The following is a 50248-nucleotide window of genomic DNA, read 5'->3' on the forward strand; positions in this document are numbered from 1 at the left end:
CTCCCTCGGGGACAGGCAGAGGAGACAAGACGTGAGCTGGAAAGGCCTCAAGAACGGCGAAAAGACGCTGCTCGACCACGTGTTCTGGGCAAGCGGCATCTCGCGCGACGCGCTCGCCGCGGCGTCCTCGTTTTCCAAGAGCCGCGCCAACGCCGCCGTGGCCGAGCTGCTGGAACAGGGCCTGCTGGAGCCCACCGGCGAACTCGCCAGCACCGGCGGGCGCCGAGCCGAGACCCTGCGCCTGAGCCGCAGCCTGGGCGTGCTCATCGGCGTGGCCGTCGGCGCCACCGGCCTGGAGGTCGGCGTCCTCAGCCCCGACCTCAGCGTGCTCGCCCACCACAGCGAACCCGCCGACGTGCGCGACGGCCCCGTGCCCGTGCTCGCGCGCATCCGCGCGCTCATGCGCGAGCTGCTCGCGCAGTGCGGCGTGCTGCCGCGCCAGGTCATCGCCATCGGCATCGGCCTGCCCGGCCCGGTGGACTTCGACACCGGCCAACTCGTCAACCCGCCGCTCATGCCGCAGTGGGACGCCTACTCCATCCGCGACGACATCGCCACCGACTTCGCCGCGCCCGTGTTCGTGGACAACGACGTCAACGTGATGGCGCTGGGCGAGCTCTGGCGCATGCAGCGCAGCCTGCAGAACTTCCTCGTGGTGAAGGTGGGCACCGGCATCGGCTGCGGCGTGGTCTGCCACGGCCAGGTCTACCGCGGCGCCAACGGCTCGGCCGGTGACGTGGGCCACATCTGCGTGGTGCCCGAGGGCCCGCGCTGCCACTGCGGCAACCTGGGCTGCGTGGAGGCCATGGCCGCCGGCCCCGCCATCGCGCGCATGGCCACCGAGGCGGCCGAGGCCGGGCAGAGCCCGCTGCTCGCGCGCCTCATCGCCGAGCGCGGCCCGCTGCGCCTGCAGGACGTGGCCGAGGCCAGCCGCGCGGGCGACATGGCGGCCAACCAGGTGATGCAGCGATCCGGCGCGCTGGTGGGGCAGATGCTCGCCTCGGTGGTGAACTTCTTCAACCCCTCGCACGTGTTCATCGGCGGCGGCATCACGCGCGTGGGCCCGCTGTTCCTGGCCGCCGTGCGCCAGAGCGTGTACCACCGCTCGCTCGCGCTCTCCACGCGGCACCTGGAGATCCAGTACACGCCGCTGGGCGAGCGCGCCGGGCTGATCGGCGCGGGCGTGCTGGCCATGCAGGAAAGCCTGCGGCGGATGGAGGTGGCATGAGCGGCGTGCGCGTCGAACTGCGCGGCATCGTCAAGCGCTTCGGCCCGGTGCAGGTGCTGCACGGCGTCGACCTGGCTTTCGAGCCCGGGCGCATCGTCGGCCTGCTGGGCGAGAACGGCGCGGGCAAGTCCACGCTGATGAAGATCCTCGCGGGCTACGAAGCACCGAGCGAGGGCGACGTGATGGTCAACGGCCGCCTGGTGCGCTTCGACGGCCCGCGCGCCGCCGAGGCCGAGGGCATCGTGCTCATCCACCAGGAGTTCAACCTGGCCGAAGACCTCACCGTGGCGCAGAACATCTTCCTGGGCCACGAGAAGCGGAGTGGCTGGTGGCTGGACGACGCGGCCATGCGCGCCAGTGCGCGCGCGGTGCTCGACGAGGTGGGCCTGCACAAGGTGAACCCCGACACGCGCGTGCGCGAGCTCATCGTGGCCGAGCGCCAACTGGTGGAAATCGCCAAGGCCCTGTCGCGCCGCGCGCGCGTGCTCATCATGGACGAGCCCACCGCCACGCTCACGCCCAGCGAGACCGGCCGCCTGTTCGAACTCATGGCGCGCCTCAAGGCCGAGGGCGTCTGCGTCGTCTTCATCTCGCACAAGCTCGACGAGGTGGAACGCATCACCGATGAGGTGGTGGTGATGCGCGATGGCCGCGTCGTCGCCCGCGAACCCACCGCCGCCCTCACGCGAGCACAGATGGCGAACCTGATGGTGGGCCGCGAGCTGGCCGACCTCTACCCGCCGCGCCACGCCGTGCCGGCCGAGGCGCCCGTGCTGCTCTCGGTGCAGGGTCTGTGCGTGCCGGGCTGGGCCGACGACGTGAGCTTCGAGGTGCGCGCGGGCGAGGTCTTCGGCTTCGCGGGCCTGGTGGGCGCGGGGCGCACCGAGCTGTTCGAAGGCCTGCTGGGCCTGCGCGAGCGCACGGCGCGCGCGGTGGAGATCGCCGGCCGCGCGGTGCGCCCGCGCTCGCCGCGCGAGGCGGCCGACGCCGGCCTCACCTACCTCAGCGAAGACCGCAAGGGCCGTGGCCTGCACGTGCGCTTCGGCCTGCGCGAGAACCTCACTCTCATGGCGCTGCAACGCCACGCGCAACCCTGGCTCAAGCCCGCGAGCGAGGCCGCCGCGCTGGAGCAGGCCGTGCGCGACTTCGGCATCCGCACCGGCTCGCTCACCGTGCCGGCGGGCTCGCTCTCGGGCGGCAACCAGCAGAAGCTGGCGCTGGCCAAGGTGCTGCACCCCGGCCCGCGCGTGGTGGTGCTCGACGAGCCCACGCGCGGCGTGGACATCGGCGCCAAGCGCGAGATCTACGCGCTCATCCGCCGCCTGGCCGATGAAGGCCGCGCGGTGGTCGTGGTCTCGTCCGAACTCATGGAACTCATCGGCCTGTGCCACCGCGTGGCGGTGATGCGCGCGGGCCGCCTGCAGGCCACGCTGTCGGCCGAGCACCTCAACGAACAGGAGCTGATCGCCCATGCCACCGGAACGCACTGACCCCACCGCCGCCGCGCCCGCGGCGCGGCGCTGGCGCCTGCCGTCTTTCGGCCCGCTGCTGGGGCTGGTGCTGCTCTGCGTGGTGGGCACCTGGCTCAACAGCGAATTCGCCACCCTGCCCAACGCCATGAACGTGCTCACGCGCACCGCCTTCATCGGCATCATCGCCGTGGGCATGTGCTTCGTCATCATCTCCGGCGGCATCGACCTGTCGGTGGGCTCCATGGCCGCGCTCATCGCGGGCGTCACCATCCTGCTGATGAACAAGCTGGTGCCCCTGGGCTGGCCGCCCGTGGCCCTGGTGGTGGTCGGCATGGCCACGGCGGTGTTGCTGGGCGCGCTGTTCGGCTTCGCGCACGGCCTGCTCATCACGCGCGGTCGCATCGAGCCCTTCATCGTCACGCTGGGCACGCTCGGCATCTTCCGCGCCTACCTCACCTACTTCGCCGATGGCGGTGCGCTCGCGCTCGACAACGACCTGGCCGACGCCTACGGCCCGGTCTACTACGGCAGCCTGCTGGGCGTGCCCATCCCCGTGTGGGTCTTCGCGCTGGTGGCCATCGGCGGCGCGCTGCTGCTCAACCGCACGGCCTATGGTCGCTACGTGCAGGCCATCGGCTCCAACGAACAGGTGGCGCGCTACGCGGCGGTGGATGTGGACCGCACCAAGGTGCTCACCTACACCCTGCTCGGCGTGTGCGTGGGCATCGCCACGCTGCTCTACGTGCCCCGCCTGGGCTCGGCCTCGCCCACCACCGGCCTGCTGTGGGAGCTGGAGGCCATCGCCGCCGTCATCGTGGGCGGCACCGCCTTGCGCGGCGGCGCCGGCAGCATCGGTGGCACCGTGGTCGGCGCCATCCTGCTCTCGGTCATCAGCAACATCCTCAACCTCACCAGCATCATCAGCGTGTACCTCAACGCGGCGGTGCAGGGCTTCGTGATCATCGCCGTCGCATTCATGCAGCGGCGGCGTCCCTAGGGCTTGAAACAAGGCCCTCCTTTTCTCTGTCAGCAACACCACCCTCAAGGAGACAAGCATGAAGAACCGCATCCGTCTGCACGCGCTGGCCGCCGTGGCCGCCATCGGCCTGGCCAGCCCGCTGCTGGCGCAGGCCCAGAACAAGGTGAACCTGGGCGTGGCCATCCCGGCCGCCACCCACAGCTTCGCCGCCGGCCTGGTGTACTGGGCCAACGAGGCGAAGAAGGAGCTCGAGAAGGACCCCGACATCAAGGTCACCATCAAGACCGCCAGCGGCGCGCCCGAACAGGCCAACCAGCTGCAGGACCTGGTGACGGCGACCAAGATCGACTCGCTGGTCATCCTGCCCTTCGAATCGGCGGCGCTCACGCGCCCGGTGCAGCAGGTCAAGGCCAAGGGCGTGTACGTCACGGTGGTCGACCGCGGCCTCACCGACACCAGCGCGCAGGACGCCTATGTCTCGGGCGACAACACCGCCTTCGGCAAGGTGCCGGCCGAGTACCTGGCCAAGTTCCTCAACGGCAAGGGCAACATCGTCGCGCTGCGCGGCATTCCCACCACCATCGACAACGAGCGCATGGACGCGTTCACGGCGGTGATGAAGAACCACCCCGGCATCAAGATCCTGGACGCCAAACACGGCAACTGGAACCGCGACGACGCCTTCAAGGTGATGCAGGACTTCCTCACGCGCTTCAAGGACATCGACGCCGTCTGGGCCGCCGACGACGACATGGCCTTCGGCGTGCTGCGCGCCATCGAGCAGGCCAAACGCAAGGACATCAAGATCGTCTTCGGCGGCGCCGGCGCCAAGTCCATGATCAAGACGCTCATGGACGGCAGCAACCCCCTGATCCAGGCCAACGTGTCCTACTCGCCCAAGTTCCTCTACGAGGCGATCAAGATGACCGCGCTGGCGCGCAAGAAGGGCGAGAAGCTGCCGGCCTCGACCATCGTGCCTTCGGTGCTCATCACGAAGCAGAACGCCAAGGACTTCTACTTCCCCGACTCGCCGTTCTGAACGCGCGCCAGGACGACCCGCATGAAAACGATTCAAGGCCCCGGGATCTTCCTGGCCCAGTTCATCGGCGCGGCCGCGCCCTTCAACACGCTGGAGGGACTGGCCGGCTGGGCCGCTTCGCTGGGCTACAAGGGGGTGCAGATCCCCACCAGCGACGCGCACATCTTCGACCTCAGGCGCGCCGCCGAGAGCGACACGTACTGCGACGAGGTGAAGGGCGTCCTCGCCGCGCACGGCCTGCAGGTCACGGAGCTGTCCACCCACCTGCAGGGCCAGCTGCTCTGCGTGCACCCGGCCTACGACCTGCAGTTCGACGCCTTTGCGGCGCCCGAGGTGCGCGGCAACCCCGCCGCGCGCACACAGTGGGCGCACGAGCAACTGCTGCTCGCGGCCCAGGCCTCCAAGCGGCTCGGCCTCAAGGCCCACGCCTCCTTCTCGGGCGCGCTGGCCTGGCCCTACCTGTATCCCTGGCCGCAACGCCCGCCTGGCCTGGTGGAGGCCGCCTTCACCGAACTCGCCAGACGCTGGCGCCCCGTGCTCGACGCCTTCGACGACGCGGGCGTGGACGTCTGCTACGAACTGCACCCCGGCGAGGACCTGCACGACGGCGTCACCTTCGAGCGCTTCCTTGATGCGGTGGGCCAGCACCCGCGCGCCACCATCCTCTACGACCCCAGCCACTTCGTGCTGCAGCAACTCGACTACCTCGCCTTCATCGACCACTACCACGAGCGCATCCGCGCCTTTCACGTGAAGGACGCCGAGTTCCGCCCCAACGGCAAACAGGGCGTTTACGGCGGTTTCTCGAACTGGATCGACCGCGCGGGGCGCTTTCGTTCGCTGGGTGACGGGCAGGTGGACTTCAAGGCCATCTTCTCGAAGATGGCGCAATACGACTACGCGGGCTGGGCGGTGCTCGAATGGGAGTGCTGCCTCAAGCACCCCGAGGACGGCGCGCGCGAAGGCGCCAGCTTCATCCGCGAGCACATCATCCGCGTGGCCGACCGCGCCTTCGACGACTTCGCCGCCAGCGCGGGCGATGCGAAGACGCTGTCCACCTTGCTGGGCCTGAACCGATGAGCGACGAGCGCAGCACACGGCGCATCCGCCTGGGCATGGTCGGCGGTGGCGAGGGCAGCTTCATTGGTGCCGCGCACCGCATCGCCGCGCGCCTCGACGACCAGTTCGAACTCGTGGCCGGGGCCTTGTCGTCGACACCCGTGCGCGCGCACGCCAGCGCCGCCGCGCTGCACATCGCGCCCGATCGCAGCTACGCCGACTACGCCGAGATGGCGCGTGCCGAGGCGCAGCGCCCCGACGGCATCGACGCGGTCGCCATCGTCACGCCCAACCACCTGCACGTGCCCGTGGCGCGCGCCTTCGCGGAGCAGGGCATTCACATCATTTGCGACAAGCCCCTGGCCACCTCGCTGGCCGAAGCCGAGGCGCTGGCGCAGCGCGTGCGCGAGCGCGGCCTGCTGTTCCTGCTCACGCACACCTACAGCGGCTACCCCATGGTGCGCCAGGCGCGCGAACTCGTGGCCGACGGCGCCATCGGCGACATCCGCATCGTGCAGGTGGAGTACGTGCAGGACTGGCTGGGCGAGCCCATCGAACAGCAGGGCAACAAGCAGGCCGCGTGGCGCAACGACCCGCTGCAAGCCGGCCCGGCCGGCGCCCTGGGCGACATCGGCACACACGCCTACCACCTGGCCGGCTACGTGAGCGGCCTGCGCCTGAGCGAACTCGCGGCGGAACTGAGCACCTTCGTGCCTGGACGCGCGCTGGATGACCACGTGCAGGTGATGCTGCGCTACGAAGGCGGCGCGCGCGGCATGTTGTGGGCCAGCCAGGTGGCCAGCGGCAGCCGTAACGGCCTGCGCCTGCGCGTGTACGGCAGCACTGGCTCGCTGCAGTTCGATCAGGAGAAGCCCGAGGAGCTCTGGCTCACGCGGCCGGGGCAACCCTCGCAGTGCCTCTACCGCGGCGTGCCCGCCGGGCCGGGCGGCCTCGCGGTGCCGCACCGCATTCCCTCGGGCCACCCCGAGGGCTACCTCGAGGCCTTCGCCCAGCTCTACCGCGACTTCGCGCGCGCCTGGCGCGGTGAGGCCGATGTGGCTTTGCCGGGACTGGACGATGGACTGGCGGGCATGGCCTTCATCGAGGCCGTGCTGCGCAGCCATCGGGAGGGCATGGGCTGGGTGCGGTTGTGAGGGCGGCTCAGCCCTTGAACCCGATCCGCGCCAGCGTCTGATCGATCCAGGCCGTCTCGAGCCGACCCTCGGCGATCTGTTTCAGCGTCACCTGCTCGGCCTGTGACTTCTTCTGCGCGGCCTCCAGCACGCTCGCCGCCTCGTCCCGCGGCACGCACAGCACGCCATCGGCGTCGCCGATGACCAGGTCGCCCGGGTGGATCACCATGCCGTCGATGGCGATGGGCACGTTGATCTCGCCCGGGCCGTCCTTGTAGGGGCCGCGGTGCGTCACGCCCGCGGCGAACACGGGCAGGGCGCCCGCGCCGATCACGTCGAGGTCGCGGATGGCGCCGTTGATGACGAAGCCGGCGATGCCACGCGCGATCGCGTAGGTGGTCATCAGCTCACCGATCAGGGCGTTGCTGAGGTCACCGCCACCGTCGACCACGATCACGTCGCCGGGCTGCGCGATCTCCAGCGCCTTGTGGATCATGAGGTTGTCGCCGGGCCGCGTTTTCACGGTGATGGCGGGCGCCGACAGGCGCGTCTCGCGGCTCAGCGGGCGCAGGCGCGCGCCGGCCGCGGTCATGCGGGTCATGCAGTCGCTCACGTTGGCGACGGGCACGCCGCGGAAAGCCTCGACGAGGTCGGGCGCGACGCGGTGGGTGAGGGGGAAGATGCGCAGTCCGAGCATGGTTCAGTGTCCTTGGGCGGGAATCAGGTGGCTGGGGTCCAGCTCGTCGGGCCGCAGCACGCCCATCAGGGCCATGTTGCGGGAGACCTCCGAACGCAGCAGGTCGATGGCGCGCAGCGCGCCGGCTTCGCCAGCCACGGCGGCGGCGAAGGCGAAGGGGCGGCCGACGAAGACGAAGCGCGCGCCCAGGGCCAGGGCCTTGAGCACGTCGCTGCCGCGGCGCACGCCGCTGTCCAGCATCACGGGGATGTCGGGGCAGGCCTCGACGATGCGCGGCAGCACCGCCAGCGGCGCGGCGGCGCCGTCGAGCTGGCGCCCGCCGTGGTTGCTCACGATCACGCCGTTGCAGCCCTCGTCGGCCGCGCGCCGCGCGTCGCGCGCATCGAGCACGCCCTTCACCACGATCTCGCCGCTCCACACGCGGCGGATCATCTGCAGGTGCCGCCAGTTGAGGTGGCCGCGGTCGGAGAGGTTGCGCTCCACGTTGGGCGAGAGGATGGGCGCGCCACGCGTCGCGTAGCTGTTCTCGAAGTGCGGCATGCCGTGCTGCACCAGCGTGCGCAGGAAGGTGCCGAACAGCCAGCGCGGGTGCGTGATGCCCTGCCAGGCCAGGCGCGGCCCGGGCCGCACGGGGATGGTGAAACCCGCGCGCAGGTTGCTTTCGCGGTTGGCGGCGGCGGGCGTGTCCAGCGTGATCACGAGCGTGCGAAAGCCCGCGGCCTTCACGCGGTCCAGCAGCGCGAGGATGCCCGCGTCGTCGCCCGGCAGGTAGGCCTGGAACCAGGCGTCGGGGTTCACCGCGATCACCTCTTCCATCCGGATCAGCGAGGAGCCGCTGAGCACGAAGGGAATGTTCTCGCGCCGCGCGGCCTGGGCGATGACGAGGTCGCCCCGGTAGGCCGAGAGCGCGGCCAGGCCCATGGGCGCCACGCCGAAGGGCGTGGCCCAACGGCGGCCACACAATTCGACGCCCATGTCGCGCGGCGTGATGTCCACCAGCACGCGCGGCACCATCTGCCAGGCCTGGAAGGCGTCGCGGTTGGCGCGGAAGGACTGGTTGGTCTCGGCCGCGCCGGCCACGTAGCCGAACACGGGGCGGGGCAAGTGGCGGCGCGCTTCGTTCTCGAAATCGTCGAGGCACAGCACGCGCTGCAGCCACCGGGGGGCGGCTGGCGCGTCGGGGAGTCGGCTCATGCTCTGGGCTCGCGGTGCTCAGGCAGCGGCTTGCCGGACAGCGCCTGCACCTGCAGCGCGAGCGCGGCCCAGTCCCAGTCGGCGCGGCCGCCTTCGCACAGGGTGTTCAACAGTTGTTCGGCCAGCGCGGCGGTGGGCAGCACGGTGCCGGTGCCTTGCGCGCCCTGCAGCGCCAGGCGCAGGTCCTTGCGCATCAGCACCGCGCGAAAGCCCGGCGTGAACTGCTTCGCCGCGATGCGCGGGGCGTGCTTCTCCAGCGAGAAGCTGCGCGCGGCGCCGCCCAGCAGGGCCTCGCGCATCTGCGCCAGGTCCACGCCCTCGGCCTGTGCCAGCGCGATGGCGTCGGCCACGCCCAGCAGCGCACCGGCCACGGCCACCTGGTTGCAGGCCTTCACCACCTGGCCCGCGCCCACGCCGCCCACGTGCAGCACGCTCTTGCAGAAGGCGCCCAGCGCTTCGCGGCAGGCCTCCACGGCGGCGGTCTCTCCGCCCACCATGCAGCTCAGCACGCCATCGGCCGCGCCCTGCTGGCCGCCGCTCACGGGTGCGTCGACGAAGGCGATGCCGCGCGCCGCGAGCGCGCCCGCGAACTCGCGCGCCGAGGCGGCGGCGATGGTGCTGGTGTCCACCACCACGCTGCCCGCCGCCAGGCCGTGCACCAGGCCGTCGTCGCCGAACAGCACCTCGCGCACCACCGCGTCGTCGGGCAGGCTGAGGAACACGATGGCGCTGCCCCGGCCCACGTCGGCCGAGGAGCTGCCCGCCGTGGCGCCCAGGTCCACCAGGGCCTGCACGGCGTGCGCCTCGCGCGCGAAGACCTTCAGCGGGTGGCCTTTGCGCAGCAGGCAGCCGGCCATGCCGGCGCCCATGGCACCCAGGCCGATGAAGCCGAGCGTTGAACCGGGCGCGCGACTCATTTGCCGATGGCCTTGCCGATGAGGTCCACGGCGGAGACGATTTCGGCCTGGAAGGCTGCGCCGTCGGCGTAGTCCTGCGTCAGACCCGACTTGGCCACGTAGTCCTTCCAGCCCGGCGTCTGCATGGCCTTGTGGAAAGCGTCGTGCAGGTAACGCTTGATGGGCTCGGGCAGATTCGCCGGCGCCATCAGGCCCTTCATGTTGTCCAGCGCCACGGGCACACCCAGTTCGGTCATGGTGGGCACCTCGGGCAGGGCCGGCAGGCGCGAGCGCGAGAACAGCGCCAGCGGGCGCACGCGGCCCGCGTCGATCATGGGCTTCATCTCCTCGTAGGCGCCGAAGGCACTGTCCACCTGGCCCGCGAGCAGAGCGGTCATCGAGTCGGCTGCGCCGCGGTAGGGCACGTGCAGCAGCTTCAGGCCGGCGGCCTTCTCGAACACGATGCCGGTGGCGTGGAAGATGCCGCCTTCGCCGGTGGAACCATAGGAGACCTTCTCGGGCGCCTTCTTCGCCTCGGCGATGAGCGCCTTCATGTCGGCGAAGGGCGAGTCGGCGCGCACGGCCAGGATGCTGGGCGCGCGCGAGACCTTGATGATGGGCGTGAAAGACTTGCGCGAGTCGTAGTTGAGCGGGCGGAAATGGCCGACCGAGGTGGTCTCGCTGCCGCCGCCCACGAACACGGTGGTGCCGTCGGGCTTGGCGTCGGCCGTGGCCTGCGCGGCGATGGCGCCGGCCGCGCCCACGCGGTTGTTCACCACCACCGGCACGGGGATGATGTCCTTGGCTGCGTAGGAGAGCTGGCGCGCGATCTGGTCGGCCGAGCCGCCGGGCGCGAAGCCCACGAGGATGGTGATGGGCTGCGTGGGCTGCCAGGCCTGGGCGCGCGCGGCCAATGGCAGGGCGGACAGGCCCAGCGCCGCGCCGGCGGCGCCCACGAGGTGGCGGCGTGTCAGGCCTTGGGGATCGGAACTCATGCGCTGTCTCCTTCTGTTGTGGGGCCGCGAGCGGCAAGCGCTCGGCTGGGTCAGGGGCGCATTCTGGGAAACTGACTTGTGGATGAAAAGCGATATATTTCGATGTCGCTCGTTCACCTTTTTTCAACGCCACATTGTGCGGCCGCGGCCATGACGCTCAAGCAGCTCGAAGCCTTCTACTGGGCCGCCACCGCCGCGAGCTTCCTTGTCGCCGCGCAGCGCCTGCACATCTCGCAGTCCACCCTGTCCAAACGCATCGGCGAACTCGAATCGCAACTGCGCACCGCGCTGTTCAACCGCAGCGGCCACCGCGCCGCCCTCACCGAGGCGGGCGAGCAGTTGCTCCCCCTGGCGCGGCGCATGCTCGAGCTGTCCGAGGACATGCGCGATCAAATCGCGCTGGGCGGCGGCCTGCGCGGGCACTGCCGCTTCGGTGTCGGCGAACTCGCGGCCCTGACCTGGCTGCCGGACCTGGTGGCGCACGCCGCCGCGAAGTACCCCGAGCTGCGACTGGAGCCCTGTGTGGACCTCGGCACGGCGCTGGAGCAGCGCCTGGAAAGCGGCGAACTCGATTTCGCCGTGGTGGCTGGCCACTCCACGCGCGGCGCCATCGCCAGCGAGGCCATTGCCCACGTGCGCTTTTGCTGGGCTGCCTCGCCCGCGCTGGTGGGGCGCCAGCGCGCGGTGAACGCGGCGCTGCTGGAGCGTCACGCGCTCATCACCCAGCCCGGCGCGGCGGGGCCCACGCGCATGCTGGAACAATGGCTCGCGCTCAATGGCCTGCAGGCGCCGCGCCGGCTGGTGTGCAACAACCTCTCGGCCATCGCCAGCCTCATCGCCTCGGGCGTGGGCATTGGCCTGTACCCTCGCGCCTGGCTGCGCCGCATGAAGACCCGGGGCGTGGTGGTGGAGCTGCGCGGCGATCGGCCCTTGCCTGAATTGCAGTACACCTTCCAGCACCGGCGCGACGACCACCGCGCGCTGCTCACGCGCCTGCGCGAGCTGGTGGGCGAGACGGTGAATTTCGACAAGTCCGGCCCTTTGTGGGGCGCCTGAAGGAGACCGGCCATGGCCGCTGAAGCAAGTTCCGATCTGATCCCCGTCGTCATGCTGCTGGGCGCGGCCGTGGTGGCCGTGCCGCTGTTCAAGCGCATCGGCCTGGGCTCGGTGCTCGGCTACCTGGCGGCGGGCCTGGCCATCGGCCCCTTCGGTCTGGGCTGGTTCAGCGACCCGCAGACCATCATCCACACCGCCGAACTCGGTGTGGTCATGTTTCTCTTCGTCATCGGCCTGGAGATGCAGCCCTCGCACCTGTGGGCGCTGCGCCGCGCCATCTTCGGCCTGGGCAGCCTGCAGGTGCTGGTGTGCGGGGCCCTGCTCACGCTGGTGGGCGTGGCCTTCGGCTTTTCCTGGACGGTGTCCTTCATCAGCGCCATGGGCTTCGTGCTCACGTCCACCGCCATCGTGATGCAACTGCTGGGCGAGCGCGGCGACATCGCCACGCCGCGCGGGCAGAAGATCGTCTCCATCCTGCTGTTCGAGGACCTGCTCATCGTGCCGCTGCTGGCCGTGGTGGCCTTCCTCTCGCCGGACGCGGCGGCCGAGGTGTCGGGCACCTCGCGCTGGGTGTCGGTGGGCATCGGCGCGGGCTCGATCGCGCTGCTGGTGGCGGTGGGGGTCTGGCTGCTCAACCCGCTGTTCCGCGTGCTGGCCAACGCCCACGCGCGCGAGGTGATGACCGCCGCCGCGCTGCTGGTGGTGCTGGGCGCGGCGCTGCTCATGCAATTGGGCGGCCTGTCCATGGCCATGGGCGCCTTCCTCGCGGGCGTGCTGTTGTCCGAGTCCACCTTCCGCCACCAGCTCGAGGCCGACATCGAGCCCTTTCGCGGCCTGCTGCTGGGCCTGTTCTTCCTTGGCGTGGGCATGTCGCTGGACCTGTCGGCCGTGGCGCAGCACTGGGCGCTCATCGTGGCCGGTGTGCTCTCGCTGATGGTGGTGAAGGCGCTGGGCATCTACGTCGTTGCGCGCCTTACCCACAGCGCGCACGAAGACGCGTTGGACCGCGCGGTGCTGATGGCGCAGGGCGGCGAGTTCGCTTTCGTGCTGTTCGCGGCCGCGCTCGCGGGCCGTGTGATCGATCCGGTGGTCAACGCCAACATGACGGCCATCGTGGTGCTGTCGATGGCGCTTACGCCGCTGGCCGTGCTCGCATTGCAGCGCTGGGCGCCGCGCGTGTCGCCGTCCACCGCCGGCGCGCCAGTGCCCGACCACGAGGCCGGTGCCGTGCTCATCATCGGCCTCGGCCGCGTGGGCCAGATCGCCAGCCAGAACCTGCTGCTGCTGGGCGCCGAGATCACCATCATCGACGCCGACCCGCAGCTCGCGCGCGAGGCCGAGCACTTCGGCTTCAAGGTGTATTACGGTGACGGCACGCGGCTGGACATCCTGCACGCGGCGGGCGCGGGAACCGCGAAGGTGATTCTCGTCTGCGTGGACGAGGCCAGCGCCGCCACGCAGATCGTGCAGCAATGCAAACACGCGTTCCCGCAGGCGCGGGTCATCGCACGCTCCTTCGACCGCGAGCACGCGGCCACGCTGGTGAAGGCCGGTGCCGACGTGCAGGTGCGCGAGACCTTCGAGTCCGCGATGGTGATGGGCCGCGAGGCCATGCTCGCGCTGGGCACCGAGCCAGCGGCGGTGGAGGCGATCGTGACCGACATCCGGCGACGCGACGCCGAGCGCTTCCAGATGGAGCTCGACGGCGGCGGCCTGGTGGCGGGGCGGCCGATGATCCTGGGGAACCTGCGCGGGTGGAAGGGGCGGTAAGGCGGGGACGCCCATGGCTTGAGGACGGGATCGATCCGGCGGGTTCGGTGACGAAGCGGCGGCGCCAACGGGCGATGGCCCGTTCGCTTCCCTCCAACTTACCTGCAGGTGATTCCAGCCATGGTTCCTCGTTCCCCCTTCAAGTCAGACAACGCCGCGGCCTCCCGCCAGAAGGAACTTCAGAAGTCGATGTGCGTTCCGGGCGAGAAACGCCTGAGTCTGCGCAAGTTGTACGAATTCGCTGCGCGCGAGGCCGCCAGCAAGAAGAAGGGCGTCGTCGTGTTGCATGTCCGCACGACCAAGGGGCCTTCTCCTGGCGAGGAGACGTTCAAGGCCAGCACGCGGCCGAAAAAGATCAGCACCGCCAAAGTGGCCGAAGGGGAAGCGGTCGAATGGTTCGACAACTCCATCAAGCCCATGCTGAACAAGAGCCCGATGTATTCGGCGGAGGTTCAGCAGGCCCTGGCCGATATCGTGTACGTCGTCGCCAAGCACCAGCGCGTGGTGCTCAATGATCCGGAGTTCCTGCGCTTGCTCAAGGTGGTGGCGCAGGCCACCCCCGTCGCACCCGAAAGAAAATGCCCGGCCATTCCCGAGGCTGTCTTGCAGCCGAGCGCGGGCGTTGCGGACATCCCCCCGCCCATCGAGACGACGAAGCACCCGACGGGTGAGATGGGTTCGCGGTTTGTGAAGGCCGAGCTGACGGCCTCGCTGCGCCGGATTTGCGACGACATGCGATCGCGCGGCGAGACGACGAGACCCCTGTTGGACGCGCAAGGCAAGCTGGTGGCGCAACTGCACATCCGGTCAAGGCAAACCGGCACCTTGATTTGCCTGGATGAGGCCGGCGATGGTGGCTGTCCGCAGGGCGAAGGCTTGGTCATGAGCGCGACAGGCGAGCAGCTTCATGTGCACAAAGTCGAGTTCTCGTCCCTTGAAGAGGCGATGGCCCTCTCTCAAGCGAACCATTGGCTGGCGCTTGCCCAGCGGTTCGAATCCGCGATCGTGCCCATCACCATCGACCGCGTGGCGGTCTTGAAGGAGCAAGCGCTGGCGCTCAACCAGGCCATGGCCGATCTTTGCAAAGCCATGGTCGAGAAGAACTGCCCGCACCTGTGGACGGACGGCGCCCATCAGGTCTGGACCAATGAAGTGAACCGCAAGCGCTTTCACTTCTCGGCCACCATCAGCACGACGCCGGATGGCAAGCACCTGCTGACCGTTGAATCCCACGATGCCTATTGGAGCGAGGGAGTGAAGGACCTGTGGGGCAGTGCACTGATGTCGGAGAACGCAGCCGACGGTTCATGCGCGGTGATGTCGTTCCGATTGAACCGGAAGGACCTCAACACCGACAAGGACTTCCTGCAAATCGGTGATCTGGATGCCGCCTTGCACAACATGAAGCGCCTGTTGAGCCTGGTTCGGTCATTCGTGGAGGATGTCAACCGGCTCAAGGCCGCGTCGACCTGACGCCACCGCCTCCCTGCCCCGCCGGGCAGGGACCGCGATCAGAACGACTCCCACTCGCCGATGGCGTCGTCGCCGGAGGCTTTGGCGCTCAGCACCGGCGGCGCCGCCTTGGCAGGCGCAACGGCTTTTGCGGGCGCAGCCACGGGCGCGCTCACGGGCTTGGCCGTGGGCGCAGCCGGCCTGGTTGCCGCCGCGACAGGCTTGGCCACCGGCGCGGGCTTGGACGCCGCCAACAGCGCCGGCTCGCGCCGCTGCTGCAGATCGCCCGCCGTCAGCGCGGCGATGCCGCCCGCGGAAGCCGCCCCGCCATCCAGGCGGAAGATGCGCACCACCTCGGCCAGCCGCGCCGCCTGGTCGTTCATGCTCGATGCGGCGGCGGCGCTTTCTTCCACCAGCGCGGCGTTCTGCTGCGTCATCTGGTCCAGGTTGGACACGGCCGCGTTGATCTGGTTGACGCCTTCGGCCTGTTCGCCCGAGGCGCTGGCGATCTCGCCGATGATGTCGCGCACGCGGACCACGTTCTCCACGATCTCGCTCATGGTCTGGCCGGCCTGGTTCACCAGTTCGGTGCCCACCGTCACCTTGTCCACGCTGGCGCCGATCAGGCCCTTGATTTCCTTCGCGGCCTGCGCACTGCGCTGCGCGAGGTTGCGCACCTCGCCGGCCACCACGGCGAAGCCGCGGCCCTGTTCACCGGCGCGCGCGGCTTCCACCGCGGCGTTGAGCGCCAGGATGTTGGTCTGGAAAGCGATGCCGTCGATGACGCCGATGATGTCGTTGATCTTGCGCGAGGCCTGGTTGATCTCTTCCATGGTCGAGACGACCTGGTTCACCACCGAGCCACCCTTCTGCGCGCTCTGGCCCGCCACGTCGGCGAGCTGGTTGGCCACGCGGGCCGAGTCGGCCGACTGCTTGATCGCACCCGACATCTGCTCCATCGAGGCGGCGGTCTGCTGCAGGTTGCTGGCGGTCTGCTCGGTGCGCGACGACAGGTCGTTGTTGCCGGTGGAAATTTCCTTGGCCGCCACGGTGATGTTCTCCGTGCCGCGCTTGACGTCCGCCACCACGCTCACCAGGCGGTCGCGCATGGTGCCCAGGGCGCGGGTCATGGCGCCGAACTCGTCGCCTCGGTCGTTGTTCAGGGTGGCCGTCAGGTCGCCCGCGGCCATGCGCTCGGCGAAGGCCATGGTCTCGTTCAGGGGCTGGCGGATGTTGCGGATCAGGAAGAAGGCGCCCACCGCGATGGCCAGCACCAGCAGACCGACCTGCGTGGCCGCGACGACGATGCTGGAGGCGCGCTCCTTGGCCTGTTCGGCCTGGGCCTGCTTGAGGATGTCGGCCTGCATGTGGCCGAAGTCCCGCACCGCGGCCAGGTAGGGGCCGACGGCGGGGTTGAACACGGTCCTCATGGCCTGCGCGGCGCCCGCGTAGTCTTCGTCGGCCTTGAGCTTGTTGACCTGGGCGAGCTTCTGCAGCACGTCCTTGCGCAGTTCGCCGATGCGCGCCAGGGCGGCGAGCTCGGCCTCGGTCTTTTCCATTTCCTGCAGGCGCTTCTGCAGCTCGGAGATGCGGGCCATGCCGTCGGTGATCGGCTGCTTGAACATCTCGGCCATGGCCGGATCGCTGGACACGGTGGTGGCCTGCACGCGCGCGGTGGTGGTTTCGGTCAGACCGGCCCATTCCACGGCCAGAGCCGTTTTGTCGGCCAGCAGGGTCAGGGTGCGTTCAGACGCCTCGCCCATGCGGGCAGAGCGCAGGCCGGCCGAGGCGATGGTGCCCAGCAGGGCCAGGATGATGAGGGCGACGCCGGTCCAGAGCTTGGTGCCGACGGACATGTTGCGAAAGAAGTTCATGGTGAAGCGGGATGCGACGAATCAGGCGTGGGCGATATCAGGCGCCCGCGGCCTGCCAGAAGACCCGGGCTGTCGCCGCCACTATCGGCCGCGTGCCGGGAAAACTTGATTCGATAAGACGGGTGAAACCCGCCCAGTTCCCGAGCGGGCGGGCGCGCGGGCCGGGCGGCGCGGACTCAATCGCCGCGCGCCGCGCCGTCCAGCGGCAGCGAGAGTGAGAAAGTGGTACCCGAGTCGCTGGAGTCCAGCGTGAGCCGGCCCTTGTGCACGCGCACCGTGTTCTTGCAGAACGCCAGGCCCAGGCCGTTGCTGTGCGTGTCCGCGGTGCTCACAAAGGGACGGAACACGCTGCGCTGCAGCTGGCGCGGAATGCCCGGGCCGCGGTCGCGGATCTCCACCACGCCCCGGCCGCCCTGCACGGCCGTGACGAAGCTGATGTCGCCCGGCGACGGCGCGCCCTTCTGCTGGCGCAGCGCCACCAGCGCGTTGCGCAGCAGGTTGTGCACCACCTGTGTGAACAGGCGCCGCGTGCCGCGGAAGTGGAACTCGGGGCCGGGCTCGAAGACCACCGCGCGCCGCTCGCTGTCGGCGCGGAAGGGAAAGCTGTCGATCGCCTCCTGGATCATCTCGCGCGCCGCGATGCGCTCCTCGCCCCTGCGCAGCACCAGCAGCTGCGCGTTCACGATCTGTGAATCGATTTGCTGGTTCAGGTTGCGCACCAACTGCTCCAGTCGCTGGCCCGAGCGGCGCGCCGCGGCCGACTCCTCGTTGTCGCGCAAGGTTTCCACCAGCAGGCCGACGCTCGCCAGCGGGGTGCGCAGTTCGTGCGCCATCACGCCCAGGGCGTTCATGGTGGCCTGCAGGCGCTGTCGGTCCTGCAGCGCCGACGACACGCCCAGCAGCAAGCCACACAGCCAGGACAGGCCGATCATGAAGCCGTGTTCGCCCGCGAGCGCCGCTGGCAGCAGGCCCGTGGCGGCGCCGAGCAGGGCGGCACCGCCGAAGGCCGCGAGCAGCATGGCGGTGGCATAGCGCCAGTCGGTGATCACGTACATCAGCAAGGCCACCAGGCACAAGGCCAGCACGCGCGGGTCTGTCCCGCCGTTGAGCAGGTACAGGCCGGCCTGCACCACCGGCCCGGCCAGGGCCAGGTACAGCAGCACGTAGGCGCGCATCGCGGGGCGCTCGGCCACGTCGTCGGGGTCCAGCAGGAACAGGGGCACGGCGCCCAGGGCGGCGACCAGGCGCAGCGCGAAGCTGTCGAAAGGCTGCGGCGCGACGAAGGTGTACACCGCCCAGGCCGAGAGGTGAACGATGAGGTAGATCAGGCCGAGGGCGACCAGGCGTGCGCGCGACAGGTGCAGCACGGGCTCGAGCGGAAGCTGTAGCAGGGTCTGAAGCGGCTTGGTCAGCGGGGAAGGCGAGGAAAGCGGGGACATGGCGAGCCGCGTGGACGGATGTGAGCGCATGCTAAGGCCCGGCCCTGGCGCCGCCAGCGGGGAAGCCCTCAGGCCGGCTGTGGGGAAACCCGGATGGATGCGCGGCTCGCTCAGCGCATCGCCAGCGGCAGCTCGATGACGAAGGACGAGCCGCTGGCCACGCGTTCGAAGCGCAGTTGCCCCCGGTTGGCCTCCACCGTCTCGCGGCAGAAGGCCAGGCCCAGGCCGCTGCTGTGCGTGGTCTGCGTGCTGAAGAAAGGCTCGAAGATGAAGCGGCGCACATGCTCGGGCACGCCCGGGCCCTTGTCGCGCACGCGGATGGTGCCGCGCGCCGCACCGCTGTCTACCTCGATCTCGATGTCGCCGCGCTCGAACGCGGCCTGGGTGCGGCGCAGGGCGTAGACCGAGTTCTTCACCATGTTGTGGATCACCTGGATGAACAGGCGCTGGTTGCCCTTGAAGTGGAAGTCGCCGCGCGTGTACACGCTCACGGCCTGGCGCTCGCGCTCGCTCAGGAAGGGGTAGGACGCGACCGCGTCATGCACGAGCCGGGCCGCGTCGAGCGTCTCGTGGCCGGGCAGGATGTCGAGCAGCTGCGCGTTGACGATTTGCGAATCGATCTGGTGGTTGATGGCGCGCAGCAGCCCCTCCAGGCGATCGGCCAGGCGCGGCACGTCGGCGGGTTCGGCGTCGCGCAGGTGGTCGTTGATCAGCGCGGCGCTGGCCAGCGGCGTGCGCAGCTCGTGCGCCATCACGCCCATGGCCAGCAGGGTGGCGTTGAGGCGCTGCAGCCGGTGGCTGGCCGAAGACAGCGCCAGCGTGAGGGCCGACAGCCAGGCGAAGAAGAAGGTGAGGTTGCCCTCGGTCGCGCGCCACGGGGGCAAGGCCAGCTGCGGCTCGGTCATCGAGACGAAGGCGCGCGCGGCGATGGTGCCCACCAGCAAGGTGGCGGTGGCCACGCGCCAGTCGAGCACCTGGTAGACGAGGAAGCACATCAGCGCCGTGCTCGTCATCCACACCGCGTTGCCGTGGTTCATCAGATAGAACCACTGGAAGAAGAAAGGGCCGGTGTAGGTCAGGTAGACCAGCAGGTAGAGGCGGATGGCGCGGTGGCGCGTCACCTGCGCGGGCGTCCACCACAGCAGGGGCAGCGCGCCGATCGCGGCCAGCGCGCGCGCCAGCGGGCTCTCGAAGGGTTGTGGCGCGAGCTGGCTCCAGAAGGCATGGAAAGCCAGGTGGCCGACGAACAGGACGAGGCTCAGCGCCACCAGCCGCGCACGCGAGAGGTGCCGCAGCGGTTCGATGGGTTGACGGAGAAGGGCGAGCGCCCGTACGAGGAATCGGTGTCGCACAACGGGGCGCATTCTAGGGACCGCGGCCGCCGTTCGAGCGTGAAATAAATCGGTCACGCGGGGGTCTCAAGTTCGTGCGCCAGGTGCCGATATGCTCCGATGGTCCGGACCGCGCGCGCCGCGGTCCTCCACTTCCTGAAGTAGGCCCGGCATGTTGTTTCCCTGCATGAGAGCGTCCTCGCGCATCTCCTTCATCGACGACGACCCGTCGTTCCTGGACGCCATGGTCGACGCCGTCGCCTCGGTGCGGCGCTGCGAGTTCCTGCACCACCCCGGCGAACTGGACCGCCTGTACGCCGAGCAGGAAGACCTGCTGCGGCGCGAGCAGCAGATGCTCGCGCGCATCGTGGGCGCCGAATCGCCGCTGCTCGCGGCGCTCGACTACTTCGCCTGGCCCGGACGGCACGCCATCTTCTCGGTGCTGGTCACCGACCAGGTGATGCCCGCGGAAGACGGCGTGTCCATTTGCGAACGCCACGGCCATTTCGGTCTGCGCCGCATCCTGCTCACCGGCGCGGCCGACGCCGACCTCGCGGTCCAGGCCTTCAACCAGGGCTCGATAGAGTCCTTCCTGCCCAAGCAGACGCGCAATCTCGGCTTCAACCTGCGCCGCGCGCTGCAAGACCAGTTCCTGCACAACTCGGTCGAACGCGGTCGGCAACTGGCCATGCAGATGCGGCGTGATCGCTTCGCGGCGCTCGAGTCGGCCGACGTGTCCAACGCGCTGATGGTGATCCTGGGCCGCAGCCGCGTCGACGAATACCTCGTGCTCGGCGAGCCCTTCGGCGTGCTCGGTCTGCGCAGCGACGGCCGGCTGAGCTGGATCCAGATCGAGACCCGCGAGGGCCTGCGCGAACTGGGTGAGTCGCTGGCCGAGTTCGACTGGGACGCGCCGGGCGTGGCCCGTGTGCGCGCCGGCGAGGCCCTGCCCAATGTGGAGCTCGTGTCGCAGCTCGACGGCATCGCGCCCGCCGTCGCGCCGATCGAGGTGCTGAGCGAAGTCGAGGGCGTGCTGGCCGCGGAGTTCGTGTTCGACTGGCCGGGCGCGGTGTCGTGGCGCACGCTGCCCGGGGGGGCGGCTGCGTGAGTGTTGCCGGGCTGGAACACCCCACCTCGCCCGACGCGTTCGAGCCCCTGGTGGACGCCTTGCTCGCGCGCGTGCGCGAGCGCGGGTTTTCTGGCGTGGCCTTCGTACGGCCCGACCCGTTCGGCGAGCCCGGTGCGCGCCTGGTGCAGGCGCTGAGCAGTCCGGCGCTGCAGGCACACGCCGCGTGGATCGAGCGCGCCACGCCGCCACGCGACCAGGCCGTGGCACTGCTGCCGATCGATGCGCTGGGCGAAGAGGGCGCGCGCCGCTTCGGCGGCCTGGGCTACCAGCAGGTGCTGCTGGTGCGCATCCCCGTGCTGGGGGAAGCCTGCTGCGAGTTCTGGCTGCTCTCCACCAGCGCCCACGTGCGGGATGAACACCTGGGCGCGGCCACGCTGCAGCTGCTGCGCGACTGGCCGGCCTGGCGCGAGGCGCTGCGCGCGGCGGTCTGCCCGCTCACCCCGCGCGAGCGTGAGGCGCTGCAGGCCGTGGCCGAAGGCCTCAAGGGCGCGGAGGCGCAGGAGCGCTTCGGCTACACCGAGCGCACCTTCCGCCTGCACGTGGAGAACGCCAAACGAAAAATGCGCGCGGCCAACGGCTCGCAGGCCGTGTACCGCGCGCACCTCATGTGCGGGCTGTGAGGGCGGCCGGCGCCGAGGCTGGTCAATTGATGTCAAATTCAGCATAATGACATCACATGATGACTCGCACGGAGGTGATGCCATGGCCAGAATGGGTTCACGAACGGCCAAGCCGCAGGCGGCCAGCGAACGGGTGGTGACCACGGTCCGGCTGGAGCCCGCGCTGCACGCCGAACTCGCCGCGCTGGGCGAACTGGAACACGCCAGCTTCAACCAGGTGGTGGAGGCGGGCATGCGCCATTACGTGCAGCACCGGCGCGACGTGCTGGAGCAGCGGCTGGAACGTGCCTTGAAGGCCCTGCGGGCACGGCCCAAGGGTGGCGATTTCGACGCAGCCATCGCCCGCCTGGTGGAGGCGGAAGCCACACTGGGCGACGCCGATCCCGCGCAGGGGCGTCTGGGTCAACGGCCGACCGATGCGCGGGCCAGGTCCATAGGCGACAAGGGGCTGGCCGCGCGCGTGCGTTCCCTCATGGCCGCTGGCTGAGGCATGGCTGCCGGCCCCCATTGGGACGCGGACAGCCCTGAACTGCGTGCCAATCTCAAGCGGATCTTCAACGCCATGCGCCAGCACGCTGAGGCGCGCCATGCACTGAACGCGGCCGACATCAAGGGCTGGCATGCGGCCATGATGAAGGGCCTGTCGGTGCCCGAGGCGGCCGATGTCGGTGTGACCGAGAGCGACCTCAGGGGGGCGTTTCGAGGGCCACCCCGGTTGGGGCACGTCACCGTCACCATCGGCGACCACGAGGGCGTGGCGCCAGACCGGGTGCCGGGCGAGGTCAATGCCTTGCTGGACCGGGCGGCCGTCACGGTGGCTGTGTTGGATGAAGCGATCGGTTCGAAGGCACCGGCCCGCTTCACGCGGGACGAGCTGCGTGCCGTGTGCGAGCTGGCGGGGACGCTGCATGGCGAATGGGTGCGCATCCACCCCTTCGGCAATGGCAATGGGCGCATGGCGCGGTTGCTCGCCAACTGGGTGCTGATGCGTTACGGCATCGAGCCGGTGCTCAGTCCCCGGCCGCGCCCCGAGGGTTTGTATGAGCTGGGCGCTCGCGCGTCCATGCATGGCCGGCACGACGTGATGGTGCTGTGCATCCTGTCGGAGATCGAAGCAGCGGCCGGCCGCTCTTGAATACCCGGGCCGGCAGGGCCCGGGCGATCGATCAGAACGGCCGGCCCGAGGCCGCCGCCATCTCCAGCCGCACCTTCAGCGCGCCCGTCACCAGGCCCTTGGCATAGGCGTTCGGCGCGCTGGCCAGCAGGGCCTGCAGCTCTTCGCCGGTGCAGTGCTCCACCTGGAACTCCTCGTACATGTCGAACCAGTGCGGGTGCTGCTGCTCGATCAGGCGCATTTCGTTCAGGTTGCTCATCGCCACCTCGGCCTCCAGGCGCTGGAGCATTTCCAGGGTCTCGATGGGCGGGATGCCGAGCGACGCGGGGCGCATGCCGTGGGTGGAGGGCAGGGTGGTCATGTCGAGGTCCAGGTACATGGGTCGCGTCCTTGAGGGGCGGGAGGGTCTGTCCGTGTTGTCGGTGTCCTCTGGAGTCCCCTTCACCACCGACCCTGTCACTTTTGACAGGGGACGCGAAGACGCATCATCGAATGCGCATTTGTTCACGCTGCAGGTGCACAAAACCCCGTTTCCCGGCCCAGCAACGCCCTGGATAAACCTTTTCGGTTCCTGTCAAGCGAGCGTGTGCCGCTCATCACCACCCGCGAACCGCACGGCGCTCAACCCCCGATTCATCCCCCGACTGACATGACATCTCAAATCAACTTCGCGTATCGTTACACGTACAAAGTGAAATATCAATGAGTGCACTCACCCCCATCCTGCAACGGCTGCCCCAGCCTTCGAAAATCGCCTCGGCCCTGCGTTCCGAAGCGGTGTCCAAGCTGTTGCCGGTCGTGTTCCTCGCGATCGCGCTGACCGCGCTGGTGATGATGTTCGTCTGGCAGAACCAGTCGAACTACCGGCCGCTGTTCGGCGCGCGCGAGAACGTGCCCTCGGCCGACATGATGTCCGTGCTCGACGCCGAAGGCATCGCCTACCGCCTGCACCCCGAGACGGGTCAGGTGCTGGTGGCCGAGTCGAACCTCGGGCGCGCGCGCATGCTGCTGGCCGCGCGCGGCGTGGTGGCCCGGCTGCCCGACGGGCTGGAACTCATGGACAAGAGCGACCCGCTGGGCGTGACGCAGTTCGTGCAGGACGTGCGCTTTCGCCGCGGCCTGGAAGGCGAACTGGTGCAGAGCATCACCGCGCTGGAGCCGGTCAAGAGCGCGCGCGTGCACCTGTCGATCGCACGCGCCTCCACCTTCGTGCTCAACGCCACCGAGGCCAGCTCGGCCTCCGTCGTGGTGCACCTGCACCCCGGCCGCGAGCTGGAGGCCGAGCAGATCGCCTCCATCATCAAGCTGGTCTCGGGCAGCGTGTCCAATCTGGCGGCCGACCGGGTGACGGTGGTGGACCAGGCCGGGCGCCTGCTCTCCAGCCGCGTCGACATCAAGGCGGGCCTGGATTCAACCGGCTTCGCGAATGAGTCCGTGCGCAAAGCGCAGGAAGGCCTGCTGCGCAACGCGCACCAGCTCCTCCAGCCCATCCTCGGCGTGAACAACTACAACGTCAGCGCCTCCGTCGAGCTGCACCAGGACAACGTGAAGGAAACGCAGGAGCGCTACGAGGGCGATCCGCGCATCACCAGCGAGGCCTCGCGCGAGGAAATGAACCGCCAGCCGCAGGCCCTGGGCATTCCGGGCTCGCTGAGCAACCGCCCGGCCAACCCGCCGCCGGACGAGGAAGACAAGCCCAGCACCGCCGAGCGAAGCGCCGCCACGCGCCAGTACGCCTACGACCGCAGCGTCACCACCATCGAGCGCGCGCGCGGCCAGGTGAAGAAGATCAGCGTGGCCGTGGTGCTGAACAACGCCGCCGCGCCCGCCGGTGCACAGGCCTGGGCACCGGCCGAGATCGCGCGCATGGAGCAGGTGCTGCGCGGTGGCCTGGGCATCGACACCGCCCGCGGCGACCAGCTCGTGGTCTCGGCCATGGCCTTCCCGGCGCCGCCCGCGGCCGTGGCCTGGTACGCCGAGCCGCAGTCCATCTTCACCCTGACCGGCTGGGGCTTGAGCGCCCTCGGCGCGCTGCTGGCCTACCTGCTGATCGCGCGCCCGCTGATCCGCCGCTTCACGCGCGATGCCACGCCGCCGCGCGAGGTGGGCACGTCCGAGCTGGTGGAGCTGGGCCTGCGCGACGGCGACGGCGCCGCCGGGGTGGCCGGGGCGCTGCCCGCCGGCGCCGGTGCCGTGGCCGCGCTGCCGCAGCCCGCCAGAGACCAGAACAAGCGCGACTCCATGGGCTCGCTGCTGGAGAACTACAACCTGCCGCCGCCGGGTTCGCCGGTGGATGTGCTCGTCGATCACCTGAGGGACCTCGCGACCAAGGAGCCCGAGCGCGTGGCCGAGGTCGTCAAACAATGGGTGCAGAAAAATGGCCACCAGCCTGCCTGAGTCCGCCGCCGATGCGGCCGCCATGTCCACCGTCGAGCAGGCCGCCATCGTGCTGCTGAGCATGGGCGAAGAACCCGCCGCCGCCGTGCTGCGCTGCCTGGAGCGCGACGAGCTCTTGGCCGTGACGCAGGCCATGTCCGCCATGAGCGGCATCAAGGTCGATGCCGCGCGCACCGCGCTGCAGCGCTTCTTCGACGACTACCGCGACCAGAGCGGCCTGCACGGCGCCTCGCGCGCCTTCCTGAAGAACTCGCTCGACCTCGCGCTGGGCAGCAGCATCAGCAGCAGCGTGCTCACGCGCATCTACGGCGACGCCATCCGCCCCAAGATGGCGCGGCTGCAATGGGCCTCGCCGCGCTGGGTGGCCGACCGCATCGCGCAGGAACACGTGCACATGCAGGCCGTGTTCCTGGCCTTCCTGCCACCGGCCATGGCCAGCGAGGTCATCGCCAGCCTGCCGGAAGAGGGGCGCGACGAACTCATCGTGCGTGTGGCGCAACTGGGCCACGTCGAGCACCGCCTGCTGCAGGAGGTGGAGGTGCTGGCCGACGCCTGCCTGCAGAGCCTGGAGACGCAGAGCGCCACCATCGAAGGCGTGAAGCAGGCGGCCGAGATCCTGAACCGCCTGCCCGGCGACAAGGCCCGCATGGTGGAGCAGCTGCGCGAGCGCGACGCCACCGTGGCAGGCCAGATCGAGCGCAGCATGTACGACTTCTTCATCCTCTCGCGCCAGAGCGAGGAGGTGCTGCTGCGCATCCTCGAGGTGGTTCCCATGGACGAGTGGGCCATCGCGCTCAAGGGCGGCGACAGCGACGTGCGCCGCGCCCTCCTGGCCTGCATGCCGCAGCGCCAGGTCAAGACCTTCCAGGACGCGATCCGCCGCACCGGCCCGGTGGCCGCGCGCCGCGTGGAGGAGGCGCGCGCCACCATCATGCGCGAGGTGAAGGCGCTGGCCGACGCGGGCACGATCGCGGTGCAGCTCTATGCCGAGGCGACGGTCGAATGAACACGGCTTTTCGGACCTACCGCTTCCCGCCACTGGCCGATCGCGAGATCGCCGAGGCCCTGTCCGCCCAAGGCACGCCCGAGGCCCTGCAGGCCGCGCTGGCCGACGGCTACTCGCGCGGCGCCGAGCGCGGCTACGAGGAAGGCTTCGACAAGGGCCTGATCGAAGGCCGCGCCGTGGGCGAAACGCAAGGCCGCGAACGCGGCGCTGCCGAGGGCCGCGCCGAAGGCGAGGCCCAGATCCTGCAGCGCTGGGAACGCGTGGCCGCGCCCATGCAGGCCGCCATCGATGCCCTGCGCCAGGTGCAGGCCGACTACCAGGCCGCGCTGCGGCGCGAGATGGTGGAGCTGGTCGAGCGCGTGGCGCGCCAGGTGATCCGCGCCGAGCTCACGCTCAACCCCACGCAGATCCTCAAGCTGGTGGAAGAGACCTTGCAGAGCATGCCGCCCGCCGTGAGCGCGGTGGAGGTGTTCCTCAACGCCGACGACCTGCGCGCGATCGAGCGCATCGACAGCGCCAACACGCGCGGCTGGAACCTGATTGCCGACCCCGCGCTGGAGGCCGGCGAGTGCCGTGTCCAGGTGGCCGGCTTCGAGGCCGACGCCGGCAGCCGCCAGCGCCTGCAGGCCTGCATGGGCCAGGTGGCCGCGCAACTGCTGGGCGCGGAAGAGCCCGCACCCAGCGCCGGGGCCGCCGCGTGATTGCCGAACAACTGCGCCGCATCGCCGTGCCCGAGGTGTCGGTCTCGACGCCCACGGGCCGGCTGGTCAGCGCCACCGGCCCGCTGCTGCAGGTGCGCGGCGTGCGCCTGCACGTGGGCCAGCGTTGCCGCATCGAATCGGCGCTGGGTGCCGACATCGAGGCCCAGGTGGTGGGCTTCAGGGACGAGGCCGCGCAGCTCATGGCCTTCAAGCGCACCGAGGGCCTGGCCGCCGGCGCGCGCGTGCTGCCGCTGCCGGCCAGCGGCAACCTGCTGATCGGCGACGCCTGGCTGGGCCGCGTGGTCAACGGCCTGGGTGAACCCATGGACGGGCGCGGCCGCCTCGGCGGCGAGCACCTGCTGCCCAGCGCGCCGCCCTGGGTGGACCCGCTGCGCAAGCGCCCGGTGGAAGGCGCCATCGACGTGGGCGTGCGCGCCATCAACGGCCTGCTCACGCTGGGCCGTGGCCAGCGTGTGGGCCTGATGGCCGGCTCCGGCGTGGGCAAGAGCGTGCTGCTGGGCCTCATCACGCGACAGACCGTGGCCGACGTGATCGTGGTCGGGCTGATCGGCGAGCGCGGCCGCGAGGTGCGCGAGTTCATCGACCTCTCGCTCGGCGAGGAGGGCTTGCGCCGCGCCGTGGTGGTGGTGGCACCGGCCGACGAGTCGCCCCTGATGCGCCTGCGCGCCACCGAGCTGTGCCACACCATCGCCGCGCACTACCGCGACCAGGGCCGCCACGTGTTGCTCCTGGTGGACTCGCTCACGCGCTACGCCATGGCGCAGCGCGAGGTGGCGCTCTCGCTTGGCGAGCCGCCGGCCACGCGCGGCTACCCGCCCTCGGTGTTCAGCGCGCTGCCGCAGCTGGTGGAAAGCGCCGGCAACGGCAGCGGCGAGGGCTCCATGAGCGCCATCTACACCGTGCTCGCCGAAGGCGACGACCAGCAGGACCCGGTGGTGGACACCGCGCGCGCCATCCTCGACGGCCACATCGTGCTCTCGCGCGCGCTGGCCGAGCGCGGGCACTACCCGGCCATCGACATCGGCCAGTCCATCAGCCGCTGCATGGGCCTGGTGGCCGACGCCGAGCAGCAGCGCGCCGCGCGCGAGGTGAAGGCCCTGCTGGCGCGCTACCAGCAGGTGCGCGAGCTGCTGCCCCTGGGCGCCTACGTGCCCGGCGCCGACCCGCTGAGCGACCGCGCCGTCGACCTGTGGCCGCGCATCGAGGCCTTTCTGCACCAGGGCACCAAGGAGTCCGCGCCGATGGGCGAGTGCCTGCAGCGTCTGAAGGAGATCGTCGAATGAACCCGCGCGCCCTGGAACAGGTGGTGCAGCTGCGCGAGCGCGAGCAGGAGCGCGTGGGCGCCGTGCTGGCCGAGCAGGAACGCACCCGCCAGCGTTTCGTCACCAGCATTTCCCAGTTGGGCGATCTGCTCGACCAGGCCGGCGCCACCGGCGCGCTCCCGCCCACCCTGGCCAGCAACCTGGGCGCCTACAAGCTCAGCGTGCTCGACATGGCCGACCGCCACCGCACGGCCCTGGCCCGGCACGAGTCGCAGATGGACCAGACCCGCCTGGCGCTGCACGAGGCCTTCCGCCGCCGCGAGGCGGTGGCCCAACTGCACGAACGCCGCCTGGAAGAAGGTGAGCGCGCGCTTCTGGTGGCCGAGCGCAAACGCACCGACGACGTCGCCCAGACCGTGTGGCTGAGGGGGCGAGCGTGAAAAAGTCCCGCCGAGCGCTTCAGAAATTCCGCGCCCCGGTCGCCTTGTGCTTCGGAGGCGGCGTCCCTGACCGCCTGACCCCTCTGGAGTAAGACGATGGACTTCGACCCGACCACGACCGCGACCCAACTGGCCACGCTGATGGTGCAAGGCCCGCAGCAGCAGATCGACCGCGAGTCGCAACTGGCCAAGGCCACCCAGGCCGGCCTGGAAAAGCTGCGCGCGGCACTGTCCAGCTTCAACACCGCCGTCAGCGGCCTGGCCGGCGCCACCGGCGGGCTGAAGAAGAACACCGCCACGGTCACCGGTACCGGCGCCACGGCCTCGGCCAGCGCCAGCGCGCAGCCGGGCGCGTACAGCTTCTTCGTCGAGCAGCTCGCCTCCACCCACCAGGTGGCCTTCGCCGACCTGCCGGCCGTGCCCGTGGCCCTGGGCGGCCCGCTGGTGGTGCAGCGCGCCGACGGCTCGTCCTTCAACGTCAACCTGCTCGCCGCCGACCAGGACGGCGACGGCAACCTCAGCGCCACCGAAATCGCGCGCGCCATCAACCAGTCCGCCGGCAACGAGGGCAAGGTGACCGCGCAGGTGGCCACCACCGCCTCGGGCCCGCAACTCATCCTGTCCTCGGGCCTGAGCGGCGCCGACGGCGCGATCACGCTCGACGCCTCCGGCCTGCCCGACAGCGCGCTCAAGACCGCGCTGGGCGGCGCGCCCACGCAACTGGCCGCCGCGCGCAATGCGGTGGTCTGGCTGGGCGGGCAGGGCAGCGGCCTGCGCATCGAGCAGGGCAGCAACAGCTACACCGGCATCGCGGGCGTGGAGGTGAGCTTCACCAAGGCCCAGACCGCGGGCGACGCGCCGATCCAGCTCGACGTGGCCGCCGACAAGGCCGGCACCGAAGAGAGCGTGCGCAAGTTCGTCAACGCCTACAACGCGCTGCAGAACGAACTCAACAACCTCACCAAGACCAGCGAAGACGCGGCCTCGCGCGGCGCCTTCTCCACCGACGCGGGCGTGCGCAACCTGCGCAACCGCCTCAACGACCTGATCCGCCAGGACTTCGGCGGCCTGCGCATCAGCGACCTCGGCATCAGCAGCGACCGCCAGGGCCAGCTCACGCTGGACACCACGCGCCTGAACAAGACCCTGGCCGCCAACCCCGAGGCACTGGACACGGTGCTCGGTTCCTCTGCGCTCGGCAAGCGCTCGGGCGTGTTCGGCGCGGTGGCCGATCACCTGGAGACCTGGACGACATCCGGTACGGGCCAGCTCGCGCGCCGCCTGGACAACGTGCAGCTCCAGCAGAAGGGCCTGACCCAGCGCCAGGAGCGCCTGGACGAGACCTTCAACGTGAACTACGAGCGCTACCTGCTGCAGTTCAGCCAGTTGCAGACCGTGCTGGGCCAGATGAACCAGACCTCCGGGCTGTTCAGCCAGCTCGGCACCGCATAGACGAAAGAGGACCCCCTTGAGCTACGACGCATACCAGAGCTACCAGTCCGTCGACCTGGGCGCGCAGACGGCGAAGGCCTCACCGCTGGAGCTGGTGCTGATCCTGATGAACGGGCTGCTCGACGAGCTGGCCCGCGCGCGGGCGCACATCGAACACGCGCGCTTCGAGGCCAAGGCCAACAGCCTCAACCGCAGCGTCGCCATGCTCAATGGCCTGTCCAGCGCCCTGGACACCGACTCGGGCAGCGAGGTGGTGGCGCAGCTCGCCGAGCTGTACGACTACTGCGCGCGCCGCATCCACGAGGCGGGCATCCGCATGGACGTGGCGCTGCTCGACGAGGCCGTGCGACTGCTCGGCACCGTGCGCGAAGGCTGGGAGGGGGTGCGCGATGCCCGTGGTTGAACGCGCCCTCGCGCTCGATCTGGCGCAGCGCCTGCAGGAGCGCACGCAGGCTGGCGACGTGGCCGCGCTTGGCGCGCTCGACCGCGAGGTCGGCGCGCTGCTCATCGGCCTGGCCAACAAGCGCCCGCTGGACGCCGGCACGCGATCGGCCTGCGCGCTGCTGCGGCAGGCGCACCAGCGTGCGCTGGCCCTGGTGCGGCGCGAGCACGACGCGGTGCAGGCGAAGCTGCACGACCTGTGCGCGCACCGCGGCGGTCGCGACGCCTACGCCGTGGCCGCCGAATGAGAAGGAGAACCCCATGAACGCCACCCTCGCGCTCGGCGCCACCGCCCCCGTCACCCCCGTGGCCGACGCCGTGCTGGCGCCCGGTCTGCCCGATGGCGCCCACCCGCTGTTCGCCCAGGTGCTGGGCCAGGCGTCGGCGGCCGAAGGCGAATCGCCCGACACCACCGACGCGCTGGACGCCGCGCTCGCGCCCTGGCTGATGGGCCTGGACTCGCAGCAGGCGCCCGCGTTGCCGTTCACGCAGCCGTTCTCGCGCCTGCTGGGCGCCGCCGCGCGCGAGGCCTCGCCCGACGGCGCGCCGGCCGACGATGCCTCCATCGATGGCATCGCCTGGCCCGCACCGCCCGGCCATGGGTCCACCGCGCGCGCTGGCGCGCCCGACGGGGCCCCCGCGCCCACGGTGCCCGTGCCCGCCACCGCCGCGCCGGCCGCGAGCGGCGCGGACCCCGTCCCGGCGCCCGCCAGCGCCCCGCCACGGCCACTGGCCGATGCGTCGGCGCGCGCGCTCCCGGCCGAGGCCCTGCCCGCCGCCACCGCCCCACGCGCGCCGCGAGAGGCCGGCGCGTTGCCCGATGGCTTTGCGACCGTATTCAACGCCAATGCGGGTTCTACTCCCTCTGCCACGGGCGAGCCCGTCGTGCGCCTGGACCCCGCGCGCACCGAGCTCTGGCAACGCCCGCTCGCGCAGGCCTTGGGCGATCGCGTGCAGTGGCAGTCCACGCAAGGCATCGACCAGGCGCGCATCCGCCTGGACCCGCCCGCGCTCGGCCGCATCGAGATCGTGCTGCGCCAGGAGGGTGCGCAACTGCAGGTGCAGCTCACGGCCTCCAGCCCCGACGTGGCGCGCCAGCTGCAGCACATGGGCGAGGGCCTGCGCCAGGAACTGGGGCAGCGCCAGGGCCAGACCGTGCAGGTGCAGGTGCAGGCCCACGACGGCGGCGCGCAGGCCGACGCGCGCGGCCAGCAGCGCCAGGGCCAGCCCGGCCGCGAGGAGGCCGAACCCGGCCAGGCCCTGCGCGGCGAACACGACCCGTCGCGCCGCTTCACGCTCGCCTGAACCGGTGCGACCTCTCACTGAACGAGTCCCGACATGAGCAAGAAACTCTGGATCTCCCTCGCCGCCGGCGCCTTCGTCCTGCTGGGCGCCGGCAGCGGCTTCGCGGCCTGGCACTTCCTGGGCCAGCAGCCGGCCACGGCGCAGGCCGAGCCCGAGATTGACACGCGCGAGTACCGCTACGTCTCGCTCGACAAGGTCATCGTCATGCTGCGCGCGCGCGAAGGCGGCCCGCTGAGCAACTACATGGCGGTGGACCTGGTGTTCAAGACGCCGGTGAAGGAAGAGTCGACGGCCAAGCAGCAATTGCCCAAGCTGCGCAGCCTGGCCGTGGCCGCGCTGTCCGAGCTCACGCTGGAGCGCGCCAGCATGCTCAGCATTCCCGAGCTCACCGACTTCCTGCAGAAGGCCTACGGCGAGAGCTTCAGCCGCGAATCGCGCGAGGCGCCGTTCGCCGAGGTCATGGTCGGCCGCCTCGTGATCGAGTGAGCATGTACAGCGGCTACGGTGAGATGAGCAGCCTGGCCGCGGCGGAACTGTCCGCCGCGCAGGAGCAGCGCTGGCTCGTCGAGCACACGCCGCTGGTGCGCCGCGCGGTGTCCCAGCTCGCCTCGCAGGCGGGTGGCGCCATGGACCGCGAGGACATGCTGCAGATCGGCCTGATGGGCCTGCTGGAGGCCCTGCGCCGCTACGGCGAGCCCGACGAGCGCTTTCCCGGCTACGCCGCGCAGCGCATCCGCGGCGCCATCCTCGACGAGCTGCGCCGCCAGGACTGGCGCCCGCGCACCGTGCGCCAGGAAGGCAACCGCCTGCGCGACGCCATCCGCGACCTCACGCGCCGCCTGGGCCACGAGCCCTCCGAAGGCGAGGTGAAGGAGCACCTGGGTGTGAGCGCCGAGGACTTCCTTGCCTATGAACAGCACATCAACGCCGAGACCATGGCCAGCTTCGACGAGCTGGTCGAGGAGCTGGCGCTCACGCCCTCGGCCGCGCGCACGCCCGAGGCCGAGCTGATGCAGCGGCGCGCGCTGGAGCAGGCCCTGGCCTGCCTGAACGAGAAGGAGCAGCACGTGGTGCAGCTCTACTACGAAGCGGAACTCAGCCTCAAGGAAATCGGCGCCGTCATGGGCCTGACCGAGGCCCGCGTCTGCCAGATCAACAAGAGCGCGCTGCAGAAGATGCGCGGCGCGATGTCACCCGAATAAACCACCACAGGCCGTCACCATGCAGTTCTTCTTCGGCGTCATCATCGTGTTTCTCTGCGTCTTCGGCGGCTTCCTGCTGCACGGTGGCGACATGGGCGTGGTCTGGCAGCCGGTCGAGCTGCTCATCATCGGCGGCGCCGCCGCCGGCGCCATCGTGATCGGCAACCCGCGCCACGTGCTGGCCGAGATGGGCGTGCAGGTGCGCAAGCTGGTGTCGCGCCGCAAGCGCGGCGAGGAGTACCAGCGCCAGCTCATGCTGCTGATGTACGAACTGCTGCAGACGGCCAAGAACGGCCTCAAGGCGCTGGACGCGCACGTGGAAGAACCGCACAAGAGCCCGCTGTTCCAGCGCTACCCGATGGTGCTGGACGAACCCAAGCTCATGCACTTCATCGTCGACAACTTCCGCGTCATGGCCATGGGCAAGATCACGGCGCACGAAATGGAAGGCGTGCTGGAGCAGGAGCTCGAGGCCATCCACGAGGAACTGACCCAGCCGTCCAAATCGCTGCACAAGGTGGCCGAGGCCATGCCGGGCTTCGGCATCATCGCGGCCGTGCTGGGCATCGTGATGGCGATGAACTCGGTGGCCGATGGCGCCAGCGCGGGCGAGATCTCCACCAAGGTGGCCGCCGCCATGGTGGGCACCTTCATCGGCATCTTCCTGTGCTACGCGGTGCTCGACCCGATCAGCAACATGATGAAGCAGATCGTCAAGGAAGAGATGAGCGACATGGAGGCCGTGAAGGTGGTGCTGGTGTCGCACCTCTCGGGCAAGCCCGAGCTCGTGTCCATCGACGCGGGCCGCCGCCTGATCCAGATCAACATCAAGCCCAGCTTCGCGCAGCTGGAGACCTGGGTGAACCAGCTCGAGGAGAGCCCCGGTGTCTAAGTCATCCGCCCACGGAGCCGACCACGGCACCATCGTCAAGCGCGTCTCGCGCCGCCACGAGGAAGACGACCACGGCGGCAGCTGGAAGGTGGCCTTCGCCGACTTCACGCTCGCGCTCATGTGCCTGTTCCTGGTGCTGTGGGTGCTGGCCGCGCGCGACAAGGAAGAAGCGACGCGCGCGCTGGAGAGCGGCGGTGGCGCGGTGATGGCGGAAATCTCGGGTTCGAAGATCCCGGCCGAGGGCGGCCCGCGCGGCAGCCTGATCGACCGCAAGCCCATGCCGCGCAAGGGCGAGGGCGAAGGCCCCGACGCCATCCGGACCGTGCCCGGCCTGTTGAACCCCACGCCGCTGCGCGCGCGCTACGACACGCCCGAGCAGATGGCCGAGCTGGCTGCGCTGCTGGCCCGCCTGAGCCTGGAGGCGGGCCTGAGCGCCAACCTGCAGACCTTCGTCACGCCGCACGGCCTGCGCATCATGCTGCACGACACCGACAAGGAAGGCATGTTCCAGCTCGGCAGCGCCGTGCCCAGCCAACGCTTCGCCGACATGCTGCACCGCATGGGCCCGCTGCTGGCGAAGATCCAGAACCCCATCCTCATCGTCGGCCACACCGACGCCTCGCCCTATGCCGGCAAGGACCCGTTCGGCCAGTCCAACGCGCGCCTCTCCAGCGAACGCGCGGGCGCGGCGCGGTCGCACCTGCTGCGTGGCGGCATGCCGGCGGACTCGGTGCTGCAGGTGGTGGGCATGGCCGAGCGCGCGCCGGTGCTGCCCGACCAGCCCCTGGCGAGCGTCAACCGCCGCATCGAGGTGATGGTGCTGACCCTGGACCAGGCGCAGGCCATGACGGCGATGTTCGGCCGCCCCACGCAGGCCGAGCCCCTGCTGCCCGGTCTGCAGGCCGAGCAGCCCGCGCGCGACGCGCTGGCCGCCTTGCGCGATTCCGTGGTGGCGGCCGGCCGCCAGTTGCCCGGCTTCGAGCGCGCCATGGCGCCGTCGGCCGAACCCACCATCACGCGCTGAGTCGGGGAGCGCACCATGCAGACACGAAGCACACGAGGCGATCGAATGAGAGTCAACATCCCCGCGGGCACCAGCCCCCTGGCACCGGTGCGCGCCCCGCAGGCCGCGCCCGACGCCGCCGGCACCGGCGAAGCGGCGCCGGCCGCCTTGCAGTCCGGCGTGCTGGGCCCGGCCATGGACGCCTTGCGCGAGATGCCCGAGATCGACCAGGCCCGCGTGGCGCAACTGCGCGAGGCCTACCAGCGCGGCGAGCTGAAGTTCGACGCCGGCAAACTGGCCGCGCTGATCCAGCGCTACCACGGGGACGGCCGATGATCTCCGCCGCCGATGCACTGACCTTGCTCGACGGCCTGCGCCAGGAGCGTGATGGCTTCGCGCGCATGCGCGAGCTGCTGCAGGCGCACTTCGAGGCCGCCGTGCGGCACGACAGCGAACGCGTGCGGGTGGCGGCCGAGCGCATCACCGTGCTCACCGAGCGGCTGGACGCGCTGTGCAGCGAGCGCCAGCAACGGGTGCTGCGCCTCACCGGCGGCGCCACGCGCGACGCGCACGAGGCCCTGGCCTTGCGCCTGCCCGCCAAGGCCGCCGACCTGCTGCGCGAGCAGATGCGCGAGCTGCAAGCCCTGGTGGGCGAGTGCAAGCGCCTGAACGTGCGCAACTGCGAACTCGTGGTGGGCCAGCAGGAGATCATGGCCCGCGTGCTCAGCAGCGACGGCCAGGGCACCTATGCGCCTGCCTGACTTTCCCTCCACCAGCGGCGCCTTCGCGCCACCGCCTCTGCCGTTGCGCGCCGCAGGCGCTGGGCCGGCGGGCGGCTTCGGTGCGCTCATGGGCTCGGTGCGGCAGGAGGTGCATCGCTTCATCGAAAGCGGCAGCGGCGCCGGCCTGAACGCGCTGGGTGGCCTGTCGCCGCAGGCCGCCTGGCGGCGCGCCCAACAGGCGATGGACACCTTGCCGGCGGCCTCGCACACGGAGGCGGTGCCCGTCGAGGGCGCGAGCCGCGAGGAACAACGCGCCTTCCTCGACCGCATCGCGCCCATGGCGCAGCGCGCGGCCGAACGCCTGGGCGTGGCGCCCGAGCTCGTGGCGGCGCACGCGGCGCTCGAATCGGGCTGGGGTCAGCGCCCGCTCAAGGCGGCCGACGGCCGCAGCACGCACAACCTGTTCGGCATCAAGGCCGGCGGCGCCTGGCGCGGCGCGGCCACCGAGGCGCTCACCACCGAATACGGCGGCGGTGAAGCGCAGAAGACCACGCAGTCCTTCCGCCACTACGACAGCCTGGAGCAGGCCTTCGGCGACTACGCCAGCCTGTTGCGCAACAGCCCGCGCTACCAGGACGCCCTGCGCGTGGGCGGCGACGCGCGCGCCTTCGCTGAAGGCCTGGTGCGCGGCGGATACGCCACCGACCCGGCCTATGCCGACAAGCTCGTCGCCGTGGCGCGGCAGATCCAGGGCGCGCCATGAAGCCTCACTGCAGGGGTTCCACTTCGTCCGGCCCGGTCACGCGCGCCTCGATCGTGCGGCTCGACGCCGCATTGCGCACACGCACCGTGTCGCCGCGTTTTCCGCTGCCCAGGCTTTCGCCGGCGGTTTCCACCGCGATCGCCTTGCCGTGGCGCGCGACGATGCGCACCGGCTGGCCGCGCCGCACCAGCACCGGCTCGTGCAGCAGCCGTTGCTGCAGCAGCGTGCCCTCGCGCAGCTTGCGCCGGGGCGTGAAGCCCTCGATCAGGTCCAGCCGGCCAACGGCCTCGGGTGTGGTGGTCAGCTCGCGCGCCTCCAGCCGCGTGTTGCCGTCGGACAGGGTGGCCCCGGCCTCGATGTCCTGCGCCGCCACCAGCACGCGCGCGCTCAGCGCCGCGCGCGCGATCACGGTTTCCCGCCATTGCCCGCCGCAGCGCAGCTCCAGCTTCATGCGCCGGGGCGACCGGGCCTCGACCACCGCCACCTCGGGTGGCTTGTCACACTTTGGTTCCCGTTCCGGCGCCGACACCACGTCCACCTCCACTCGGGTGTCGCTCCAGCCCCGCACGTCGGCGTGTTCACGCCAGTGGGTTTCGACGGTTTTTACAATTCGCGGATCATTGTTGGCGCAGAACGCAATTATTGGTGAGGCCACCAGCGACGCGAACAACATCAATGAGAAAGGAAGGCTCATGGCAATCGACTTCGGACAGGTCATCAGCGGACACGCGCAGGCCCTGCAGTTGCGCGGCCAACGCGCCGAGATCATCGCAGCCAATCTGGCCAACGTGAACACGCCGGGTTATCAGGCGCGCGACATCGACTTCAGCGCGCGCTACGAGTCCGCGCTGGCCAGCCGCGACGAGGGCCTTGCGCTCGAGCTCGACGGTGACACGCTGATGTACCGCGTGCCGCACCACGCCTCAGGCGACCAGAACACCGTGGAGCTGGGCGTGGAGCAGGCCGCCTTCGCGCAGAACGCCACGGGCTTCCAGACCAGCCTGACCTTTCTGCAGATGAAACTCAAGGGCCTCGCGCAGGCCATCCAGGGGCAGTGAGCATGGCCTTCGACAGCATCGCCGCCATCGCCGGCTCGGGCATGAACGCCCAGACCGTGCGCCTGAACACCATCGCCAGCAACCTGGCCAACGCCCAGTCCGCCGCGGGCTCGGAAGACGGCGTCTACCGCGCCCGCAAGCCCGTCTTCGCCACCCTCATGGACGAAGGCACGGGTGCCGGCTCCAGGGTGCAGGTGCTCGACGTGGTGGAAAGCGACGAGCCCGTGCGCAAGGTGCACGAGCCCGAGCACCCGCTGGCCAACGAAGACGGAGACGTCTTCTACCCCAACGTGAACCCGGTGGCCGAGATGACCGACATGATGTCGGCCTCGCGCGCCTTCGAAACCAGCGTCGAGGTGCTCACCCGCACCCGCCAGATGCAGATGGCCGTGCTGCGGCTCGGGGAGGCCTGATCGTGCTCGACACCACCATGAACACCGGCGTGACCTCGGGCAATGGCAGCGCGGGCGACGGCGTGGCGAAGAACGGCATGTCGGTGCCGCAGGACATGTTCATCCGCCTGCTGGTGGCGCAGGTGCGCAACCAGGACCCGCTGGAACCCAAGGACCCGAGCGAGTTCGTCTCGCAACTCGCCACGCTGTCGCAGACCGAGGCGCTGCAGACCCTGGTGAGCCAGAACAACGGTACGGCCGCCATGCTCGACAGCATGCAGGTGCTGAGCCTGGGCGGCCAGGTGGGCAACACCGTCGCGGTTCGCACTTCGCGGATTGATATGGAAGGAAAACCTGTTTCAGGCTCCTTCGTGCTCGACGCCTCCACCCAGACCGCCGCCGTGGTGCTCACCGGCGCCGACGGCAGCAAGCACCGCGTCGAACTGGGCCCGCGCGCGGCCGGCCCGGTGGACTTCACGGTGGACCCGGCCGCGCTGGGCCTGCCCGACGGGAAATACACGATCGCCGTGGACGCTGGCGAGGGCATCACCGCCCCCGGCATCGACGTGCGCGGCGTGCTCACCGGCATCCGGCTCTCGCCCACCGGCGGCGTGCAGATGAAGGTCGCCGGCATCGGCGAAGTCACCCCCGCCGACATCACCGGCTTCTTCGGTCGCGAGACCGCTTCCTAACTCCCCCAGAAGGAACGCAGCATGAGCATGGAAATCGCACTCTCCGGCGTGAAGGCCATCAACGCCGAGCTCGAGACCATTTCGAACAACATCGCCAACGCGGGCACCTACGGCTTCAAGTCCAGCCGCACCAACTTCGCGTCCATGTACGCCGACACCTCGCCCATGGGCGTGGAAGCGTCCTCGCGCACGCAGTCCATCGGCATCGGCGGCGGCACGCTCAACACCGGCCGCGGCATGGACGTGGCCATCAAGGGCAAGGGCTTCTTCGCGGTGAAGGAGCCCTCGGGCCAGACCCTGTTCACGCGCGTGGGCATCTTCACCGCCGACCGCGAGGGCTACGTCACCGACAGCTTCGGCCGCCGCTTGCAGGGCTACGGCGTGGTGCCCGGCTCCGACGTGCTCGGCCCCATGGGCGACATCCAGGTCAGCAAGGAGCAGTTGCCCGCCGTGGCCAGCACCAGCCTGGACTACGTGGCCAACCTCTCCGCCGACTGGACCGCGCCCACCGTGGCGCCCTTCGACCCGGCCGAACCGCTGAGCTACAACGGCTCCAACGTGTCGGTGGTGTACGACTCGCTCGGTTCGCAGCACACGCTCACGCAGTACTTCGTTCGCAGCGGCCCGAACGAGGTGACGGTGCACTATGGCTTCGACGGCACGCCCATGCCCGCCGGCACCGAGACCGTGCTGCAGTTCGGCACCGACGGCCGCCTGACCCTGCCCGCCGGCCCGGTGGCCAAGGCCCTGCCGCTGCCCGCCACGGTGGACCCGATCACCCTGAACGTGAACTACGCCGGCACGACGCAGTACTCGGGCCAGACCACCACCACCGTCAACGACGCCGACGGCAACTCCTCGGGCGCCTTCCTGTCGGTGAGCATCGATGAAGACGGCGCGGTGCTCGCGCAGTACAGCAACGGCCTGCGCCAGCGCATCGGCACCGTGGCCCTGGCCAACTTCCCCAACGAGGACGCGCTGGCCAACGTGAGCGACACGAGCTGGACCGTGACCAATGCCAGCGGCGAGCCGCTGTACGACGCGCCGGGCGTGGGCCAGGCGGGCTCGCTGGTGGCTGGCGCGCTGGAGCAGTCCAACGTGGAGATGACCTCGGAGCTGGTGAGCCTGATGACCTCGCAGCGCAACTACCAGGCCAACACCAAGGTGTTCCAGACGCAGAACCAGATCATGCAGTCCCTGATGCAAGCCGTCTGATCGCGCTGAGCCATGGATGCATTGATCTACACCGTCATGAGTGGCGCCGAGCGCTCGCTGCGCGAGCAGCAGGTGCGCGCCAACAACCTGGCCAATGCCGACACGCCGGGTTTTCGCGCGGACAAGAGCTTCGCCACCGCCATGCGCACGCCCGGCTACGGCTACGACGCGCGCCACATGAGCGAGCTCAGCGCCAACGGCATCAGCGAACGCGCCGGCCCCATCCGCCAGACCGGCCGCGACCTCGACGTGGCCGTCACCGGTGAGGGTTACTTCGCGGTTCAGAACGCGGGCGGCGAGGCCTACACGCGCGCCGGCAGCATCGCCATCGACGCGGAGGGCACGCTCACGGTGAACGGCCGCGCGCTGCTGGGCGAGGGCGGCCCCGTCGTGCTGCCGCCCCACACGGCGGTGCAGATCGGTGCCGACGGCACGGTGTCCGTGCAGGCACCCGGCCAGGCCGGGATGCAGCCGGTGGACCGCCTGAAGCTGGTGAAGCCCGAGCCGGGCGCGCTGGTGAAGAACGAGGCCGGCCTGCTGGTGCCGCGCAACCCGCAAGCGGGCGCGCTGCCCATGGACGAGACCGTGCAGGTCAAGGCCGGCTACCTGGAAGGCAGCAACGTCTCCGCGGTCGAGGAGATGGTGGCCACCATGGCCACCAGCCGCGACTTCGAGATCCAGATGAAGCTCTACGGCGCCGCCGAGCGCATGGCCCAGGCGGGCGACCGCCTGGTGCGCGGCTGATTTCCCTTTTCACGCACACGAGGAACCGACCATGAATGCAGCCATGTGGACCGCCAAGACCGGCGTGCAGGCGCAGGACGCCAAGCTCCAGGCCATCGCCAACAACCTGGCCAACGTCAACACCACCGGCTTCAAGCGCGACCGCGTGGTGTTCGAAGACCTGTTCTACCAAGTGGAGCGCCAGCCCGGCGCCGCGCAGGCCGAGGGCATGAACACGCCCGTGGGTGTGCAGCTCGGCAACGGCGTGCGCGTGGCCGGCACGCAGAAGGTCTTCACCACCGGCAGCCTGCAGACCACGGGCCAGCCGCTGGACATCGCCATCCAGGGCCAGGGCTTCCTGCAGGTGGAGCTGCCCGGCGGCGAGACCGCGTACACGCGCGCCGGCCAACTGCAACGCAGCCCCGAAGGCCGCCTCATGACCGCGCAGGGCTACCCGCTGGTGCCCGACATCACCCTGCCCGAGAACGCCAAGTCCGTCACCATCGGCGAGAACGGCACCGTCAGCGTGAGCCTGCCCGGCAACACCGCGCCGCAAGAGGTCGGCCAGATCACGCTCGCGGGCTTCGTCAACCCCGCCGGCCTGCTGGCCCTGGGCGACAACCTCTACCAGGAGACCGCCGCCAGCGGCGTGCCCACCGAAGGCATTGCCGGCGAAGAGGCGCTGGGCGCCATCAAGCAGGGTGCGCTGGAAGGCTCCAACGTTCAGGTGGTGGAAGAGATGGTGGACATGATCACCGCGCAGCGCACCTACGAGATGAGCACCAAGGTGCTGAGCGCCGCCGACGGCATGCTGCAGAACCTGGCGCAGACGGTGCGCTGATGCGAACCGCGCTGCTGCTGCTGGCCGCCGCGCTGCTCGCGGGCTGCGCCGCCGTGGTGCCGCCGCGCGCGCCGCCGCTGGCCGACGACCCCGCGCCCGTGGTGCAGGTGCCCACGAGCCGCGCCAGCTCGGGTGGCGTGTTCACGCCCCAATCGCCCTGGACCCTGGTGGCCGATACGCGCGCGCGCCGCGCCGGCGACGTCATCACCGTCATCCTGCAGGAGACCACGCAGGCCAGCAAACGATCGGGCACCCAGATCGACAAGGGCAGCAGCGTGGGCATCAGTCCGCTGACCATCGATGGCGACGACATCACCCCCCCCATCGGCCTGAGCGCCGACCGCGCCTTCGACGGCAACGCCAGCAGCACGCAGCAGAACGCGCTGAGCGGCGCCATCACCGCCGTGGTGGTGGAGGTGCTGCCCAACGGCCTGCTGCGCATCGCGGGCGAGAAAAGCCTCTGGCTCAACCAGGGCGAGGAGTTCATCCGCCTGAGCGGCTACGTGCGCGGGCAGGACATCGACGCCGCCAACCGCGTGTCCTCGCAGCGCCTGGCCAATGCGCGCATCGCCTACTCGGGCAGCGGCACCCTGGCCGACGCCAACACCCCGGGCTGGCTCACGCGCTTCTTCAACAGCCCCTGGATGCCCTTCTGATCGGCACACGAGCATGAACACCCGCAACTTGCGTCCGGGCCGACACAGTCGTCTGATCGGCCTCATGACCGGCCTGCTGATCGCCCTGAGCCTCGCGCCCGCCCCGGCGCTCGCGCAAAAGGCCGCCGCCACCACGCCCGCGCGCACCACGCCATTGGGCAACCTGGTGCAGATCGAGGGCATGCGCGAGAACCAGCTCATCGGCTACGGCCTGGTGGTGGGCCTGCAAGGCTCGGGCGACAGCAGCCAGATCAAATTCCAGGGCCAATCGGTGGCCAACATGCTGCGCCAGTTCGGCGTGACGCTGCCCGAGCGCGGCGACCCGCGCCTGAAAAACGTGGCCACCGTGATGGTGAGCGCCACCTTCCCGCCCGGCTACCGCAGGGGCCAGACCATCGACGTCACCGTCTCGTCCATGGGCGACGCCAAGAGCCTGCGCGGCGGCGTGCTGCTGCTCACGCCGCTGCTGGCGGCCGATGGCGAGGTCTACGCGCTCGCGCAGGGCAACGTGGTGGTGGGCGGCTTCTCGGCCCAGGGCCAGAGCGGCTCCAGCGTCACCGTGAACACGCCCACCGCGGGCCGCGTGCCCAGCGGCGCCACGGTGGAGCGTGAAATCCCCACCGACTTCGACACGCGCGAGACCGTGACGCTCAGCCTGCGCCGCCCGCACTTCCAGACCGCCACCAACATCGTGCGCACCATCAATGGCCGCTACGGCGAGATCGCCACCACACGCGACGCCACCAGCGTGGACGTGGTGGCCCCGGCCAACCCGACGCAGCGCGTGGCCTTCGTGGCCGAGCTGCAGAAGCTGGGCGTGCAGGTGGGGCAGGAGCTGCCGCGCGTGGTCTTCAACTCGCGCACCGGCACGGTCGTCATCGCCGACGGCGTGCGCGTGCGCCCGGCCGCCGTGGCGCACGGCAACCTCAAGGTCATCATCGGCGAGCAGCCGGTGGCCAGCCAGCCCGCCCCCTTCGGCCGCGGCGAGACGGTGGTGCTGCCGCAGTCCAGCGTGGTGGCCGAGCAGGACCGCGGCCGCATGTTCAACTGGGCGCCGGGCAGCAAGCTGCAGGACATCATCGACACCATCAACAGCACGGGCGCGTCGCCCGACGACATCATGGCGATCCTGCAGGCGCTGGACCAAGCCGGTGCCATCGATGGCGAACTCATCGTCATATGAAGACGCACCCCCGCCGCGCTTCGCGCGACCCCCTCAAGGGGGCGACACCTGCGGCCCGGCAAAGCCGGTTCCGCGGTGCCTCACGGCTCGACCTGGGCGATTGAGATGGAACTGCGAATCACGCAACGCCTTGAGCCGATCAGCGACGCCGCCGTGCGCGCGCGCGCCGAAGACGCCGCCATCAAGTTCGAGGCCTTCTTCGTCGGCCAGATGCTCAAGCAGATGCGCCAGGGCACGCAGGCCATCGCGGGCGAGGACAGCCCCTTCAAGGACCGCATCCACCAGGACATGCTCGGCATCGCCGACACGCAGGTGGCCGACACCCTGGCCCGCCAGCGCGCCTTCGGCATCGCCGACGTGATCCTGCGCCAGCTCATGCCGGCGACCGTGCCGCAAGCCAGCACCGCGCTTAAGTCCGGCGCCGATCCGGTCGCCTTGCAAGGGGAAGGCGCGGGCGCTTCGCCCGCCGACCCGATCGGGCCCACACCATGAAGATCCAGCAGATCGCCCTGAGCGGTGCGATGGCCGCGCAGGCGGCCTTGAACACCACCAGCCACAACATCGCCAACGCGATGACGCCCGGCTTCACGCGCCAGGGCCCGCTGTTCGCGGCCGTGGGGCCCACGGCTGCCGGCGCGGCCGGCAGCGGCATCGGCGTGCAAGTGCCTTCGCTCATCCGCTTCAGCGACGGCTACAAGAGCCACCAGATGTGGGCCGCCGCGTCCGAGCTGGGCCGCCACGAAACGGTGCAGCCCTACCTCAAGCAGATCGAACAGGTGATGTCGGGCGAAGGCTCCAGCCTCAACAAGGGCCTGGACGCCTTCTTCGGCGCGCTCAACGCCGCCAGCGTGGACCCGAACTCCGCGCCGCTGCGCCAGCAGATCATCACCGAGGCCGAGGCCCTGGCCCAGCGCTTCAACGGCCTCAACCAGGTGCTGCTGAGCCAGCGCCTGTCCATCGGCCAGCAGCGCGAGGCCTCGGTCGCGCAGATCAACAACCTGGCGGGGCAGATCGCCGCGCTCAACGGCGAGATCACCGCCGCCGAATCGCTCAACGTCAACCCCTCGGGCCTCATCGACGAGCGCGACCTGCGCATCGACGAACTGTCCAAGCTGGTGGGCCTGTCGGTGGTGGACCAGCCCGACGGCTCGCGCAGCGTCTCGCTCAAGTCGGGTGTGCCGCTGGTGGCCGGCTCCGTGGCCGGCCGCATGGAGATCATCAACCAGCTCGACGGCTCGCAGGCCATCGAAGTGGCCTTCGCCAAGGAAGCCTTCAAGGTGCGCACCGAGGGCCTGGCGGGCCAGCTCGGCGGCCTGTACGAGTTCGAGGACGGCGTGCTCATGCCCACCGTCGCCTCCATCGCCTCGCTGGCCGAGGAGCTCGCCACGCGCGTGAACACGCAACTGGCGGCCGGCTTCTCGCCCGGCGGCGCGCCGGGCACCGACCTCTTCGTCTTCAACGGCGCCGATGGCCTGCTCTCCGTGCGCCCCGGCGTCACGGGCGACGAGCTGGCCTTCTCCAGCGACCCGCTGCAGGCCGGCAACAGCGACAACCTGCTCGCCGTCATCGGCCTGCAGAACCAGTCGGTGCCCATCACCGGCCTGGGCACGGTGCGCATGGGCGACGTCTACACGCAGTTGCTCGGTGGCATCGGCATCCGCAGCCAGCAGTCGCAGGCCTCCTTCACCACCGCCAAGACGGTGCGCGAGCAGGCCGAGCAGAGCTGGGCCTCCACCAGCAGCGTCAACACCGACGAGGAAGCCATCAACCTCGTGCAGTACCAGCAGATGTACACCGCCAACATGAAGGTGATCCAGGTCGCGGGCGAGCTGTTCGACGCGGTCATCGGGTCGCTGCGTTAACCCCAGGGGAGCCGGACATGCGCATCGCCAGCAACCAGTTCCACATCACCATGAGCAGCTCGCTGCAGGCCGCCACCGCGCGCGTGGAGAAGGTGCTCACGCAAATGGCCTACGGACAGCGCGTGCTGCTGCCCTCCGACGACCCCATCTCCAGCGTGCGCCTGGCGCGGCTGGACCGCGAGGAGGCGGCGATCACCCAGTACCGCGACAACGTGAGCGCGCTCATGTCGCGCCAGCGCCAGAGCGAGTCCATCCTCGACAGCATCAGCAACGACATGCTGCAGCTGCAGGACCTGCTGCTGTTCGCGGCCGACGGCTCCAACAGCAGCGCCGACGTGAACGCCATCTCGGGCTCGCTCGAATCGCTGCGCGACAGCGTGCTGGCCTTCTCGAACACGCGCGACCAGGAAGGCCGCTACCTGTTCTCCGGCACGGCCAGCCTGTCGCCCACCATCACCTTCGACCCCGCCGCCGCGCCCGGCGCGCGCTACACCTTCACCGGCAACACCTTGCAGCAGATGGTGGTGGTGGGCGAGGGCGTGTCCCAGCCGGCCAACACCTCGCTCGACGACCTGGCCGCCATGCTCAACCAGCTCGACCTCACCATCGTGGACCTGAGTGCCCCCGGCGCGGACCTGAGCGACCCGGCCGTGCGCGCGCGCCTGGTCACCACCACCGACATGGCCGACGACAGCTTCAACCGCCTGGGCGAGCGCATCGCGCGCCTGGGTGGCCAGCAGGCCCTGCTGAACAACCTGGACGGCGCGCACGCCAACATCAGCCTCTCCAACCGCCAGGCCGCGCTCACGCTCGGCCAGCTCGACTACGGTGACGCCACGGTGAAGCTGGAGGCCTACAACACCTCGTTGCAGGCCACGCAGAAGGCCTACGCGCGCATCACCTCGTTCTCGCTGTTCGACGTGATCTGATGCAGATCCCCGCCGCGCTGCCGGGCACGCCCGCCCACCGCATCGATGCCGACACCCGTGGCGTGCAGCCGGGCGCCGCGCCCGCCGCGCCGCGCGCGCCCCTGCGCGCCGCCGATGGCAGCGCCGCGAGCGCCGCACCCATGCGCTCGCCGCTCACGCGCGGCCTCAAGGACTTCGACCTCTCGCGCCAGAGCGGCGTCGCTGGTGCGCAGCTCTCGGGTGTTTACCTCGACCGCCTGCAACAAGGCCTGCAGGCGCTGCGCCAGCACTACACCGCCCAGCTCGGCGCCGATCCGGAACAGCCCATGGCCAGCGCGGCGGGCGCCGACGCCCTGCGCGCCGGCCTCAAGGCCATCTGGGCGCAGCGCGCCCGCGCCACCGCCGGCGCGCTGGACGCGCAACTGCGCATCGGCGAGCCCGGCCAGGCGCGGCAGGACTTCCGCATCCGCGGCCTCTCGCAGGCCACGCTCACCAGCGGCACACGCGAGGTGCTCACCGTCGTCACCGGCAACGCGCCCGCGCCGCTCACCGCCACGCTGGACCCCGAACTCGGCACCCAGGCGAACCTGCGCCGGCTCGACCAGGCCCTGGCGCCCGTGGGCCTGCGCGTGCGCGCCGACGAGAGCGGCGAGCCGGTGTTCAGCGTGCCCGAAGCCGACTGGCCGCGCTTTCACGACCGCATCCTCATCAAGGGCGAGGGCCGACGCTTCCCCGACGGCCAGGCCCAGCCCGTGCGCACGCCCGCGCTGCCTGCGGCCTTGGGCGAGTCCGTGTTCGAGGCGCCGGGCAGCGAGCCCGCCTCGCTGCGCGAGGTCCTGGGCCGCGTGAGCGTGGGCATCGCTGCGGTGCAGGGCGCGCAACAGCGCGCGCAAGTGGCGCTGATGGAACAGCACCAGGCCCTGGGCCAGGCCGCCGGCGCCACCAAGACCTCGCCCGAGCGCGCGCGCGCCCTGGCCGAGGGCTTCGCCGCGCGCCTGGGGGAAGCCGGTTTCGCGCGCTACGAAGCGGTGGCCCCCACCGTCGCCGGCATCAGCCGCGAGCGCGTGCGTTCGCTGCTGGGCACCGACTGACGGCTTAGTGCGGGGCGAGTCGCTTCAGCCGCTTGCTGTCGTTCTTGGCCTGATTCAACAGCTGGTCCCAGTCACTGGGAGGGCGGCCGCTGTCGAGCATCTTGCGAAACACCCGATAGGCGTCGTCATCGCTTTCGTAGGCCCGCCGGGTTTGCTCGTCGTTGACCCAGGCGTACACGATCACCTGGCTTGCCGCGTGGTAGCGGAAGAACAATCGGTACTGCTGGAAGAACTTCGCGCGGAACCAGTGCTTGTGCTCTTCGCCCAGCGTGCCACCCTGCCGATACTCCGGCCGCGCCGGGCCTTGAGGAATGACGTCGAATGCCAGCTTCACGATGGCCGCCAGGCGCTTGCTGACATTCTTCTTCGCGAAGCCTGTTGGGTCCTTTCGCTTCAGCGCTTCCACTTGCCGGGTGAGCGCCTCCAACTGTTCAAGGAACAAGGGGTGAGCGAAGACCGTCCAGCCATGAATGACCAGGGGAACGGGCGTGTCCCTGGTCATTCGTCGTCTGCCGACAGTGGGGCATCGAGATCGAATTCCACTGCGTTCACCAGCGAGTGCAGCCGGGAGACGAGGCGGGCGTCCAGCGTTTTCAGGCGCTCGGGATGGGCAGCCATGTCGTGGGCGAGAAAGCCCAGAAAACTGCCGATCAGGGGATCGTCTTCCGATGCGATGTCCGCTCGCGTCAGCACGACCTCTCCGTTGGCACGAATCGAATAGTGGATCTTGTCCCGCTTGCCCAGGCGAAGGGCGCGGCGCACGGTTTCCGGTACCGTAGTCTGGTACCGGTCGGTCAAGGTGGATTCAACTTCAAAGGTGGCGGGCATGAAGGGCGCTCCAGGGGACTGACAGAGACGATCTGCATGGTAATGCAATTGCATTTCCTGGTCAATGCGATTGCATTACCGAGGTATCACCAGAGATTTTTTCGATTCGCGCTTAAGGAACTCCGCGAAGCGGTCGCCCAGTAAGGGGGAGGACGTCGATGTCCGACGGACCCGACCAACAGCCCACAGGAGAGATCCACCATGCTGAGTCTGCACACCAACGCCGCTTCGCTGAGCACCCAGAACGCCCTCGGTGGCGTCCAGAAGAACCTGAGCAGTTCGCTGACCCGTCTGGGCACGGGCTTCCGCATCAACTCGGCCATGGACGACGCCGCCGGCCTGCAGATCGCCACCCGCATGAACGCGCAATCGCGCGGCATCACGGTCGCCATGCGCAACACGCAGAACGGCATCTCGATGATGCAGACCGCCGAAGGCGGCCTGAAAGAGATGAGCAACATCCTGACGCGCATGAAGGACCTGGCCACGGAAGCCGCCAACGGCAGCTCCACCCAGGAAGACCGCGACGCCCTGCAAGCCGAATACGACCAGCTCGGCGAAGAACTCGGCAACATCATCAAGAACACGGCCTTCGCCGGTGAGCGCTCGTTCTCCGACGGCACCACCACCGACGGCACGGGCGGCAAACTGTCCGCCGCCGTGACCTTCCAGATCGGCGCCTCCACCGCCGAGACGATGGAAGTCGACATCTCCACCGCGCTGGGCGACCTGACCACGGCCCTGGACGGCCTGGCCGCTTCCTACGCCGCTGGCGCCGACCCGGCCGCCCCGGGCACCGAGATCGCCACCTCGGCCGCCGCCAACACCATCATCGACACCATCGGCGACTCGCTCGACACCATCGGCGCCGTGCGCGCCCAGATGGGTGCCGCCAGCAACCGCCTGGAAAGCGTCTACAACAACCTGGGCAACATGCGCATGCAGACCGAGCAGTCCAAGGGCCGCATCATGGACGTGGACTACGCCAGCGAAACCGCCAACATGACCAAGAACCAGATGCTCATGCAGGCCAGCACCTCGATGCTGCGCTCCAGCAGCAGCATGTCGCAGCTGGTCATGGCGCTGGTGCAGTAATCGCACCCCGGGCCGCCACCGCGGCCCTGAAGCAGCAAGGCCAGCCGCGACCCGGCTGGCTTTTTTTTCGAGTGGGCGGAACGCAAGCCGCCGTTGCCTGTCTGTCCTGAGCCATGAACCTCGAGCGCGTCACCGCCGCCCCGCCCATCAGCGCCCGCCTGCCCGAGGCGGACGCGCGCCCGGCGCCGCCCGAGGTGGGCCAGCGCCTGCGCATGCGCTTCGACGGCCACGATGGCGACGGCGTGCTGCTCAGCGAAGAGCAGGGCCGCCGCTGGCGCCTGGCCGATGGCGCCGGCTGGTCGCGCAATCTGCGCGTGGGCGACATGCTGTGGATGCAGGTGCGGTCCACCGAACCCGCGCTGGAGCTGGAATGGGTGCTGCGCCCGCCGACCCCGGCCCGTGCCGACACCGCCGCGCAACCCGAGGACGTCGCTGCCATGCGACCCGACCAGGCCGCGCAGCGCCTGCACCAGTGGCGCCTGCCCTCGGCGGCCGAACTCGCGGCCGCGTGGCGCGCCATCCTCTCGTCGCGCCACATGGAGCTGGGCCTGCGCAGCCTGGCCCTGATGGAAGGCCCGGCGCGCCTGCCGATGGCCAGCAGCGGGGCCGACGGCGCCACCGTGCGCGCGGCGACCGAGCCTGTGCCGCATTGGGTGTTTCACCTCTACTCGCTGGGCAGCCTGGCCGTGGCCCTGCGCGTGGCCGCGCGCCGGCAGTGGGCGCGCGATGAAGCGCCCGCCACGCCCACGCCGCAGACCGAAGCCGGCCTGGAACTGGAACTGAGCCTGCCCGGCGGCGGGCAAGTGCTGCTGCAACTGTGCTGGCGCGAATCGCGCCTGGCCATGGCCGTGCTGCCACGCCAGCCCGAGCACCTGGAACTGCTGCGCGTGGTGCTGCCCGACATCGTGGCCGCCATGGCCCGCGCGGGCGCGGTTCCCACGGCCGTGCAACTGGGCTCGCCGCTCACGGCCTTGCCGGCGGGCGGCATGGGCTACCGGCCGGGGCCGGTGTCCTCGGCGCTCCTGCAATTGGGCGCGGAATTCACCACCGCGCTCATGCGCATCTGGCCGGTGGGCATGGGGCCGGTGGAAACCGCGGCCGGCTAGAAGAAACGCCGCGTTGGCCGGCGTTGGAATGGCCCGCGAATCGCGGGAAAAGACTTTTTTTGTCAATCCCTGTCAAGGTTGACAGGCGACCGTATTAAACCCCGGTGGGTACCGCCATTTCGCGGGTTTTCACCCGCCCTGCGCAGGGCCGGTGAGGGCGCCTACCACACCGCCTTGGGGTGGAACACCGGGGGAGTTCCTCTTTGGCTGGGGCGGTAGGGCGGGGGGCTCTGGCGCCCAAAGGCCGGCACTCACATCACGTGAAATTCATTGAATGGGTGATAAACCAGTCGGGGGTATTTTGTGGCTGTGCGGTCACACAAACGCTGAACCTCAGGCGCGCAGCCGAAACACCTGCACCACCTCCGCCAGCCGCGTCGCCTGGTCCCGCAGGCTTTGCGCGGCCGCCGTGCTCTGCTCCACCAGCGCGGCGTTCTGCTGGGTCATCTGGTTGTGATGTCTCAATAGGTTGTTCACCCGGAAGGGTCTGGGAGACTGGAGTTACCACGCTTCA

At 70.1% G+C, this 50248-nt stretch carries 54 protein-coding genes and 1 pseudogene; 43 read left to right on the forward strand and 12 right to left on the reverse strand.

Features of this window, described 5'->3' with window-relative positions:
• Positions 1 to 31 precede the first annotated feature (31 nt).
• The 6 genes from GTO19_RS18725 to GTO19_RS18750 are packed head-to-tail and all read left to right on the forward strand — an operon-like array spanning position 32 to position 6931.
• Complete coding sequence (locus tag GTO19_RS18725) at positions 32 to 1228, forward strand: ROK family transcriptional regulator (RefSeq protein ID WP_291023528.1); 1197 nt, start codon at positions 32 to 34, stop codon at positions 1226 to 1228.
• Positions 1225 to 2718: a sugar ABC transporter ATP-binding protein gene (locus tag GTO19_RS18730; RefSeq protein WP_291023530.1), complete on the forward strand. Its 1494-nt coding sequence runs from the start codon at positions 1225 to 1227 to the stop codon at positions 2716 to 2718. Before GTO19_RS18725 ends, GTO19_RS18730 begins: the two co-directional genes overlap by 4 nt.
• Positions 2699 to 3697, forward strand: a complete 999-nt coding sequence (locus GTO19_RS18735; protein ID WP_291023533.1) for an ABC transporter permease — start codon at positions 2699 to 2701, stop codon at positions 3695 to 3697. Before GTO19_RS18730 ends, GTO19_RS18735 begins: the two co-directional genes overlap by 20 nt.
• Before the next feature lie 58 nt (positions 3698 to 3755).
• Positions 3756 to 4718: a substrate-binding domain-containing protein gene (locus GTO19_RS18740; protein WP_291023534.1), complete on the forward strand. Its 963-nt coding sequence runs from the start codon at positions 3756 to 3758 to the stop codon at positions 4716 to 4718.
• Positions 4719 to 4739: 21 nt separating this feature from the next.
• On the forward strand, positions 4740 to 5798 hold the full coding sequence (locus GTO19_RS18745) for a sugar phosphate isomerase/epimerase (RefSeq protein WP_291023536.1): 1059 nt from the start codon (positions 4740 to 4742) through the stop codon (positions 5796 to 5798).
• On the forward strand, positions 5795 to 6931 hold the full coding sequence (locus GTO19_RS18750; RefSeq protein WP_291023539.1) for a Gfo/Idh/MocA family oxidoreductase: 1137 nt from the start codon (positions 5795 to 5797) through the stop codon (positions 6929 to 6931). Before GTO19_RS18745 ends, GTO19_RS18750 begins: the two co-directional genes overlap by 4 nt.
• A 7-nt stretch (positions 6932 to 6938) precedes the next feature.
• Here the strand turns inward: GTO19_RS18750 and GTO19_RS18755 are convergent, their stop codons facing one another.
• From GTO19_RS18755 to GTO19_RS18770, 4 genes are read right to left on the reverse strand one after another with little or no spacing between them, the layout of a single operon-like run.
• Complete coding sequence (locus GTO19_RS18755; RefSeq protein WP_291023541.1) at positions 6939 to 7607, reverse strand: RraA family protein; 669 nt, start codon at positions 7605 to 7607, stop codon at positions 6939 to 6941.
• Positions 7608 to 7610: 3 nt separating this feature from the next.
• Positions 7611 to 8801 (reverse strand): alpha-hydroxy acid oxidase, encoded by a 1191-nt coding sequence (locus tag GTO19_RS18760; protein ID WP_291023543.1) that lies wholly within the window; start codon positions 8799 to 8801, stop codon positions 7611 to 7613.
• Positions 8798 to 9718, reverse strand: coding sequence for an NAD(P)-dependent oxidoreductase (locus tag GTO19_RS18765; protein WP_291023545.1), 921 nt, complete (start codon positions 9716 to 9718; stop codon positions 8798 to 8800). Before GTO19_RS18765 ends, GTO19_RS18760 begins: the two co-directional genes overlap by 4 nt.
• A complete protein-coding gene (locus tag GTO19_RS18770) occupies positions 9715 to 10692 on the reverse strand; it encodes a tripartite tricarboxylate transporter substrate binding protein (RefSeq protein WP_291023547.1) in 978 nt (325 codons plus the stop codon). Before GTO19_RS18770 ends, GTO19_RS18765 begins: the two co-directional genes overlap by 4 nt.
• A 150-nt stretch (positions 10693 to 10842) precedes the next feature.
• On the opposite strand from GTO19_RS18770, the gene GTO19_RS18775 reads away from it, so the two are divergent.
• The 3 genes from GTO19_RS18775 to GTO19_RS18785 all read left to right on the forward strand — a co-directional run bounded on the left by GTO19_RS18775 (position 10843) and on the right by GTO19_RS18785 (position 14991).
• The gene (locus GTO19_RS18775; protein ID WP_291023548.1) at positions 10843 to 11748 is read left to right on the forward strand and encodes a LysR family transcriptional regulator; all 906 of its coding nucleotides are present in this window, start codon (positions 10843 to 10845) and stop codon (positions 11746 to 11748) included.
• 12 nt (positions 11749 to 11760) lie between these two features.
• On the forward strand, positions 11761 to 13518 hold the full coding sequence (locus GTO19_RS18780; RefSeq protein ID WP_291023550.1) for a monovalent cation:proton antiporter-2 (CPA2) family protein: 1758 nt from the start codon (positions 11761 to 11763) through the stop codon (positions 13516 to 13518).
• Between the two features lie 120 nt (positions 13519 to 13638).
• A complete protein-coding gene (locus GTO19_RS18785; RefSeq protein WP_291023552.1) occupies positions 13639 to 14991 on the forward strand; it encodes a hypothetical protein in 1353 nt (450 codons plus the stop codon).
• 38 nt (positions 14992 to 15029) lie between these two features.
• Here the strand turns inward: GTO19_RS18785 and GTO19_RS18790 are convergent, their stop codons facing one another.
• The 3 genes from GTO19_RS18790 to GTO19_RS18800 form a co-directional block, all read right to left on the reverse strand.
• Complete coding sequence (locus tag GTO19_RS18790; protein WP_291023554.1) at positions 15030 to 16844, reverse strand: methyl-accepting chemotaxis protein; 1815 nt, start codon at positions 16842 to 16844, stop codon at positions 15030 to 15032.
• A gap of 176 nt (positions 16845 to 17020) precedes the next feature.
• Positions 17021 to 18283, reverse strand: a complete 1263-nt coding sequence (locus GTO19_RS18795; protein ID WP_291023556.1) for a sensor histidine kinase KdpD — start codon at positions 18281 to 18283, stop codon at positions 17021 to 17023.
• Positions 18284 to 18393: 110 nt separating this feature from the next.
• The gene (locus GTO19_RS18800; RefSeq protein WP_291023560.1) at positions 18394 to 19635 is read right to left on the reverse strand and encodes a HAMP domain-containing sensor histidine kinase; all 1242 of its coding nucleotides are present in this window, start codon (positions 19633 to 19635) and stop codon (positions 18394 to 18396) included.
• A 166-nt stretch (positions 19636 to 19801) separates the two neighbouring features.
• Here GTO19_RS18800 and GTO19_RS18805 point away from each other — a divergent pair, with 166 nt between their 5' ends.
• From GTO19_RS18805 to GTO19_RS18820, 4 genes are all read left to right on the forward strand, one after another.
• Positions 19802 to 20722, forward strand: a complete 921-nt coding sequence (locus GTO19_RS18805) for a hypothetical protein (RefSeq protein ID WP_291023563.1) — start codon at positions 19802 to 19804, stop codon at positions 20720 to 20722.
• On the forward strand, positions 20719 to 21363 hold the full coding sequence (locus tag GTO19_RS18810) for a helix-turn-helix transcriptional regulator (protein WP_291023564.1): 645 nt from the start codon (positions 20719 to 20721) through the stop codon (positions 21361 to 21363). The genes GTO19_RS18805 and GTO19_RS18810 overlap by 4 nt, the downstream gene beginning before the upstream one ends.
• A gap of 82 nt (positions 21364 to 21445) precedes the next feature.
• Positions 21446 to 21850: a hypothetical protein gene (locus GTO19_RS18815; RefSeq protein WP_291023567.1), complete on the forward strand. Its 405-nt coding sequence runs from the start codon at positions 21446 to 21448 to the stop codon at positions 21848 to 21850.
• A 3-nt stretch (positions 21851 to 21853) separates the two neighbouring features.
• Positions 21854 to 22498 (forward strand): Fic family protein, encoded by a 645-nt coding sequence (locus GTO19_RS18820; RefSeq protein ID WP_291023569.1) that lies wholly within the window; start codon positions 21854 to 21856, stop codon positions 22496 to 22498.
• Between the two features lie 31 nt (positions 22499 to 22529).
• Here the strand turns inward: GTO19_RS18820 and GTO19_RS18825 are convergent, their stop codons facing one another.
• Positions 22530 to 22856, reverse strand: a complete 327-nt coding sequence (locus GTO19_RS18825; protein WP_009518121.1) for a hypothetical protein — start codon at positions 22854 to 22856, stop codon at positions 22530 to 22532.
• Between the two features lie 323 nt (positions 22857 to 23179).
• Between GTO19_RS18825 and fliF the strand changes: the two genes are divergently transcribed.
• The 16 genes from fliF (at position 23180) to flgJ (ending at position 36084) form a co-directional block, all read left to right on the forward strand.
• Positions 23180 to 24874, forward strand: coding sequence for a flagellar basal-body MS-ring/collar protein FliF (gene fliF, locus GTO19_RS18830; RefSeq protein WP_291023576.1), 1695 nt, complete (start codon positions 23180 to 23182; stop codon positions 24872 to 24874).
• Positions 24855 to 25880 (forward strand): FliG C-terminal domain-containing protein, encoded by a 1026-nt coding sequence (locus tag GTO19_RS18835; protein WP_291023578.1) that lies wholly within the window; start codon positions 24855 to 24857, stop codon positions 25878 to 25880. The genes fliF and GTO19_RS18835 overlap by 20 nt, the downstream gene beginning before the upstream one ends.
• Entirely contained in the window at positions 25877 to 26581 is a 705-nt protein-coding gene (gene fliH / locus GTO19_RS18840; protein ID WP_291023580.1) for a flagellar assembly protein FliH, read from the forward strand. Before GTO19_RS18835 ends, fliH begins: the two co-directional genes overlap by 4 nt.
• Positions 26578 to 27885, forward strand: a complete 1308-nt coding sequence (gene fliI, locus GTO19_RS18845; RefSeq protein WP_291023583.1) for a flagellar protein export ATPase FliI — start codon at positions 26578 to 26580, stop codon at positions 27883 to 27885. The genes fliH and fliI overlap by 4 nt, the downstream gene beginning before the upstream one ends.
• Positions 27882 to 28304 (forward strand): flagellar export protein FliJ, encoded by a 423-nt coding sequence (gene fliJ / locus GTO19_RS18850; protein WP_291023586.1) that lies wholly within the window; start codon positions 27882 to 27884, stop codon positions 28302 to 28304. Before fliI ends, fliJ begins: the two co-directional genes overlap by 4 nt.
• Before the next feature lie 96 nt (positions 28305 to 28400).
• A complete protein-coding gene (gene fliD, locus GTO19_RS18855; RefSeq protein WP_291023589.1) occupies positions 28401 to 29756 on the forward strand; it encodes a flagellar filament capping protein FliD in 1356 nt (451 codons plus the stop codon).
• A 16-nt stretch (positions 29757 to 29772) separates the two neighbouring features.
• On the forward strand, positions 29773 to 30159 hold the full coding sequence (gene fliS, locus GTO19_RS18860; protein WP_291023593.1) for a flagellar export chaperone FliS: 387 nt from the start codon (positions 29773 to 29775) through the stop codon (positions 30157 to 30159).
• The gene (locus GTO19_RS18865) at positions 30146 to 30445 is read left to right on the forward strand and encodes a hypothetical protein (protein WP_291023596.1); all 300 of its coding nucleotides are present in this window, start codon (positions 30146 to 30148) and stop codon (positions 30443 to 30445) included. The genes fliS and GTO19_RS18865 overlap by 14 nt, the downstream gene beginning before the upstream one ends.
• A 13-nt stretch (positions 30446 to 30458) precedes the next feature.
• The gene (locus GTO19_RS18870; RefSeq protein ID WP_291023598.1) at positions 30459 to 31502 is read left to right on the forward strand and encodes a flagellar hook-length control protein FliK; all 1044 of its coding nucleotides are present in this window, start codon (positions 30459 to 30461) and stop codon (positions 31500 to 31502) included.
• A gap of 33 nt (positions 31503 to 31535) precedes the next feature.
• Complete coding sequence (locus tag GTO19_RS18875; protein WP_291023600.1) at positions 31536 to 31988, forward strand: flagellar basal body protein; 453 nt, start codon at positions 31536 to 31538, stop codon at positions 31986 to 31988.
• Positions 31989 to 31990: 2 nt separating this feature from the next.
• A complete protein-coding gene (locus GTO19_RS18880) occupies positions 31991 to 32704 on the forward strand; it encodes a FliA/WhiG family RNA polymerase sigma factor (protein ID WP_291023602.1) in 714 nt (237 codons plus the stop codon).
• Between the two features lie 19 nt (positions 32705 to 32723).
• Positions 32724 to 33596: a flagellar motor stator protein MotA gene (gene motA, locus GTO19_RS18885; RefSeq protein WP_291023604.1), complete on the forward strand. Its 873-nt coding sequence runs from the start codon at positions 32724 to 32726 to the stop codon at positions 33594 to 33596.
• The gene (locus tag GTO19_RS18890; protein WP_291023607.1) at positions 33589 to 34620 is read left to right on the forward strand and encodes a flagellar motor protein MotB; all 1032 of its coding nucleotides are present in this window, start codon (positions 33589 to 33591) and stop codon (positions 34618 to 34620) included. The genes motA and GTO19_RS18890 overlap by 8 nt, the downstream gene beginning before the upstream one ends.
• A 45-nt stretch (positions 34621 to 34665) precedes the next feature.
• Positions 34666 to 34935, forward strand: coding sequence for a flagellar biosynthesis anti-sigma factor FlgM (locus GTO19_RS18895; protein ID WP_291023609.1), 270 nt, complete (start codon positions 34666 to 34668; stop codon positions 34933 to 34935).
• Positions 34932 to 35360, forward strand: coding sequence for a flagellar export chaperone FlgN (gene flgN, locus GTO19_RS18900; RefSeq protein ID WP_291023611.1), 429 nt, complete (start codon positions 34932 to 34934; stop codon positions 35358 to 35360). The genes GTO19_RS18895 and flgN overlap by 4 nt, the downstream gene beginning before the upstream one ends.
• Positions 35347 to 36084, forward strand: a complete 738-nt coding sequence (gene flgJ / locus GTO19_RS18905; protein WP_291023613.1) for a flagellar assembly peptidoglycan hydrolase FlgJ — start codon at positions 35347 to 35349, stop codon at positions 36082 to 36084. Before flgN ends, flgJ begins: the two co-directional genes overlap by 14 nt.
• A 4-nt stretch (positions 36085 to 36088) precedes the next feature.
• On the opposite strand, the gene flgA is transcribed toward flgJ, so the two are convergent.
• Positions 36089 to 36778 (reverse strand): flagellar basal body P-ring formation chaperone FlgA, encoded by a 690-nt coding sequence (flgA, locus tag GTO19_RS18910; protein ID WP_291023615.1) that lies wholly within the window; start codon positions 36776 to 36778, stop codon positions 36089 to 36091.
• Between flgA and flgB the strand changes: the two genes are divergently transcribed.
• The 12 genes from flgB to GTO19_RS18970 all read left to right on the forward strand — a co-directional run bounded on the left by flgB (position 36777) and on the right by GTO19_RS18970 (position 46705).
• The gene (flgB, locus tag GTO19_RS18915; RefSeq protein WP_291023617.1) at positions 36777 to 37142 is read left to right on the forward strand and encodes a flagellar basal body rod protein FlgB; all 366 of its coding nucleotides are present in this window, start codon (positions 36777 to 36779) and stop codon (positions 37140 to 37142) included. The two genes, flgA and flgB, sit on opposite strands and share 2 nt — an antisense overlap.
• Before the next feature lie 2 nt (positions 37143 to 37144).
• The gene (flgC, locus tag GTO19_RS18920; RefSeq protein WP_291023619.1) at positions 37145 to 37555 is read left to right on the forward strand and encodes a flagellar basal body rod protein FlgC; all 411 of its coding nucleotides are present in this window, start codon (positions 37145 to 37147) and stop codon (positions 37553 to 37555) included.
• Between the two features lie 2 nt (positions 37556 to 37557).
• Positions 37558 to 38226, forward strand: a complete 669-nt coding sequence (locus GTO19_RS18925) for a flagellar hook capping FlgD N-terminal domain-containing protein (RefSeq protein ID WP_291023622.1) — start codon at positions 37558 to 37560, stop codon at positions 38224 to 38226.
• 21 nt (positions 38227 to 38247) lie between these two features.
• Positions 38248 to 39441 carry a flagellar hook protein FlgE gene (locus tag GTO19_RS18930; RefSeq protein ID WP_291023624.1) on the forward strand — a complete coding sequence of 398 codons (1194 nt, stop codon included), beginning with the start codon at positions 38248 to 38250 and terminating at the stop codon, positions 39439 to 39441.
• A 12-nt stretch (positions 39442 to 39453) separates the two neighbouring features.
• The gene (gene flgF, locus GTO19_RS18935; RefSeq protein WP_291023627.1) at positions 39454 to 40185 is read left to right on the forward strand and encodes a flagellar basal-body rod protein FlgF; all 732 of its coding nucleotides are present in this window, start codon (positions 39454 to 39456) and stop codon (positions 40183 to 40185) included.
• Between the two features lie 31 nt (positions 40186 to 40216).
• Positions 40217 to 41005 carry a flagellar basal-body rod protein FlgG gene (flgG, locus tag GTO19_RS18940; RefSeq protein ID WP_291023630.1) on the forward strand — a complete coding sequence of 263 codons (789 nt, stop codon included), beginning with the start codon at positions 40217 to 40219 and terminating at the stop codon, positions 41003 to 41005.
• Positions 41005 to 41661, forward strand: a complete 657-nt coding sequence (flgH, locus tag GTO19_RS18945) for a flagellar basal body L-ring protein FlgH (protein ID WP_291023632.1) — start codon at positions 41005 to 41007, stop codon at positions 41659 to 41661. The genes flgG and flgH overlap by 1 nt, the downstream gene beginning before the upstream one ends.
• A gap of 13 nt (positions 41662 to 41674) precedes the next feature.
• The gene (locus GTO19_RS18950; RefSeq protein WP_291023635.1) at positions 41675 to 42844 is read left to right on the forward strand and encodes a flagellar basal body P-ring protein FlgI; all 1170 of its coding nucleotides are present in this window, start codon (positions 41675 to 41677) and stop codon (positions 42842 to 42844) included.
• 105 nt (positions 42845 to 42949) lie between these two features.
• Complete coding sequence (locus GTO19_RS18955; RefSeq protein ID WP_291023636.1) at positions 42950 to 43336, forward strand: rod-binding protein; 387 nt, start codon at positions 42950 to 42952, stop codon at positions 43334 to 43336.
• Positions 43333 to 44706 carry a flagellar hook-associated protein FlgK gene (gene flgK, locus GTO19_RS18960; RefSeq protein WP_291023639.1) on the forward strand — a complete coding sequence of 458 codons (1374 nt, stop codon included), beginning with the start codon at positions 43333 to 43335 and terminating at the stop codon, positions 44704 to 44706. Before GTO19_RS18955 ends, flgK begins: the two co-directional genes overlap by 4 nt.
• A gap of 17 nt (positions 44707 to 44723) precedes the next feature.
• The gene (locus tag GTO19_RS18965) at positions 44724 to 45635 is read left to right on the forward strand and encodes a flagellar hook-associated protein 3 (protein ID WP_291023641.1); all 912 of its coding nucleotides are present in this window, start codon (positions 44724 to 44726) and stop codon (positions 45633 to 45635) included.
• Entirely contained in the window at positions 45635 to 46705 is a 1071-nt protein-coding gene (locus GTO19_RS18970; protein WP_291023643.1) for a hypothetical protein, read from the forward strand. The genes GTO19_RS18965 and GTO19_RS18970 overlap by 1 nt, the downstream gene beginning before the upstream one ends.
• A gap of 4 nt (positions 46706 to 46709) precedes the next feature.
• Here GTO19_RS18970 and GTO19_RS18975 read toward each other — a convergent pair whose 3' ends face one another.
• Both GTO19_RS18975 and GTO19_RS18980 read right to left on the reverse strand, forming a co-directional pair.
• Positions 46710 to 47207 (reverse strand): type II toxin-antitoxin system YhaV family toxin, encoded by a 498-nt coding sequence (locus GTO19_RS18975; RefSeq protein ID WP_291023645.1) that lies wholly within the window; start codon positions 47205 to 47207, stop codon positions 46710 to 46712.
• Complete coding sequence (locus GTO19_RS18980; protein WP_291023647.1) at positions 47204 to 47533, reverse strand: type II toxin-antitoxin system PrlF family antitoxin; 330 nt, start codon at positions 47531 to 47533, stop codon at positions 47204 to 47206. Before GTO19_RS18980 ends, GTO19_RS18975 begins: the two co-directional genes overlap by 4 nt.
• A 201-nt stretch (positions 47534 to 47734) precedes the next feature.
• Here GTO19_RS18980 and GTO19_RS18985 point away from each other — a divergent pair, with 201 nt between their 5' ends.
• Together GTO19_RS18985 and GTO19_RS18990 are read left to right on the forward strand one after the other, a co-directional pair.
• Entirely contained in the window at positions 47735 to 48628 is an 894-nt protein-coding gene (locus GTO19_RS18985; RefSeq protein WP_291023648.1) for a flagellin, read from the forward strand.
• A 113-nt stretch (positions 48629 to 48741) separates the two neighbouring features.
• On the forward strand, positions 48742 to 49734 hold the full coding sequence (locus tag GTO19_RS18990; RefSeq protein WP_291023650.1) for a hypothetical protein: 993 nt from the start codon (positions 48742 to 48744) through the stop codon (positions 49732 to 49734).
• 333 nt (positions 49735 to 50067) lie between these two features.
• Here GTO19_RS18990 and GTO19_RS18995 read toward each other — a convergent pair.
• A pseudogene (locus GTO19_RS18995) lies at positions 50068 to 50187 on the reverse strand (chemotaxis protein); the annotation flags it as partial.
• Positions 50188 to 50248: the final 61 nt, after the last annotated feature.

It is taken from the genome of Hydrogenophaga sp. (assembly GCF_011772445.1).
In the GTDB taxonomy this organism is placed as follows: Bacteria; Pseudomonadota; Gammaproteobacteria; order Burkholderiales; family Burkholderiaceae_C; genus Hydrogenophaga.

Coding starts and splice junctions, on each gene's coding strand:
- GTO19_RS18730 (WP_291023530.1), top strand. CDS start 1,225: ATGAGCGGCGTGCGCGTCGAACTGCGCGGCATCGTCAAGCGCTTCGGC.
- GTO19_RS18735 (WP_291023533.1), top strand. CDS start 2,699: ATGCCACCGGAACGCACTGACCCCACCGCCGCCGCGCCCGCGGCGCGG.
- GTO19_RS18740 (WP_291023534.1), top strand. CDS start 3,756: ATGAAGAACCGCATCCGTCTGCACGCGCTGGCCGCCGTGGCCGCCATC.
- GTO19_RS18745 (WP_291023536.1), top strand. CDS start 4,740: ATGAAAACGATTCAAGGCCCCGGGATCTTCCTGGCCCAGTTCATCGGC.
- GTO19_RS18750 (WP_291023539.1), top strand. CDS start 5,795: ATGAGCGACGAGCGCAGCACACGGCGCATCCGCCTGGGCATGGTCGGC.
- GTO19_RS18755 (WP_291023541.1), bottom strand. CDS start 7,607: ATGCTCGGACTGCGCATCTTCCCCCTCACCCACCGCGTCGCGCCCGAC.
- GTO19_RS18760 (WP_291023543.1), bottom strand. CDS start 8,801: ATGAGCCGACTCCCCGACGCGCCAGCCGCCCCCCGGTGGCTGCAGCGC.
- GTO19_RS18765 (WP_291023545.1), bottom strand. CDS start 9,718: ATGAGTCGCGCGCCCGGTTCAACGCTCGGCTTCATCGGCCTGGGTGCC.
- GTO19_RS18770 (WP_291023547.1), bottom strand. CDS start 10,692: ATGAGTTCCGATCCCCAAGGCCTGACACGCCGCCACCTCGTGGGCGCC.
- GTO19_RS18775 (WP_291023548.1), top strand. CDS start 10,843: ATGACGCTCAAGCAGCTCGAAGCCTTCTACTGGGCCGCCACCGCCGCG.
- GTO19_RS18780 (WP_291023550.1), top strand. CDS start 11,761: ATGGCCGCTGAAGCAAGTTCCGATCTGATCCCCGTCGTCATGCTGCTG.
- GTO19_RS18785 (WP_291023552.1), top strand. CDS start 13,639: ATGGTTCCTCGTTCCCCCTTCAAGTCAGACAACGCCGCGGCCTCCCGC.
- GTO19_RS18790 (WP_291023554.1), bottom strand. CDS start 16,844: ATGAACTTCTTTCGCAACATGTCCGTCGGCACCAAGCTCTGGACCGGC.
- GTO19_RS18795 (WP_291023556.1), bottom strand. CDS start 18,283: ATGTCCCCGCTTTCCTCGCCTTCCCCGCTGACCAAGCCGCTTCAGACC.
- GTO19_RS18805 (WP_291023563.1), top strand. CDS start 19,802: ATGAGAGCGTCCTCGCGCATCTCCTTCATCGACGACGACCCGTCGTTC.
- GTO19_RS18815 (WP_291023567.1), top strand. CDS start 21,446: ATGGCCAGAATGGGTTCACGAACGGCCAAGCCGCAGGCGGCCAGCGAA.
- GTO19_RS18820 (WP_291023569.1), top strand. CDS start 21,854: ATGGCTGCCGGCCCCCATTGGGACGCGGACAGCCCTGAACTGCGTGCC.
- GTO19_RS18825 (WP_009518121.1), bottom strand. CDS start 22,856: ATGTACCTGGACCTCGACATGACCACCCTGCCCTCCACCCACGGCATG.
- fliF (WP_291023576.1), top strand. CDS start 23,180: ATGAGTGCACTCACCCCCATCCTGCAACGGCTGCCCCAGCCTTCGAAA.
- GTO19_RS18835 (WP_291023578.1), top strand. CDS start 24,855: ATGGCCACCAGCCTGCCTGAGTCCGCCGCCGATGCGGCCGCCATGTCC.
- fliH (WP_291023580.1), top strand. CDS start 25,877: ATGAACACGGCTTTTCGGACCTACCGCTTCCCGCCACTGGCCGATCGC.
- fliJ (WP_291023586.1), top strand. CDS start 27,882: ATGAACCCGCGCGCCCTGGAACAGGTGGTGCAGCTGCGCGAGCGCGAG.
- fliD (WP_291023589.1), top strand. CDS start 28,401: ATGGACTTCGACCCGACCACGACCGCGACCCAACTGGCCACGCTGATG.
- GTO19_RS18865 (WP_291023596.1), top strand. CDS start 30,146: ATGCCCGTGGTTGAACGCGCCCTCGCGCTCGATCTGGCGCAGCGCCTG.
- GTO19_RS18870 (WP_291023598.1), top strand. CDS start 30,459: ATGAACGCCACCCTCGCGCTCGGCGCCACCGCCCCCGTCACCCCCGTG.
- GTO19_RS18875 (WP_291023600.1), top strand. CDS start 31,536: ATGAGCAAGAAACTCTGGATCTCCCTCGCCGCCGGCGCCTTCGTCCTG.
- GTO19_RS18880 (WP_291023602.1), top strand. CDS start 31,991: ATGTACAGCGGCTACGGTGAGATGAGCAGCCTGGCCGCGGCGGAACTG.
- motA (WP_291023604.1), top strand. CDS start 32,724: ATGCAGTTCTTCTTCGGCGTCATCATCGTGTTTCTCTGCGTCTTCGGC.
- GTO19_RS18895 (WP_291023609.1), top strand. CDS start 34,666: ATGAGAGTCAACATCCCCGCGGGCACCAGCCCCCTGGCACCGGTGCGC.
- flgN (WP_291023611.1), top strand. CDS start 34,932: ATGATCTCCGCCGCCGATGCACTGACCTTGCTCGACGGCCTGCGCCAG.
- flgJ (WP_291023613.1), top strand. CDS start 35,347: ATGCGCCTGCCTGACTTTCCCTCCACCAGCGGCGCCTTCGCGCCACCG.
- flgB (WP_291023617.1), top strand. CDS start 36,777: ATGGCAATCGACTTCGGACAGGTCATCAGCGGACACGCGCAGGCCCTG.
- flgA (WP_291023615.1), bottom strand. CDS start 36,778: ATGAGCCTTCCTTTCTCATTGATGTTGTTCGCGTCGCTGGTGGCCTCA.
- flgC (WP_291023619.1), top strand. CDS start 37,145: ATGGCCTTCGACAGCATCGCCGCCATCGCCGGCTCGGGCATGAACGCC.
- GTO19_RS18930 (WP_291023624.1), top strand. CDS start 38,248: ATGAGCATGGAAATCGCACTCTCCGGCGTGAAGGCCATCAACGCCGAG.
- flgF (WP_291023627.1), top strand. CDS start 39,454: ATGGATGCATTGATCTACACCGTCATGAGTGGCGCCGAGCGCTCGCTG.
- flgG (WP_291023630.1), top strand. CDS start 40,217: ATGAATGCAGCCATGTGGACCGCCAAGACCGGCGTGCAGGCGCAGGAC.
- flgH (WP_291023632.1), top strand. CDS start 41,005: ATGCGAACCGCGCTGCTGCTGCTGGCCGCCGCGCTGCTCGCGGGCTGC.
- GTO19_RS18950 (WP_291023635.1), top strand. CDS start 41,675: ATGAACACCCGCAACTTGCGTCCGGGCCGACACAGTCGTCTGATCGGC.
- GTO19_RS18955 (WP_291023636.1), top strand. CDS start 42,950: ATGGAACTGCGAATCACGCAACGCCTTGAGCCGATCAGCGACGCCGCC.
- flgK (WP_291023639.1), top strand. CDS start 43,333: ATGAAGATCCAGCAGATCGCCCTGAGCGGTGCGATGGCCGCGCAGGCG.
- GTO19_RS18965 (WP_291023641.1), top strand. CDS start 44,724: ATGCGCATCGCCAGCAACCAGTTCCACATCACCATGAGCAGCTCGCTG.
- GTO19_RS18970 (WP_291023643.1), top strand. CDS start 45,635: ATGCAGATCCCCGCCGCGCTGCCGGGCACGCCCGCCCACCGCATCGAT.
- GTO19_RS18975 (WP_291023645.1), bottom strand. CDS start 47,207: ATGACCAGGGACACGCCCGTTCCCCTGGTCATTCATGGCTGGACGGTC.
- GTO19_RS18980 (WP_291023647.1), bottom strand. CDS start 47,533: ATGCCCGCCACCTTTGAAGTTGAATCCACCTTGACCGACCGGTACCAG.
- GTO19_RS18985 (WP_291023648.1), top strand. CDS start 47,735: ATGCTGAGTCTGCACACCAACGCCGCTTCGCTGAGCACCCAGAACGCC.
- GTO19_RS18990 (WP_291023650.1), top strand. CDS start 48,742: ATGAACCTCGAGCGCGTCACCGCCGCCCCGCCCATCAGCGCCCGCCTG.